The 56,688-nt window shown below is 65.4% G+C and carries 53 protein-coding genes and 1 pseudogene (1 of these 54 only partly in view); 28 read left to right on the top strand and 26 right to left on the bottom strand.

All coding sequences use genetic code 11. The features are described from left to right. The 11 genes from xrtA to J8G26_RS13900 all read right to left on the bottom strand — a co-directional run. On the bottom strand, positions 1-367 hold the 5' portion of the coding sequence (gene xrtA / locus J8G26_RS13950) for an exosortase A (protein ID WP_246881405.1). 1,205 nt of this gene lie to the left of the window's left edge; the window shows 367 of its 1,572 coding nt (coding positions 1-367); the start codon lies at positions 365-367; its stop codon lies beyond the left edge, outside the window. Between the two features lie 11 nt (positions 368-378). Next, positions 379-1,644, bottom strand: coding sequence for a TIGR03087 family PEP-CTERM/XrtA system glycosyltransferase (locus J8G26_RS13945; RefSeq protein WP_210569649.1), 1,266 nt, complete (start codon positions 1,642-1,644; stop codon positions 379-381). 22 nt (positions 1,645-1,666) lie between these two features. After that, positions 1,667-2,722, bottom strand: coding sequence for a FemAB family XrtA/PEP-CTERM system-associated protein (locus tag J8G26_RS13940; protein ID WP_087747844.1), 1,056 nt, complete (start codon positions 2,720-2,722; stop codon positions 1,667-1,669). Next, entirely contained in the window at positions 2,715-3,581 is an 867-nt protein-coding gene (locus tag J8G26_RS13935; RefSeq protein WP_210569635.1) for an XrtA system polysaccharide deacetylase, read from the bottom strand. The genes J8G26_RS13940 and J8G26_RS13935 overlap by 8 nt, the downstream gene beginning before the upstream one ends. Before the next feature lie 18 nt (positions 3,582-3,599). Beyond that, the gene (locus J8G26_RS13930) at positions 3,600-4,724 is read right to left on the bottom strand and encodes an XrtA/PEP-CTERM system-associated ATPase (RefSeq protein WP_087747846.1); all 1,125 of its coding nucleotides are present in this window, start codon (positions 4,722-4,724) and stop codon (positions 3,600-3,602) included. A gap of 3 nt (positions 4,725-4,727) precedes the next feature. Then, positions 4,728-6,308, bottom strand: coding sequence for a TIGR03016 family PEP-CTERM system-associated outer membrane protein (locus tag J8G26_RS13925; protein ID WP_349238325.1), 1,581 nt, complete (start codon positions 6,306-6,308; stop codon positions 4,728-4,730). Next, positions 6,305-7,276 (bottom strand): XrtA-associated tyrosine autokinase, encoded by a 972-nt coding sequence (locus J8G26_RS13920; RefSeq protein WP_087747848.1) that lies wholly within the window; start codon positions 7,274-7,276, stop codon positions 6,305-6,307. Before J8G26_RS13920 ends, J8G26_RS13925 begins: the two co-directional genes overlap by 4 nt. Positions 7,277-7,285: 9 nt before the next feature. Beyond that, positions 7,286-8,848 (bottom strand): XrtA system polysaccharide chain length determinant, encoded by a 1,563-nt coding sequence (locus J8G26_RS13915; protein WP_087747849.1) that lies wholly within the window; start codon positions 8,846-8,848, stop codon positions 7,286-7,288. Between the two features lie 60 nt (positions 8,849-8,908). Continuing rightward, positions 8,909-9,550, bottom strand: a complete 642-nt coding sequence (locus J8G26_RS13910) for an XrtA/PEP-CTERM system exopolysaccharide export protein (protein ID WP_087747850.1) — start codon at positions 9,548-9,550, stop codon at positions 8,909-8,911. A 224-nt stretch (positions 9,551-9,774) separates the two neighbouring features. Beyond that, on the bottom strand, positions 9,775-10,776 hold the full coding sequence (locus J8G26_RS13905) for an NAD-dependent epimerase (protein WP_087747851.1): 1,002 nt from the start codon (positions 10,774-10,776) through the stop codon (positions 9,775-9,777). Positions 10,777-10,812: 36 nt separating this feature from the next. Beyond that, entirely contained in the window at positions 10,813-12,255 is a 1,443-nt protein-coding gene (locus tag J8G26_RS13900) for a mannose-1-phosphate guanylyltransferase/mannose-6-phosphate isomerase (RefSeq protein ID WP_210569633.1), read from the bottom strand. Between the two features lie 235 nt (positions 12,256-12,490). Between J8G26_RS13900 and J8G26_RS13895 the strand changes: the two genes are divergently transcribed. Next, a complete protein-coding gene (locus J8G26_RS13895) occupies positions 12,491-12,979 on the top strand; it encodes a low molecular weight protein-tyrosine-phosphatase (RefSeq protein WP_210569631.1) in 489 nt (162 codons plus the stop codon). Between the two features lie 27 nt (positions 12,980-13,006). Here the strand turns inward: J8G26_RS13895 and rpe are convergent, their stop codons facing one another. Next, positions 13,007-13,687: a ribulose-phosphate 3-epimerase gene (rpe, locus tag J8G26_RS13890; RefSeq protein WP_087748452.1), complete on the bottom strand. Its 681-nt coding sequence runs from the start codon at positions 13,685-13,687 to the stop codon at positions 13,007-13,009. 29 nt (positions 13,688-13,716) lie between these two features. On the opposite strand from rpe, the gene apaG reads away from it, so the two are divergent. The 5 genes from apaG to thiL all read left to right on the top strand — a co-directional run bounded on the left by apaG (position 13,717) and on the right by thiL (position 19,642). Continuing rightward, positions 13,717-14,124: a Co2+/Mg2+ efflux protein ApaG gene (apaG, locus tag J8G26_RS13885; RefSeq protein WP_210569628.1), complete on the top strand. Its 408-nt coding sequence runs from the start codon at positions 13,717-13,719 to the stop codon at positions 14,122-14,124. Beyond that, positions 14,121-16,100, top strand: coding sequence for a site-specific recombinase (locus J8G26_RS13880; RefSeq protein ID WP_210569626.1), 1,980 nt, complete (start codon positions 14,121-14,123; stop codon positions 16,098-16,100). The genes apaG and J8G26_RS13880 overlap by 4 nt, the downstream gene beginning before the upstream one ends. A 170-nt stretch (positions 16,101-16,270) precedes the next feature. Continuing rightward, entirely contained in the window at positions 16,271-17,527 is a 1,257-nt protein-coding gene (locus J8G26_RS13875) for a cation:proton antiporter (RefSeq protein WP_210569624.1), read from the top strand. Then, the gene (locus J8G26_RS13870) at positions 17,517-18,641 is read left to right on the top strand and encodes a YbdK family carboxylate-amine ligase (RefSeq protein ID WP_210569621.1); all 1,125 of its coding nucleotides are present in this window, start codon (positions 17,517-17,519) and stop codon (positions 18,639-18,641) included. The genes J8G26_RS13875 and J8G26_RS13870 overlap by 11 nt, the downstream gene beginning before the upstream one ends. 23 nt (positions 18,642-18,664) lie before the next feature. Next, entirely contained in the window at positions 18,665-19,642 is a 978-nt protein-coding gene (thiL, locus tag J8G26_RS13865) for a thiamine-phosphate kinase (RefSeq protein ID WP_210569620.1), read from the top strand. Here the strand turns inward: thiL and J8G26_RS13860 are convergent. Beyond that, positions 19,627-20,082: a hypothetical protein gene (locus J8G26_RS13860; RefSeq protein ID WP_210569618.1), complete on the bottom strand. Its 456-nt coding sequence runs from the start codon at positions 20,080-20,082 to the stop codon at positions 19,627-19,629. The two genes, thiL and J8G26_RS13860, sit on opposite strands and share 16 nt — an antisense overlap. A 103-nt stretch (positions 20,083-20,185) precedes the next feature. Between J8G26_RS13860 and J8G26_RS13855 the strand changes: the two genes are divergently transcribed. The 7 genes and pseudogenes from J8G26_RS13855 to J8G26_RS13825 form a co-directional block, all read left to right on the top strand. Continuing rightward, the gene (locus tag J8G26_RS13855) at positions 20,186-21,148 is read left to right on the top strand and encodes an IS5 family transposase (protein WP_210569616.1); all 963 of its coding nucleotides are present in this window, start codon (positions 20,186-20,188) and stop codon (positions 21,146-21,148) included. A gap of 216 nt (positions 21,149-21,364) precedes the next feature. Next, on the top strand, positions 21,365-21,808 hold the full coding sequence (locus tag J8G26_RS19565) for a type IV pilin protein (RefSeq protein WP_210569614.1): 444 nt from the start codon (positions 21,365-21,367) through the stop codon (positions 21,806-21,808). A 2-nt stretch (positions 21,809-21,810) separates the two neighbouring features. After that, complete coding sequence (locus J8G26_RS13845; RefSeq protein WP_210569612.1) at positions 21,811-22,113, top strand: prepilin-type N-terminal cleavage/methylation domain-containing protein; 303 nt, start codon at positions 21,811-21,813, stop codon at positions 22,111-22,113. A gap of 165 nt (positions 22,114-22,278) precedes the next feature. Continuing rightward, positions 22,279-22,722 (top strand): hypothetical protein, encoded by a 444-nt coding sequence (locus J8G26_RS13840; protein ID WP_210569610.1) that lies wholly within the window; start codon positions 22,279-22,281, stop codon positions 22,720-22,722. 11 nt (positions 22,723-22,733) lie between these two features. Then, a complete protein-coding gene (locus tag J8G26_RS13835) occupies positions 22,734-23,390 on the top strand; it encodes a prepilin-type N-terminal cleavage/methylation domain-containing protein (protein ID WP_210569608.1) in 657 nt (218 codons plus the stop codon). Between the two features lie 11 nt (positions 23,391-23,401). Continuing rightward, positions 23,402-25,726 carry a hypothetical protein gene (locus J8G26_RS13830; protein WP_210569606.1) on the top strand — a complete coding sequence of 775 codons (2,325 nt, stop codon included), beginning with the start codon at positions 23,402-23,404 and terminating at the stop codon, positions 25,724-25,726. 46 nt (positions 25,727-25,772) lie between these two features. Continuing rightward, positions 25,773-26,090 (top strand): annotated as a pseudogene (locus J8G26_RS13825) (thiamine-phosphate kinase); the annotation flags it as partial. Here J8G26_RS13825 and J8G26_RS13820 read toward each other — a convergent pair. Continuing rightward, on the bottom strand, positions 26,072-26,680 hold the full coding sequence (locus tag J8G26_RS13820) for a helix-turn-helix domain-containing protein (protein ID WP_349238324.1): 609 nt from the start codon (positions 26,678-26,680) through the stop codon (positions 26,072-26,074). The pseudogene J8G26_RS13825 and the gene J8G26_RS13820 overlap by 19 nt on opposite strands. A 231-nt stretch (positions 26,681-26,911) precedes the next feature. On the opposite strand from J8G26_RS13820, the gene J8G26_RS13815 reads away from it, so the two are divergent. The 10 genes from J8G26_RS13815 (at position 26,912) to J8G26_RS13770 (ending at position 39,622) form a co-directional block, all read left to right on the top strand. Continuing rightward, positions 26,912-28,660 carry an alpha/beta fold hydrolase gene (locus tag J8G26_RS13815; protein WP_210569602.1) on the top strand — a complete coding sequence of 583 codons (1,749 nt, stop codon included), beginning with the start codon at positions 26,912-26,914 and terminating at the stop codon, positions 28,658-28,660. Between the two features lie 117 nt (positions 28,661-28,777). Further along, positions 28,778-30,256 carry an efflux transporter outer membrane subunit gene (locus tag J8G26_RS13810; RefSeq protein WP_210569600.1) on the top strand — a complete coding sequence of 493 codons (1,479 nt, stop codon included), beginning with the start codon at positions 28,778-28,780 and terminating at the stop codon, positions 30,254-30,256. 30 nt (positions 30,257-30,286) lie between these two features. After that, the gene (locus J8G26_RS13805) at positions 30,287-31,369 is read left to right on the top strand and encodes an HlyD family efflux transporter periplasmic adaptor subunit (protein ID WP_210569598.1); all 1,083 of its coding nucleotides are present in this window, start codon (positions 30,287-30,289) and stop codon (positions 31,367-31,369) included. After that, positions 31,366-34,152, top strand: a complete 2,787-nt coding sequence (gene rbbA, locus J8G26_RS13800) for a ribosome-associated ATPase/putative transporter RbbA (protein ID WP_210569596.1) — start codon at positions 31,366-31,368, stop codon at positions 34,150-34,152. Before J8G26_RS13805 ends, rbbA begins: the two co-directional genes overlap by 4 nt. Positions 34,153-34,154: 2 nt before the next feature. Beyond that, positions 34,155-35,285 carry an ABC transporter permease gene (locus J8G26_RS13795; RefSeq protein WP_210569595.1) on the top strand — a complete coding sequence of 377 codons (1,131 nt, stop codon included), beginning with the start codon at positions 34,155-34,157 and terminating at the stop codon, positions 35,283-35,285. Between the two features lie 26 nt (positions 35,286-35,311). Next, on the top strand, positions 35,312-36,757 hold the full coding sequence (locus J8G26_RS13790) for a bifunctional enoyl-CoA hydratase/phosphate acetyltransferase (RefSeq protein WP_210569594.1): 1,446 nt from the start codon (positions 35,312-35,314) through the stop codon (positions 36,755-36,757). Next, the gene (locus J8G26_RS13785) at positions 36,754-37,944 is read left to right on the top strand and encodes an acetate/propionate family kinase (protein ID WP_210569593.1); all 1,191 of its coding nucleotides are present in this window, start codon (positions 36,754-36,756) and stop codon (positions 37,942-37,944) included. The genes J8G26_RS13790 and J8G26_RS13785 overlap by 4 nt, the downstream gene beginning before the upstream one ends. Before the next feature lie 32 nt (positions 37,945-37,976). After that, entirely contained in the window at positions 37,977-38,450 is a 474-nt protein-coding gene (locus J8G26_RS13780) for a universal stress protein (RefSeq protein WP_210569592.1), read from the top strand. A 177-nt stretch (positions 38,451-38,627) separates the two neighbouring features. Continuing rightward, positions 38,628-39,101: a phosphatidylglycerophosphatase A gene (locus J8G26_RS13775; RefSeq protein ID WP_210569647.1), complete on the top strand. Its 474-nt coding sequence runs from the start codon at positions 38,628-38,630 to the stop codon at positions 39,099-39,101. 65 nt (positions 39,102-39,166) lie between these two features. Continuing rightward, a complete protein-coding gene (locus tag J8G26_RS13770; RefSeq protein ID WP_087747868.1) occupies positions 39,167-39,622 on the top strand; it encodes a CinA family protein in 456 nt (151 codons plus the stop codon). Between the two features lie 92 nt (positions 39,623-39,714). Here the strand turns inward: J8G26_RS13770 and J8G26_RS13765 are convergent, their stop codons facing one another. From J8G26_RS13765 to argS, 10 genes are all read right to left on the bottom strand, one after another. Further along, positions 39,715-40,572, bottom strand: coding sequence for a UPF0149 family protein (locus J8G26_RS13765; RefSeq protein ID WP_210569591.1), 858 nt, complete (start codon positions 40,570-40,572; stop codon positions 39,715-39,717). Between the two features lie 101 nt (positions 40,573-40,673). After that, on the bottom strand, positions 40,674-41,216 hold the full coding sequence (locus J8G26_RS13760; RefSeq protein WP_087747870.1) for a putative toxin-antitoxin system toxin component, PIN family: 543 nt from the start codon (positions 41,214-41,216) through the stop codon (positions 40,674-40,676). Further along, on the bottom strand, positions 41,206-42,510 hold the full coding sequence (locus tag J8G26_RS13755; RefSeq protein WP_210569589.1) for a THUMP domain-containing protein: 1,305 nt from the start codon (positions 42,508-42,510) through the stop codon (positions 41,206-41,208). Before J8G26_RS13755 ends, J8G26_RS13760 begins: the two co-directional genes overlap by 11 nt. A gap of 23 nt (positions 42,511-42,533) precedes the next feature. Continuing rightward, on the bottom strand, positions 42,534-42,965 hold the full coding sequence (locus J8G26_RS13750; protein WP_210569587.1) for a thioesterase family protein: 432 nt from the start codon (positions 42,963-42,965) through the stop codon (positions 42,534-42,536). An 81-nt stretch (positions 42,966-43,046) separates the two neighbouring features. Further along, positions 43,047-44,636: an RNA polymerase factor sigma-54 gene (locus tag J8G26_RS13745; RefSeq protein ID WP_210569585.1), complete on the bottom strand. Its 1,590-nt coding sequence runs from the start codon at positions 44,634-44,636 to the stop codon at positions 43,047-43,049. Positions 44,637-44,724: 88 nt separating this feature from the next. Then, entirely contained in the window at positions 44,725-45,513 is a 789-nt protein-coding gene (gene lptB / locus J8G26_RS13740) for an LPS export ABC transporter ATP-binding protein (RefSeq protein ID WP_210569583.1), read from the bottom strand. Next, complete coding sequence (gene lptA, locus J8G26_RS13735) at positions 45,510-46,163, bottom strand: lipopolysaccharide transport periplasmic protein LptA (protein WP_087747875.1); 654 nt, start codon at positions 46,161-46,163, stop codon at positions 45,510-45,512. The genes lptB and lptA overlap by 4 nt, the downstream gene beginning before the upstream one ends. Before the next feature lie 102 nt (positions 46,164-46,265). Then, a complete protein-coding gene (locus tag J8G26_RS13730) occupies positions 46,266-46,922 on the bottom strand; it encodes a thiol:disulfide interchange protein DsbA/DsbL (protein ID WP_087747876.1) in 657 nt (218 codons plus the stop codon). Positions 46,923-47,006: 84 nt separating this feature from the next. Beyond that, positions 47,007-47,678, bottom strand: coding sequence for an SPOR domain-containing protein (locus tag J8G26_RS13725; protein ID WP_210569581.1), 672 nt, complete (start codon positions 47,676-47,678; stop codon positions 47,007-47,009). A gap of 12 nt (positions 47,679-47,690) precedes the next feature. Beyond that, a complete protein-coding gene (argS, locus tag J8G26_RS13720; RefSeq protein WP_087747878.1) occupies positions 47,691-49,388 on the bottom strand; it encodes an arginine--tRNA ligase in 1,698 nt (565 codons plus the stop codon). 159 nt (positions 49,389-49,547) lie between these two features. Between argS and J8G26_RS13715 the strand changes: the two genes are divergently transcribed. After that, on the top strand, positions 49,548-49,835 hold the full coding sequence (locus tag J8G26_RS13715) for a PsiF family protein (protein ID WP_087747879.1): 288 nt from the start codon (positions 49,548-49,550) through the stop codon (positions 49,833-49,835). A 74-nt stretch (positions 49,836-49,909) separates the two neighbouring features. Here J8G26_RS13715 and J8G26_RS13710 read toward each other — a convergent pair whose 3' ends face one another. Continuing rightward, complete coding sequence (locus J8G26_RS13710) at positions 49,910-50,356, bottom strand: DUF2214 family protein (RefSeq protein ID WP_087747880.1); 447 nt, start codon at positions 50,354-50,356, stop codon at positions 49,910-49,912. A 54-nt stretch (positions 50,357-50,410) separates the two neighbouring features. Beyond that, positions 50,411-51,334: a LysR family transcriptional regulator gene (locus tag J8G26_RS13705; RefSeq protein WP_087747881.1), complete on the bottom strand. Its 924-nt coding sequence runs from the start codon at positions 51,332-51,334 to the stop codon at positions 50,411-50,413. 274 nt (positions 51,335-51,608) lie between these two features. Between J8G26_RS13705 and J8G26_RS13700 the strand changes: the two genes are divergently transcribed. The 4 genes from J8G26_RS13700 (at position 51,609) to J8G26_RS13685 (ending at position 56,586) form a co-directional block, all read left to right on the top strand. Then, positions 51,609-53,846, top strand: coding sequence for a malate synthase G (locus J8G26_RS13700; protein ID WP_210569579.1), 2,238 nt, complete (start codon positions 51,609-51,611; stop codon positions 53,844-53,846). A 191-nt stretch (positions 53,847-54,037) separates the two neighbouring features. Continuing rightward, complete coding sequence (locus tag J8G26_RS13695) at positions 54,038-54,271, top strand: cysteine-rich CWC family protein (protein ID WP_210569577.1); 234 nt, start codon at positions 54,038-54,040, stop codon at positions 54,269-54,271. A 33-nt stretch (positions 54,272-54,304) separates the two neighbouring features. After that, entirely contained in the window at positions 54,305-55,783 is a 1,479-nt protein-coding gene (locus J8G26_RS13690; RefSeq protein ID WP_210569575.1) for a DHA2 family efflux MFS transporter permease subunit, read from the top strand. Between the two features lie 32 nt (positions 55,784-55,815). Beyond that, on the top strand, positions 55,816-56,586 hold the full coding sequence (locus J8G26_RS13685; RefSeq protein ID WP_210569573.1) for a class II glutamine amidotransferase: 771 nt from the start codon (positions 55,816-55,818) through the stop codon (positions 56,584-56,586). The last annotated feature ends 102 nt before the right edge of the window (positions 56,587-56,688 follow it).

The raw sequence follows: 56,688 nt of genomic DNA, 5'->3' as shown, positions 1-56,688 counted from the left end.
CTACGCGCCAACCGAGCACGGCAGGCACAGACAACACGATCAACGTGATCAGCGCAAGCTGCGTGGCAGCGTTCACGGCCACCAGATCACCAGCCAGCCAGAGTGCTGCGGCGCCCGCCATGAGCAGCCAGGCCAGGCGCCCCGGGCGAGGAACCATGGGCGCCAGAACCGCGCGCTGGCGCCACACCAGCCACAGCGAGATGAGGGGCACGACAAAGCCATGCGCGTAGGTGTCGGAGCGCGCCCAGATCATCGCCATGCCCCAGGCCGAATGCCAGTACGCAACCACCATGGCGGCGAGCAGCAACACCAGCACCAGCAGGGGCCGACGCCAATGGACGGGCAGGGCTTGAAGGTGGCTTGTCATGGGGGGCACTTTCATGCACCGGCAGCGTGGGGCTGATTGGCCGGTGGGTTGGCCGGTGGGTTGGCAGGTGGATTGGCAGGCGCTCTGCCCAGGCCACTGTCGATACCGCTCAGATGGGCCTGCCAGCTGCATTCGTGCTCCACGTAGCGGCGGGCCTGCTGGCCCAGCGCGGCGGCGTTGTAGGGCGACTCCAGCAGCGGCTGCAGGGCCTGGACAAACTCTTGCGGCGTATCGGCACGCAGCAGCCCCTGCCCTGCCGTGGCGCCGATGGCGTCGGCGCAGCTGCTGACCGTGACCACGGGCTGCTGCATGGCCATGGCCTCCAGAATCTTGTTTTGAATGCCGCGCGCCACGCGCAAGGGCGCCACCACCGCGCTGGCGTGTTGCAGATAGGGCCGCACATCGGGCACGGTGCCAGTGACCACCACCTGCCCACTGGCCAGCGCCTGCACCTGGGCCGAAGGGCTGCGGCCCACGATGTAAAACCGCGCCAACGGCCAGCGCGCGCGCAACAGCGGCAGCACGTCGGCCACGAACCAGCTGGCGCCGTCGATGTTGGGCCAGTAGTCCATCGCGCCGGTGAACACAATGGCCTGCTCACCGGCCGCGAAGGGGCTGGGCCGCCGGGGGTCTGGTATGAAAAACTCGGCATCCACCCCGTTGCCCATGGACTGCACGCGCCCCGCGCATTCCGGCGCCTGCGACAAAAACAAGGCGGTTTCGTTCGGTGTGACGAAGTACGCGCGCCGCGCCAGCAAGGCCATTGCGCGCTCATAAGCGAGCAGGCGCCGGCCCTCGCGGCGGTACAGCATGGACAAGGGCCAGCGGTGCGCGGGGGCGTACTGGGTCCATTTGGCGGAGTCCACATCGACAAAGTCCACCAGCATGGGCACCTTGGGCAGCAGCGGCTGCGCGTATTGCGCCATGGCCGAGGAAAAAACCACGCAGGCCTGCAGGCTGTGTTCTGCGCTCGTCTGCTCCACCCAGCGCCGCATGCCGGCGTTGCGGTAGTAGGCCAGCGTGAGCGCCTCGCCCGCCAGCAGACCGCTGAGGCTCCTGGCCTTGGCACTGGGTGCATGGATGCGCTCCACATGCAGGTCGGGGCACATGGCCTGGAGCGTGGGCAGGTGTTGCGCATCGTCCGGGTCGTCGATGAAGGTGCCCAGAAACACGCGGTGGCGCTGCTGCAAGTGGCGCAGCAGGTGGTACGAACGCACCTTGTCACCCTTGTTGGGGGGGTACGGCAGTCGGTGCACCAGGTAGAGAATGTTGCCCATGGTGGTCATGCGTTGGTGGCATTCAGCCCAGGTTGCGCACGATTTTGGGCCCGAGCCAATTGGCAAGGCCAATGGGCATGCGCTTCCATGCGGCGATCAGCAGGCGGTACTTGGCATTCGCGGGGTTGTTCTGCGGCACGCTGTCGCTTTTGTACAGCCGGTATTCGTAGTGCAGCGGTGTGGGTTCAAAACCCCAGTTCTTCTTGAACGCATACGAGCCGGTGTCCTGCTTGCTGCGTCCGTAGTCGAACACCTTCAGGCCCCGTGCGCAGGCCAGGCGCATGAGCTCCCAGTACTTGAAGTCGTTGGCAGCCAGGTCGCGTGCTGCCTCGTCGTCGCCGGCATAGTAGGGCAGCACTTCATCACGGAAATAGAAACTCAGCACGCTGCTGATGGCGCGGCCATCGGGGGCGCAAACGGTGAGCACTTCGCAGTCCGGCCCGAAGACCCGGCACAGCCCTTTGAAATAGGCCTTGGGCAGGGCCGGCGTGCCATGGCGGTGCACGTTGTCGGCATACAGCGCGAAGAAGCGGTCGACCGTGGTGTCGATATGGGAGGTGAGCCCGTTCTTGATGCCTTTGCGCACCATGGCGCGCTGCTTGCGCGGGATGGCGAGCAGGTTGTCCTCTTCTGTCGGCGCAATCGGTTTGCGGAAAGTGACGTAGAGGTCTTGCAGCGGCCAGTCGGTGTGGCGGCGCTGCACATGGCGCAACTCCAGGTGGTCCACGCCCAGGCGCTGCGCCAGCTGCTCGGCCTCGCGTTCCAGCGCCACGGCGGCTTGCTCATCCAGCGCGGCAACGCCGCCGTACACGGCAAAAGGCAGGCTGGTGAGCGCATTGCCAAACAGGCGGCTCTTGACATGCCCGAGCGGCAACACACCCCGGATGCTTTCCCCGGCCTCGGCGTAGAGAAAATAGGTGTCGTGGCGGAACACCTCGCGGATCAATGCCTGCCAGCCCGCCCGGTGGAAAAACGTGGCGTGCGGACAGCCCAGCACAAAAGCGTCCCAGCGCGCCGCGTCGGCTGCGCTGTGCGCATCGAGCCGGCGAATGGCGAGCGTGGCGGCCACTTCAGCCACGGGCCACCTCTGGCGTTTGCGGGGACAGAAAAATATGGTCCATGCGGCCCCAATGAAAATCCTGCAGCAGATGCCCCAGCCGCTGCTCCATGCGGCCGATGTTCACGTAATGCCTGAAGCGGGTCTTGAACCCGATGCCTTGCACGCGCGGCTGCCCGACATCCATTTCCCAGGGATGAAAGTAAAAAACGGCCGGTGATCCGTCCTGGCGATGGACCTGGCGCAGCATCCAGCGCGACAGCGCATAGGGAAGCAGGCGAAAGTAGCCACCGCCGCTGGACGGCAAGTTGCGGTGGAACATGCGCAGGGTGGTCGGCGGCACCTCAATCAAGCCGTCGCGCACCTGGTGGGCAAACCGTGGTGCGTCCGGCATGCCATAGTGGTCGTGCCGGATGGGATAAATGCTGGAGCTGTAGCGGTAGCCGGCACGCTGCAGCGTGTCCAGCGCCCACAAATTGCCGGAGCCGATGGAAAAGCTGGGGGCTCGGTAGCCCTGCACCCGAACCCCGGCAATATCTTCCAGCAATGCTTTGGCGCGGTGGATGTCCTCAAAGAACGCCGCCTCCGACAAGTCGCTCACCCGCTCATGGCCGTAGCCATGGCTGGCCAGCTCATGGCCGCCGTCCACGATGCGGCGCACCAGCGCCGGATACCGCTCGGCGATCCAGCCCAAGGTGAAGAAGGTGGCCTGGGTGTTGTGCTCTTCCAGCAAAGCCAGGATGCGCTCCACGTTGCGCTCCACCCGGCATTCGCGCAGGTCCCACTCGCTGCGTTCAATGTAGGGCGCGAAGGCCGATACCTGGAAGTAATCCTCGACGTCGATGGTCAGCGCGTTGGTGATGGAGGACGTGCTGGGCATGGCGATGGACTCCAGGCTCTAGCCGGCGGCACTGTCAGAACGCGGGCGACGACTTGCGACCACCAGCTTTTGCAGATTCATCAAGATTTCCAAGGTCACGCGCTCCTGGCGCAGAACGCTGCGTTCGATACGCAGCAAACGCGCGCTCAGTTGCTCGGCCGTCACGTGTACAAGTTGCTGAGACATGCTATCTGCCAGAGCACTGTCCAAACTCAAATCCAAATCCAGTGCCCCTGGCTCCAACTCGCTGTCCAGCGGCTCCTCCTGCGCGATGCCTCGCACCGCCGCTCTCAGGGGCATCTGCCAAGGAGATGCAACCTTGGGCGACACCAGCATTTCTGCTTGCACTTCTTGAATGATCTCGTTGACCAGTGCAAGGTCAATGTGCGTCCGATCCGTCAGAAACCCCTGCAACAGGACGCGGTCAAACAAGGTGTTAACGCGCCGGGGAATTCCGCCTGTGTAGTGGTAGATGCAGTCGAATATTTCTGGATCGAAGGTAGGATTTTCACTGGCCCCAGCACATTTCAAGCGATGCAGAATGTACTCGCGGGTTTCGTCAACCTCCAGGGGGCCGAGATGGCAGGTGGCTGTCACACGCTGACGCAATTGCACCATGCCAGGGCTTTGCAAGATTTCACGGAACTCGGGTTGGCCCACCAGAAAAGTCTGCAGCAGTGCGTACTGGCCATTCTGGAAATTGGACAGCATGCGCAGCTCTTCCACCGCCTGCGGCTGAAGGTTCTGCGCTTCATCGACGATCAGCAGGCAACGCTTTCCTTGCAGAGTCTGGGTAACGAAGAAAGCTTCCAGTGCCATCAACAGGTCTGCTTTGGAAACGCCCCGCACGGGGATCCCGAACGCCGCGCCCACCAGTCGCAGCGTGTCTTCGGCACTCAATTGCGTGCTAACCAGATGGGCCGCGACAACAGTACCGGGGTCCAGACTGTCAATCAGGCCGCGCACAATCGTCGTCTTACCCGCCCCCACCTCGCCCGTAATCACGATGAAGCCCTCACAACGCATCACGCCGTATTCCAGGTACGCGCGTGCGCGCTGATGCTGCTTGCTGCTGAAATAGAAGCCGGGGTCGGGATTGAGTTGGAAGGGTTTGCTGTTCAACCCATAGAACGCTTCGTACATGGATCAAAACCGGTGTGTGATGGTGCCGACTATCGCCGATTCACTATATGGGCTGGCGGGGCCGTCCGATACAACGCGACGTATCTGAAGACCTGCGCTGGTGCGATGGGCCAGCAGCGTATTCCAGCCCAATACGAGTGAGCGAACCCGGGTTTCCAACCCCGGCAAAGTGCCTGCGCTGCGCTGATCGCCCCAATTCGCATGGATCGATGAATTCGGCGTGAGACGATGGGCAAGCCACAGGCTCCAGCCGCGCTGGCGGATGCGGGAGTTGGTATCGAAATCATCGCCCAGCTGGAGCGCACCGCCGAGTGCGCGGCTGTCAGAACGCGAAACTGCCAGCGTCACGGTACTGCGCTGGCCCAACAGTGCCAGCGACAGTTGCTGCGCCCGCTGCAAGGTGCTCGATGAGCGCAGGAAATCCTGGAACACCTGCACGTTGGCGGGCAGCCCCAGGCGTTCAATTTCTGCCAGAACGAGTTGTGTGCGGCGGACGGGGTCTGGCTCGATCTGGGTGTAAAAGCCGTCGAACAGGTCGAACAAAGACCCCAGCGACGCCGACTGTGCGCCCAGCCCGTTGGAGACGGCCTTGACATCGGTGTAGCGCCAGACGGTGCGCCCGGTGCGGTGCTCGATGGCTGCGTTGTGGGAGCCGCCAAAATAACGGCTCTCCCGCTCAAACGACATCCGGGTGCGCTCCGATGGCTGCCACGCAGCACCAAAACCTGTAATGCTGTGCGACTCGCGTGTCGGCGAAAGCTGGTTGGTGGATTCGGCTCCGCCAATCCCCGTGAGCCGCACTTGCGGCGTCACTGCTACATTCACCCGGGCACGCAGCGTGGTGGTTTTGATCCTCCGACCCGGGGAATAATCGGCGACCTGGTCGCTGGCATCCACGGACCAGCCCACAACCCGCCCGCTTTCCTGGCTGCCCAGACGCAGGACCCATTCTTGCGTGGTGACATCCGAGCGGCTGTCCGTCTTGGTGCGGGTGTCTTGCACGCTGTAGCGCGCCTCATAGTCGGCCACGCTACCCATGCGACCGCGAAGATAGGGCGAGAGGCGAAAGCTCGAGGTCTGCGAGCTGTTGGCGTTGGCGGGTGAGCCATCCACCGGCGCGCCAAAAGCCGATATGGGCTGCGAAGCGACGACGGCGTCCACATCGACAAAAGCCCACTGCTCGATCGCCTCTACGACAGCGCTGGCATTCAGGCTGTGCCGAATCTCATTGAACCGTGACTCCCGCGCGTAGTAAGTGTCGTGCAGCGAATAATCGACAAACCCTTTGATCCGGGCCATATTGCTGATCAGCTGAAACCCCGGACTCACCTCCGTCACCTGATCACTGATACTGGCGGCATCAAGCCGTGCATTGCTGGTAATGGTGTGCTGCACCGAAATACGCGGCTCAAATACCATGCTGGGTTGACGCGGTGCTGCCTGCACATCGTCTTGTTGTGCAGTGACGGTGCCCGGAAGAAGCGCCGGTGCAGTTGCCAAAGCAAGCGAGGCCCAGCGAACCAAGCAAGGACTTGCGGTATAGCGATACGGTCGGTTCACGCGGACGCTCCTTTTTCCCGTCACACCGCAGCAGTGGCCGCGCTGGGCTCGCCGACTAACCGATCGTAGCCATACCCGTGGCCATATCCATAGCCATATGCACCCAAACCCCGGCTGCGCGCCTGGTTAAGCACCATGAGCCTGATAGGGCAAGCCTCGATGGTGGTCAGGGCATCCTGAACCTGGGACTGGAGCGTTTTTTCAGCCTGAACGACGACGACAATCTGGCCCATGTGGCTGGCCAGCACCCGCGCTTCCGTGGTCAGCAGCAATGGAGGGGAATCGAAAATGAGGATGCGATCCCGGTAGCGCTTGCCCATGTCGTTGAGCAATCCTGCCATGGCATCACTGGCCAGCAATTCCGTCGCACGCGGATTCGGCAGCCCCGTGGGCAACAGCGTGAAATTGTCAATATTGGTGCGCAGCAGCACATCGGGCAATCCGATCTTTTCATCCAGCAACAAGTCCAGCAAGCCGGGTGCAGGTAGCAGGCCCATTGTCTTCATGACGGACTGGCGCGCGACATCGGCATCGACCAGCATCACCGTATGGTTCAGTTCCATGGCCAGACTCATGGCCAGGTTGATGGCTGTAAAGGTCTTTCCCTCACCGGGCAATGCGCTGGTGACCATGATGAGGTTGCCGTTGGCCACCAACGAGGCTCCTTTGCCCGTTGCATTTTCCAGGAGGGGCCGTTTGATGACGCGAAACTGATCTGTCATGGCTGAGCGCGGCGCATTGGGAGTGACAAAGCCCGCCGCAGCCAGTGCCGTCAGATCGATATGTACGGACTTGGAAACCAGCTTGGATGTTGGCACGCCCCGCCGCACGTCAAGGATGGCATCTTCTACGGGCGCGACTGTTTGTGCCGGCTGCGCCACGGCGCCCGGCCCTACGGACTCGGCAGGCTGCACCACGCTACCAGGCACAGGCACCCCCGCCTTTCGCAATTGTTCTAGCCGTTGGGCCGCTTTTTCAATGGAACTTGTCATGATTGCATGTCACCCCAAAAGGCCGGACAAGTAGGACAACGCAAGCATTCCACCCGCATAGAGCAAAACGAGTGCAAGCAAGGCCGCGATGAAACGCTTAAAGCTTCTCGATTCACGTTGACGGAACGCATCACTGGGCATCAATTCCACCACGCCCAGCAACGGCAGTTGGGTCAACTGGCGCAACGCAGTGCCATCAAAGAAAACTGGCCGAATCTGGCTCATGAGAAATGCCATTCCAAGCCCTGCGGCCAGGGCCGCCAGCAAGGTGATTGGCATCAGCAGCACCCGGTTGGGAGCAACAGGCTTGGGCGAAACGCGCGGCGGGTCGATGACTCGAAATTCAGCCACACTGGACGTGTTTTCCAACTGTCCCGACATCATGGCCGATTCACGGCGAGCCACCAGATCGGCATAGTTTTTCTGATTAATCTGATAGTCCCGGTTCAACTGCGCCAATTCGGCCTCCAGTTGTGGAGCCACCTTGAGTTGCTCATGGACATGTTTGGCACGTGACTCGTATTCAACGACGCGCGCGCGCAGCGATGCCACTTGAACTTCGGCTGCCGAATAAATGCGATTGAGCTCCACCACCGCGGGATTGGTTTCCACTGCAGGCGATCCCTGCGTTGCCTGCGCTTTACGCCGCAGCTCCTCCACTTCACGGCGCTTTTGTGCCTCAAGCTCCGCAATCAATCTGCGTGTATTGACCACATCTGGGTGCTCGTCGGTGTAGCGCTGTAGCAGCGTATCCAGATTGCGCTTTTGCTCATGAAGACGCGCATCCAACTCAGGCGTCTGCATACCAACAGCAGACCCGATGAGAGACTGTCCAGTTTGCGCGCGCAGCATCTCCAACTGACGACTCGCCGCCGCTCGTGCACTTTCAGCCTCGCGCAGCTCAAGCCTGGCCTGACTTAGCAGGTTGCCGATTTCTGCGGCCCGCCCGGCCGAATCCAGCCCACTTTGCGATTGCAACTCAAGGTTTCGCAATTTGAACGCTTTGAGGCGGCCTTCGGCGTCTGTGAGCTTGGCCTCGTAGCTCTTGATCTGCTCATCGAGAAAGCGACGCGCACTGTCCGAATCCTGGCGCGAAGCACCCAGACTGGATTCAACGAAGATGGTCAAAAGCGCCTGCACGACCCGCTGCGCTTTCTCGGGATTCTGGTCGCGATAGGACAGCGTATAGAGATTGTCTCGCCCGGTGGTCTGGATACTGATGGACTTGGTCACAGTATCGACCACCGCATCTTTTGCTGCCTTGGAATGCGCGCCCAGATCGAGATCAACGGTGCGGACCAGACGCTCCACGGTAGGCCGACTGAGTAGAGTGCGGCTGAGCATGGCGACCTGCTGCTCGATGTTCGGCTGCACGGCAATGCCGGTCATGAGCGGACGCAAGATGGACTGTGTGTCTACAAATACGCGCGCCGACGCCTGATAGTGATCCGGCATCATGAGCACCACACCCACACCCACGGCAGCAACCAACCAAGTGATCAGCATAGCCAGACGGCGATAAATCCACATGCCGCGAACGGTTGTGGTGATCTGGCCTAGAAACTCATCCATTCACTCCCCCTTAACAAGTCCGCAGGACGCTTGCTAGCCACCAATCCTTGCGCAGGCCAATCAAAACCACCCTTGGGGAATAATGAGAATATCGCCGGGAAGCACTTCCACATTGGCGTCAATATCGCCGCGCTTGACCAGATCATTCAGGCGCACCGTGTAACGCTTGTTGCCCTCGGCCGTACGTACAAGCGTAGCGCTGTTGCCATCGGCAAAATCGGTCAACCCCCCTACCGCAATCATCACATCGAGGACCGTCATTTTTTGCTTGTAGGGAAGGAACTGCGGCTTGGCCGCCTCACCCACTACGCGGATCTGTTCGCTGTAGGGGCCGACGAAGCCCGTCACGATGACAGTGACGACTGGGTCCCGCACGTATTTACCCAGCTCCTTTTCCACATCCCGAGCGATCTGCGCCGAGGTTTTACCTTGCGCGACGAGCCCATCAACCAAGGGCGTAGACACCTGACCATCAGGACGAACCGGCACAATCTGTGACAGTTCAGGGTTTCGCCACACGATGATGTTGAGCGTATCGCCGGGCCCGACGATGTAGTTGTAATCGGGGGCGGACGCCCTGACCGGCGCGGCCGGATGGTCCCCTGCGCGCATATCCGCACAGCCAACCACCGCTGCTGCCAGCGCAGCCATTGCCACAACCCGGCCCGCAGCCCCCAGGAACACTGAAACGTATTTCTGCATGGTGCAACCCCTTATATCGTTTGCACGGCTATGGCCAATATGGCCCAACCTCAATGCAGCATACCCTGACGAATCTCGCGCGTAAACGCATTTATGGCAACGCGAATTCGGCGGGTTGTGGCGGCGCCATTGCCGGACAACCGCGCCATCCAGCCAGGCAACCCGCGCCCACCCTCCAGGGCATCTCCGGGACGCAGCCCATCGCGTCCATCGGCAGAAAAATGTCAGGTGTGGTCGTAGTACGCGCGGTACCAGCGCACGAAACGCCCGATGCCTTCGGCCAGCGGCGTGGACGGCGCAAACCCCACCCAGTCCTGCAATGCCTGGGTGCTGGCATAGGTGGCCGGCACATCCCCCGGCTGCATGGGAAGCAGCTGCTTGATGGCCGTTGTGCCCAGCGCGTTTTCAATGCAGCCGATGAAATCGAGCAACTGCACGGGCTCGCTGTTGCCGATGTTGAACACGCGGTAAGGGGCAGCGCCCGCGCGCTCGGGCGTGGCGGGCCGATCCAGCACGCGCAGCACGCCCTCGGTGATGTCGTCGATGTAGGTGAAGTCGCGCCGCATGTCCCCGTGGTTGAACACCGCGATCGGCTCGCCGGCCAGGATGGCGCGGGTGAAGAGGTGGTAGGCCATGTCGGGCCGCCCCCAGGGGCCGTAGACCGTGAAAAAGCGCAACCCGGTGGTAGGGAATCCGTACAGGTGGCTGTAGGTGTGGGCCATGAGCTCGTTGGCCTTCTTGGTGGCGGCGTACAGGCTCACGGGGTGGTCCACCGCATCCGTTTCAGCAAACGGCATCTTGGTGTTACCGCCATAGACGCTGGAGCTGGAGGCATACACCAGGTGCGCGACACCCTGGGCGCGGCAGCCTTCCAGGATATGGCCAAAGCCCGTCAGGTTGGCGTCGAGATAGGCATGGGGATGGGTAATGCTGTAGCGCACACCGGCCTGGGCGGCCAGGTGGATGACGCTGTCAAAGCGCTCGGCGGCGAACAGTTCGGCCATGCCCGTGCGGTCGGCCAGGTCGCGCTGCACGAAACGAAAGCCCGGCGCCCCTTCGAGGCGCCGCAGCCTGGCCCGCTTGAGCGCGGGGTCATAGTAGTCGTTGAGGTTGTCCAGGCCCAGAACCCGGTCGCCGCGCTGCAGCAGGCGCTCGGCCACATGGCTGCCGATGAAACCGGCGGCGCCGGTCAGAAGAATGTGTTGGGGCTTTCGCTCTGTGGTCATGAAAGATAGTGTCTGCGCGCCGGGCCAGCGCGGAAATCAGCGCCCATACAGGTCGTCGAACCGCACGATGTCGTCCTCGCCCAGATAGGCGCCGGACTGGACCTCGATCATCTCCAGGTCGACCTGGCCGGGGTTTTCCAGGCGGTGCGTCACGCCCAGGGGAATATAGGTGGACTGGTTCTCGGACAACAGGAATACCTCGTCACCCTTGGTCACGCGCGCAGTGCCGCGCACCACAATCCAGTGTTCGGCACGGTGGTGGTGCATCTGCAGCGACAGCTTGCCGCCGGGCTTGACCATGATGCGTTTGACCTGAAAGCGCTCGCCCCCGTCAACGCCGTCGTACCAGCCCCAGGGCCGGTACACCTTGCGGTGCAGCAGGCCCTCGGTATGGCCATCGCGCTTGAGGCGGTCGACGATTTTTTTCACATCCTGGGTGTGGCGCTGATCGGCCACCAGCACCGCGTCGGGCGTTTCCACCACCACCAGACCCTGCACCCCCACGCAAGCCAGCAGGCGCCCGGATGACAGCGCCAGGGTGTTGCAGCTGTCCTGCATCAGCGTGCGCCCCTGCACCACGTTGCCGTCGCCATCCTTGGGCAGGATTTGCCAAAGCGCGTCCCAGGCCCCCACATCGGACCAGCCCGCCGACAACGGCAGCACCACGCCCGCAGGCAGCCCGGCCACGGCCTGCGGGCCGGCCAAACGCTCCATCACGGCATAGTCGATGGAATCGCCCGGGCAGGCGCCAAACGCCGCGGCATCCACCCGCAGAAACGACAGGTCGGAGGCGCCGTTGTTCCACGCTGCTTCGCAGGCCGCCAGGATATCGGGACGGCACAGCGCCAGCGCGCTCAACCAGACCGAGGCCCGCAACACAAACAGCCCGCTGTTCCAGAGGTAATCGCCCGCCTGCAAGTAGCCTTCGGCGGTGGCGAGATCGGGCTTTTCGACAAACCGGGTGATGGCGCGCGCACCGTCTTCGTTCAGCGTGGCGCCGGCCTGGATGTAGCCGTAGCCCGTCTCGGGCCGGTCCGGGGTGATACCGAAAGTGACGATGGCGCCCTCCTGCGCCAGCCGGGCAGCATGGCGCACGCCCTGCTGGAATACCGCGGGCTGGGTAATGACGTGATCGGCGGGCATGACCAGCAGCACCGGGTCGCCGCCGTCGGACTGCGCCGCCAGCGCCGCGAGCGTGAGCGCCGGCGCGGTGTTGCGGCCCACCGGCTCCAGCACGATGCGGCCAGGCTTGCCGATCAGGCGCAATTGCTCTGCCACCACGAAGCGGTATTCCTCGTTGCACACCACCAGCGGTGGCGCGCTGTCGGCACCGGCCACGCCGTCAAACCGGCGCAGCGTGGCCTGCAGCAGCGAGTCCTCGCCCATGAGCGCGAGCAATTGTTTGGGGTATTTTTCCCGCGACAGCGGCCACAGGCGTGTGCCCGAACCGCCCGACAACACCACCGGCTGGATCAACATGGTTTGCTTGTATCCCGTTTGTCTGCAGACATGGATGCCACCTTCGATCAAACCGGCGCTGCGGGATGATCCGCGCGGCGCGGCGGAAGGCCTGCTGCGCATCCATCTTATGGCATATGCTGCAGGAACCACGCTGCGAAATTGCCATGGCCCCGGCAGCACGGCACACCCGCCCGCTTGGCGGCCCCGCCCTGCCATCGCGCCCTCCTCCACCGACGTGGCGATACTCCGAAAAATGGACCCGTTTGCTGTTCTCTTCGTCTGCATGGGCAACATCTGCCGCAGCCCCACGGCCCATGGCGTGTTTCGCCAGCGCGTGGCGCGCGCCGGGCTGGCCGGCCAGGTGCACATCGATTCGGCCGGCACCCACAGCGCCCACCAGGGCGAGCCGCCCGACCCGCGCGCGCAGGCCCAGGCTTTGCTGCGCGGCTATGTGCTGGCCGATCTGCGGTCGCGCCCGATCGCCGATGGCGACTTCCTCCGCTTCGATCTGCTGCTGGCCATGGACCATGACAACCTGGCGGAACTGCGCCGCCGCTGCCCCCCGGAACAGCACCATCGCTTGCGGCGCATGACAGAGTTCTGCCTGCGCAATAGCAGCCCTGTGGTGCCCGACCCCTACTACGGCAACGCACAGGGCTTCGCGCATGTGCTGGACCTGCTGGAAGATGCCGGCGACGGGCTGCTGGCGCATGTGCAGCGGCAACTGAACCCGGCGCCTTGAGCCCCTCGGCGAAGGGCCGTGGCGCGATCAGGCCAGCTGCGCGCGCATGGCGTCGATCACGCCTTGGTAATCGGGCTTGCCGAAGATGGCACTGCCCGCGACAAAGGTGTCCGCGCCCGCATCGGCCACGCGGCGGATGTTGTCGGTCTTGATGCCGCCATCCACCTCCAGGCGGATGTCCTTGCCGCAGGCGTCGATGCGCTTGCGCACCGCTTCGATCTTGCGCAGCGCCGAGTCAATAAAGCTCTGGCCGCCAAAGCCGGGGTTGACGCTCATGATCAGGATGAGGTCGATATCGTCAATCACCCAGTCCAGCACATCCAGCGGCTCGGCCGGGTTGAACACCAGACCCGGCTTCACGCCCTTGCTCCGGATGGCCTGGATGCTGCGGTGCACATGGCCCGAGGCATCGGGGTGAAAGCTGATGAAATCGGCACCCGCGTCGGCAAACGCGGCGGCCAGGGCATCCACGGGCTGGATCATCAGGTGCACGTCCACCGGCACTGCCACCCCGGCGGCCGTCCTGGCATGCGGCTTGAGCGCCTGGCAGACCATGGGGCCAAAGGTGAGATTGGGCACGTAATGGTTGTCCATCACGTCAAAGTGGATCCAGTCGGCACCGGCGGCGATGACGTTGCGCACTTCTTCGCCCAGGCGGGCAAAATCGGCAGAGAGGATCGAAGGGGCAATGCGAAAAGGTCGGCTCATGGCGCAATTGTCGCAGTTACCATTCGCCCATGCCCAAGTACCAGTTTGATGTGCAAGTACAACCCGAGTACCTGCCGGAGCAGTCCTCCCCGGAGTCCAGCGTCTTCGGCTTTGCCTACACCATCACCATCACGAATGCGGGCGAAGCGCCCGCGCAACTGATCTCGCGCCACTGGATCATCAGCGATGCCAGCGGCCACACCGAAGAAGTCAAGGGCTTGGGCGTGGTGGGCCAGCAGCCTTTGCTCAAGCCGGGCCAGTCGTTCCAGTACACCAGCGGATGCGGCCTGCGCACCGCCAGCGGCACCATGCATGGCACCTTCCATTGCGTAACTGTTGACGGTGAGCCGTTCAGCTGCCCGATACCCCTGTTTGTGCTGGAGGCGACCCACCCAGGCGCCTCCAGCCAGCCGATGAGTGCAAGGGTGCTGCATTGACGCGGCCCGCCCCCGACCTGGCAAGCCTGCTCGCGGCGCTGGACCCGCAGGCCGGGCTGGCGCAGCGCCATGTGTGGCTGATCGACCTGCTGAACTGGGTGCGTGGCGCGGGCGATTCCGTGCCGGGCGCCACGGCGCGCGTGCAGCTGTTTCTGGATGCGGTCGAGGCGCGCCCCGATGTGCAGCTCAAACTGCAAGCCTGGTGGGCTGCACTGGTGGACTCGGTGGACATCACCACGCTGCTGGCCGATTTTGGCTTCGCCAGGGGCACAGCCCTTCTCAACGAGGCGGCAGAGCGGATACGCAACCAACTGCTGCCGCGCAGCCCGGAAACCATCGACGCCTCGGAACTGTTCGTGCTAGCCCTGCCCAGCGCCTTTGATGCACAGTGGCTTGGCGCACTGGACGAAGCCACGGTGAATCGGCTGTCGGCCCTGCTGACGCCGCAAAGCCCGCAAGGCGCATCCCGCTGGCAGCATGCCCTGCTCGACGCCATCACCTACTGCGCAGGGCAGATCCTCTCGACCGGGTTTGCACCCGGCTTGCGCCTGCGCATGAGCGAATCGGCCCGCGAGGCGCAGCCCTTTCATGCGCTGATCCGCGACGTGGAGAGCCTGCGCGTGGAAGTGCTGCACGCGCTGCGCACGCCCGACCGCCTGCTGGAGGCGGCCCAGCGCCTGCGCGAGCGCCTTGAAGCCTGCCGCGCCGCTGCGGCCACCGTGTACACCCACTTCGAGGACAACGGCATTTCCGTGGATCTGGTGTTTCGGCTGCGCCAGCTGCGTGCCCGCATCCTGCGGGTGCGGGAGCTGCTCGACTGCCTGTTGTCCCCCCAGCCCGCCGTCACCGCGGCCCGCCTTCTGGCGCATCTGGTGGAGGTGGGGCAGGAGCGGCGCAGCCTGCGGGCGCTGCTGGCATCCAATTCGTCGCTGCTGGCCGCAAAGGTGGCCGAGCGCAGCGCCGAAACGGGCGAACACTACATCACGCGCACGGCGGCCGAATACCGCTCCATGGTGAAAAAAGCCGCCGGCGGCGGTGCCGTGATGGCCATCACCACGCTGGTCAAGTTTGGGCTGTATGCGCTGGCGCTCTCGGCGTTCTGGAGCGGCTTCTGGGCGGGCGTGAACTATGCGGTGAGCTTTGTGCTGGTGCAGTTGCTGCATTTCACCGTGGCCACCAAGCAGCCGGCCATGACGGCGCCCGCCATGGCGGCCAAGCTCAAGGAGCTGGCTTCGGGCGAGGCCATCGAGTCCTTTGTGGACGAGGTGACCCACTTGGTGCGCTCACAGGTCGCGGCCGTGCTGGGCAACGTGCTCGTGGTGTACCCCCTGGTTCTGGGCCTGGCGCTGCTGATCGCCTGGGTCAAGGGCTCGCCCGCCATCAGCGCAAGCGAGGCCGGCCATGTGCTCGAATCCTTGCATCTGCTGGGGCCATCGCTGCTGTTCGCCGCTTTCACGGGCGTGCTGCTGTTCGCCTCCAGCATCATCGCAGGCTGGACCGAAAACTGGTTTGTGCTGCACCGGCTGGATTCGGCCGTGCGCTACAACCCGCGCATCACCGCCCGGCTGGGCAAGGAGCGCGCAGCGCGCTGGGCCAGCTTCCTGCGCAACAACCTGTCGGGCTTTGCCGCCAACATCTCGCTGGGCTTCATGCTTGGCCTGGTTCCGGCGTTTGCAGGGTTTTTCGGGTTGGGCCTGGATGTGCGCCATGTCACACTGTCTTCGGGCCAGTTGGGCGCGGCCACTGCGGCACTGGGCTGGGACATCGTTCACCAAAGTGCGTTCTGGTGGGCCGTCGCCACCCTTCCTTTGCTGGGCGTCCTCAACGTCAGTGTGAGCTTTTACCTGGCGTTTCGCCTGGCATTGCGTGCCCACAACGTGAGTGGTGTGGACCGTTCACGCATTTATGCAGCGATGCGGAGCCGCCTCTTCAAGGCACCGCTGAGCTTCTTCGCGCCTGAACGCCAGGTCGCCTGATTCGGGCGGCTTTTGGCCGGCAGAAACATGGTCGCTCCTGTCCTACAGGGGTCGCGCGTTTCAGCATGTAAATTCAGGCAAACGCCGGGAAGGACCACAGCGCCACCATGCGCCTTGCCCGTCCTTCCCTCCCACCGGGCGCTGCCCGTCTGATGGAGAGGACCCATGACATGAATGAAATCCTGAGCTTCTGGGGGCAGTGGCTGCGCCCTTCGGCCGGGTTGCCCACGGTGCAATGGTCGCTGTTGCTGGCGGTGGCTGCCATTGCGGGCTACCTGTGCCAGCGCCACACCGGCCTGCCCAAGGTGGTTGGCTATTCGCTGGTGGGCACCGCAGCAGGTCTGGCAGGCTTCAGCGGGGCCGTGTGGCCGCTGCAGGGCACCGGGCTGTTCCTGCTGGAGCTGGGCATCTCCATCGTGCTGTTCGAATGTGGCGGGCGCATTCCGCTGCGCTGGTTTCGCCACAACCCCATGGTGCTGGTGCAAAGCATTGCAGAATCGGCGCTGACCTACTTTGCCGTCTATTGGGTGATGGTGTGGCTTGACATGCCCACGCATGTGGCCGGACCCCTGGCCCTGGTGGCGCTGGCGGCCTCGCCCGCCGTGCTGACCCGCGTGGTGGCCGACACCCGCGCCGCCGGCCCCGTGACCGAGCGCGCCATTGTGCTGGCTACCCTGTCCACCCTGTATGCCCTGACCCTGGGCAGCGCCCGCGCCGAGCAGATCAACCGCCAGAGCAACTCGCTGCTGGACACCGTGTATCCCGTGATGGTAGTGCTGGGCGTGTCGATCATTGTGGCGGCCGTGCTGTCGCTGGTGCTGCGCATGGCGTTGCGCTTCATGAGCCCCACCAGCGAAAACACCTCCATGCTGCTGCTGGCCCTGATCGCCGCCGCCACCGCCGTGGCCGCGCACATGGGCGGCTCGGCGCCACTGGCGGCCCTGCTGGGCGGCATGCTGCTCAAGCAACTCAACCCGCGCCCGTGGGCCTGGCCGCGCCAGCTGGGCAGCGCATCGGCGCTGCTCACCATGCTGATGTTCGTGCTGGTGTCCACCGTGGCGGCGCAGGCCGACTGGAGCGGCCCGGTGGCCGGCGTGGTGCTGGCGCTGATCGCCGTGCGCCTGGTGGCCAAGGCGGTGGGCGTGGGCCTTGGCAACGTGGGCAGCGGCGCGAGTTGGCGCCAGGCGCTGTGGGTGGGCTGCGCCATGACGCCCATGTCGTCGATTGCGCTGCTGATCGCATCGCAGTTCGTGGTGGCCTCGCCCTCCACGGGCCACCTGATCGCCCGCGTGGCACTGCCGGCCATTTTGCTCATGGAAGTGCTGGGCGCCGTGATCGCCACCGTGGCCATCTACCGCGCGGGCGAGAGTTCCAAACCCTGGGCCCCGCTGTCGCGCGGCGGCAATGGAGACAGCCGTGAGCCTTGAAGACTTCCACCATTCCGAGCCGCTGACGCTGGGCGTCGAGCTGGAGCTGCAGCTGGTCAACACCCACGACTACGACCTGGCGCCCTACGCCGAAGACATGCTGCGCCTGATGCACAAGGTGCCGCTGCCCGGCAGCGTGGTGCCCGAGATGACGAACAGCATGATCGAGATCTCGACCGGCATCTGCCATTCGGCCAGCGAGGTGCTGGGGCAGCTCAGCCCCATCCGCGATGCACTGGTCAAAAGCGCCGACAAGCTCAACATTGCCGTGGTGGGCGGCGGCACGCACCCGTTCCAGCAATGGCATGAGCGCCGCATCTACGACAAGCCACGCTTTCAGGAGCTGTCGCAGCTGTATGGCTACCTCTCCAAGCAGTTCACCATCTTTGGCCAGCATGTGCACATTGGCTGCCCCGACGCCGATGCCGCCCTGCTGATGCTGCATCGCATGAGCCGCTACATCCCGCACTTCATCGCGCTGTCGGCCTCGAGCCCCTACGTGCAGGGGCAGGACACGGCGTTCGATTCGGCGCGGCTCAACTCGGTGTTCGCGTTTCCGCTGTCGGGCCGAGCGCCGTTTGCGCTGACCTGGGCCGATTTCACGGCCTATTTCAACAAGATGGCGCGCACCGGCGTGGTCAAGAGCATGAAGGACTTTTATTGGGACATCCGCCCCAAGCCCGAGTTCGGCACCATCGAGATCCGCGTATTCGACACGCCGCTGACCATCGAGCGCGCCGCCGCGCTGGCCGGTTTCGTGCAGTCTCTGGGCGCGTGGTTCCTGGCCGACCAGCCCTTCATGCCGCAGGAAGACGACTACCTCGTCTATACCTACAACCGCTTCCAAGCCTGCCGATTTGGCATGGACGCCGTGTATGTCGATCCGGCCACCGGCAGCCACATGCCGCTGCGCGACCATATCCGCATGACCATGGACCAGATCGCCAGCCACGCCGCCATGCAAGGTGCAGCCAACGCCCTGCACATGTTGCGCACCGAGGCCGAAGCCGGCCAGAACGACGCCCGCTGGCTGCGCCAGCGCCAAAGCGAAGAGCAGTTGCTGGCCGAGGTGAGTCGCCAGGCGGCACAGCGCTTTCGGGGCACGCCAGCCTGAACGGCACGGAGACAATCACTTCCATGGGTGAATTCGACCTGATCGCACGCTACTTCACGCGACCCGTGCACCGCGCGGCCCTGGGCGTGGGCGACGACTGCGCGCTGCTGAAGCCCGCGCCCGGCATGCAACTGGCCGTCTCCAGCGACATGCTGGTGGAGGGCCGCCACTTCTTTGCGGACGTGGACCCCGAGCGCCTGGGCCACAAGGCGCTGGCCGTGAACCTGTCGGACCTGGCCGCCTGCGGCGCTCGCCCGCTGGCCTTTACGCTGGCACTGGCGCTGCCCCGCGTGGATGAAGCCTGGCTCGAAGCCTTTTCGCGCGGGCTGCTGGCACTGGCCGATGCGCACGACTGCGAGCTGGTGGGCGGCGACACCACGCAAGGCCCGCTCAATATCTGCATCACGGTGTTTGGCGAAGTGCCCACCGGCCAGGCCCTGCTGCGCAGCGGCGCGCAACCCGGCGACGACATCTATGTAAGCGGCACGCTGGGCGATGCCCGGCTGGCGCTGGAAGCCCTGCAGGGTCACATCGCGCTGCCGCCCGACGTGCTGGCCGCCGCCCGCCTGCGCCTGGAGGAGCCAACGCCCCGCGTAACGCTGGGCCAGGCCCTGCGCGGCGTGGCCAGCAGTGCCCTGGATGTGAGCGACGGTCTGCTGGGCGACCTGGGCCACATCCTGCGTGCCTCGGGCACAGGGGCCGAGATCGATGTGGATGAAACATCGAAATTGATAGCTTCTCGCGCTTTATTTACGGGCTCTACAGCCTATTTTGATGTGGAACTGCTACGCCAATGCACACTAGCGGGTGGCGATGACTACGAACTCGCCTTCACCGCCCCGCCCGCGCTACGCGATGCCGTGGCTCGCGCCGCCGCCGCGGCGACCACGCCCGTGGCGCGCATCGGGCGCATCAGCGCCGAGCCGGGGCTGCGCCTCGCAGATGCGCAAGGCCACCCGCTGGCCGGTCGCTACGCCTCCTTCGATCACTTCGGCGGCTGATCGACCAGCTTGCTGGCAGCCTCGGCCTGCGCATGTGCGGCGGCGATGGCCATGGCCGCCACCACCTCCTGCACCGTCTTGCGGTGCCCCACCGGCAAAGCCAGATACTGCGCCAACATCTGGCGATCCTGCAGATTGAGCCGGCTCTCCAGAGTGCCCGAATCCATGGCCAGCACAGCCCCAGAACGCGGGCCGAAGCGCAATTCGTCGGGATTGACGTGCAGCCATTCACTGAGCGTGCGGATCTTGTCCTGCATGGGAATCGCCAATCCAGCCAGCCAAGCCCGCGCCGTGTGCGCCGTGATGCTCTTTCCCCAGTAACGCAGGTTGAATTCGCTGGCCACCACCGCCGGCGATGGCCGCACGCCGACAGCCGCCAGCGCCTGCTTCAACCGGGCAGAAAAGGCCCTTGCCTCCTCCGCGTGAACTCCTTTTGCCATGGCAGCAACGGTAGGGGCTGGCTTGTATCAAGACTTAAGGAAATCCTGCAAAACCTCGTGGTCAGTCTGGTAGTGGGCTGCAAGCCATGGCATCCTCACAAGCATGAAGCAAAGCAGCCTTGACCTGAACCTGAGCACCAAGAAGACGCGCAAGCAGGAACTGCTGGCCCAGATGGATCGGGTGGTTCCCTGGGCTGCATTGGTTGAACTCATTGCTCCGTACTACCCCGAAGGCAAGAACGGACGTCCACCCTTTGCCTTGGAGAGCATGCTGCGCATCCACTGCATGCAGCAATGGTTCACCTTGTCGGATCTGGCCATGGAAGAGGCCTTCTTTGACACGCCGATCTACCGGGAGTTTGCAGGCCTTGAGGCCCATGGGCGAATGCCTGACGAGAGCACCATTTTGAGGTTTCGCCATCGGCTGGAGAAACACAAGCTGGCCGAGCAGATTCTGGCCACGGTCAACGAACTGTTGGCAGCCCAGGGCTTGCTGCTCAAGGCGGGCACAGCGGTAGACGCTACCTTGATTGCAGCGCCCAGCTCCACCAAGAACAAGGACAGAAAGCGCGACCCAGAGATGCACTCGAGCCAAAAGGGCAATGAATGGCACTTTGGCATGAAGGCCCACATTGGCGTGGACGCGGACTCAGGACTGGTGCACACGGTCATCGGCACCTCGGGCAACGTGGCCGACGTAGTAGAAGGCAACAGCTTGCTGCACGGGCAGGAGACAGATGGGTTTGGTGACGCGGGCTACCAAGGCGTTCACAAGCGCCCGGATGCCAGGGCGGGCGTGACGTGGCACATTGCGATGCGCCCGGGCAAGCGCAAAGAGCTGGACAAAGAGAACAACCCCGTTGACGCGCTCATAGACCAGATGGAGAAGATCAAGGCCAGCATCCGGGCCAAGGTGGAGCATCCCTTTAGGGTGATCAAGCGGCAGTTTGGATATGTGAAGGTGCGCTACCGGGGCTTGAAGAAGAACACGCTGCAGCTCAAGACGCTGTTTGCGCTATCGAATCTGTGGATGGTGCGCCACCAATTGCTGGGGGCGCAGGGATGAGTGCGCCTGAACACAGGCAAGGGGCCGCGAAAGCGGTGCAGATGGCCCGAAAGGGCGTGAAAAGTGGTGCGAAGATGCGGGCTAAACGGCATCCATCGCACTATCTGAAATCGCTGGCCTTGTAGCACTCGTGAATCCGAGTTATTCAGGACTTCCTTAAATATCGATTACATTGATGGTAAAAATCATTTACCAATGTTTATCCATGAAACGGCCATGACGTCCCCCTACGGTTCCCACGCGTCCGCCGGCAATCGAGGCCATGCGGGTGGTTTCACGCTCATCGAACTGATGATCGTCGTCGCCATCGTGGCCATCCTGGCCGCCATTGCCCTGCCTTCCTACGAACGTTATGTGAAGAAAAGCCGCGCACGTGGAGCTTCGGCCGACCTCGTGGCCCTGAGCCTGACGCTGGAAAACCGCTATCAAAAGTCCCTGGAATACCCGGTCCAGACCAATCAGAACCCGGTAGGCAATGCCAACTTCACTGCGTGGAATCCTGCGCAGGGCAGCTATTTCACGTATTCGCTCACCTCCACAAAAACAACTTACGCCCTCACGGCCACCGCCCGCGACACCGGTTGGACCTGCACGCTCACGCTGGACCAGAACAATGCGCGCAACGCGGCCAGCACCTGTCCGATCCTGGGGGCTTGGTGAGCATGCCCACCTCCCTGCCGCGCGGATTCACACTCATTGAGTTGCTGGTCACGCTCGCCATCCTGGCAATGCTGCTGCTCATGGCCGCGCCCTTGGCTACCGACTGGGTACACGGAGCACGAACGCTGCAAGCCCGGGGCACGCTGGTCCAGGGTTTCGCACAAGCCAAGGCCCTGGCGCTGCGTAACCCTTGCGAAGCACCCAACGCCACGGGAACCCATGCAGCCAGCCTGGAGGCCAAAACCGATGACGCCACCGTCACGCTGAACGTCCTGGCGCAAGGCGGCAGCGGCTGTACCACCTGAGCGCGCGCCCCAATCCACAGTGGAGCGCCCGCCTCCCCGGCGGCGTAGGCCTCACCTTGAACGGCACCCCACTCACGTCCAGTACACCGATCACTGTGGAACTGGACAACCGCGGCCTGCCCGCCACCAGCATCCCCTTCATCCTGCGCCGAGGAGGCAATCAGAATGACGAAACCGGTACGCTGCACTGATCCCCACCACCCCCAGCGTGGCGATGCGCTACTGGAAGCCCTGATCGGCATCCTCCTGCTCGCCATCCTGGGACTGGGTCTGAGCTACGCGGCCTCGCGCATGCTTGCCGCCCAGCGCTATGCAGCCACGCACGGCATCGTGATCGCGCAGATGCGCAATGCCCTCGAGACCGAGGGCCTCACGCATCTGTGCAGCAACCCGCACACCTTCTCCATCACCCCGACGGGCGGCAGTTCAGTGAGCGTGGACCTGCCCGCCGCCAACTGCGAGAGGCATGACGTGGAGGTCGGCACGGGCGACCCCTCGCTGTCAGTCACGCTGCCGCAGGCCGCCATCACGCGCATGGTCTTTTCCACACCAGACACCGGCAGCGCCCGTGAACTGCTGGGCCCCGGCAGCATCGTCCTGAGCCAATGAAGGCCCGCGCCATGCCACTGCCGTCCCCCGCAACGCCACGCCAGCGCGGCGTCACCCTCATCAGCCTGATGACTGGTCTGGTCATCTCCATGATCCTGGTGCTTGCCACCTTGATGCTGTTCCAGCGGATGGTTCGCGCCACCACGGCCGCGCGCAGCGATGCGCAGGCCGACACACAGCGCAGCGCGGCCTTCCTGGCAGCAGGCATCGCAGCGCAGGAAGCAGGCTACGGCATCAACGCGGCGCAGGCCGGCACCCACCTCATGGTGCTCACAGGCGCTGCACTGGCCGGGTCCGCTCTCTCGGGTACGCCTGCCGCCCTGGGCGCCACCGGCAACGCGGTCGTATGGGCCGAAAACACCACGGGCACCCCACGCTGTTCGGCCCTGCTGGCACCCAACGGCAGCGGCCAGGGCGGTCTGCGCAAGCTCGGCCCTGTCGCCTGCGCCGACGCCACAACCTTTTCCGGTCTGGCCTGGACAGCGCTGCCGCTGTCCGACACCCCCGCCACGCCCGTCGTCATCGCCTGGCAGGCAGCCGCCTGCACCCCTTTCGGCATCAGCGCCGGCACAGCCGCCCAAAAGGTGCTGCTGATCCTGTCCGCCGACAACAGCAACGGCGTGGCGTTGGAAACCAGCCAGTGCCTGTCCAACGTATCTGCCCCATGAGGAACCCTGCCATGCTCCGACCTGCCCGCCCCCTGGCGCCGCCGCGCGGCATCGCCACCGTGCTGATCCTGCTTCTCGTGGGTCTGTCGCTCTCGGCCGCAGTATTGGGCACCGCGCACTACGTCCGCAGCCAGCAGCAGTTGGACGTGGCCGCCCATGCGCAGACACAGGCGCAAATGAAGGCCTGGACGGGCGCCGAACTGGTACGACAGTACCTGCAGCAGTTGCAGGACAGCGGCAAGCTCGCGGCGCTGTACGCCAAGACACCGCCCTTCGACCTCACGCTTTCGGGCGATGGCGTCACCAGCGCCGTGCTCGCACGCGTCACGGCATTGGACAGCACAGCCGGCACGCTCACCGCCCGCCTCACGGGCATCACCGCGCCAGCCTCTCCGGCCGAAGCGCGCGCGGTACTGGAGGTGGTCTATGCCGCCGGCACGGGCTCCGGCACGGCGCCCAGCCAGTGCAGCGCGCCCGTGCGTTCCTCCACCGTGCTGCGGGGCGACGTTTCGATTACAGGAGGCCAGACGAGCTTCACCAGCGGAGAAAGCTACACGGACCTCGCCATCGACGGCGGCCTCACGATCCAGAGCGCCTCGCAAGCCATCATTTCGGGCTGCACCAAAGGAGACATCACCTTGAGCGGCGGCGGCATCGATGCCAACGCCACGCTCAGCTCCCAGAACGGCACCATCCGCATCGCCAGCATGGCCCAGCCGACCAACGCCACGCTTTGGGCGCGGGCCATCAGTATCGGCAACACCGGCAGCGCCAGCTACAACGCGCTCAAGGCCGGCGCCTACCAGTCCAACGTAGTGGCAGCGGGAAACGTCATCGCCGGCACGGCCTACGCAGGCGGGCGGCTGCTCAGCGCCACTGCTGGACCGAGCGTGCCCTGGACCACCGGCACCGTAGTGCCCTGGCAGACCGGCAGTCTGCTCGTCACGCTCGGCGATGGCGGCGAATACCTGGTGGACATGGCCCGAGCCACCATCGACTCGGCCACTGGCGCCGTGTCGGGTGCCCGGGCCGCCGCCCAGAAAGTTAACGCCAGCGGTAGTGCCGAACTGCCCGACAGCTTCACCCTGCGCGCCACAGCCGTCGCCGGGGGCGGCATCGATCTGTACACGCTGTCCGTGCAGCAGACCTGGGGCTACGACGTCACCATCCAGGGCTGGGGCGGGACCTATCGGCAGGTCTGGCCCGCAGGCAACTTCAAGGTAGTCACCGGAACCATCACCGACCTGCAAGGCGGAGGCTATCTCTGGGCCACGGAGGCAGGGTCTCCCACGTCCAACTTTCCCACCATCGTCAACGGAGGCCCCATCGCCGACCGCATCTACTACGGCGCCAGCAAAACACAGCTAGCCACTCACGCCAAAGTGCAATCCAGCGTGGCCGGCACGTCGCCCGGCCTGCCCGGCGCGCCGTTCTGCGATACGCGCTCCGACACCTTCGACGCCGCGGCTTTCCGCTCGTCTGCCAACTACATCTTCGAGTTCGACACCAGCGGCAAGCCCCGCCTCACCATCCAGCACATGAAGGCCAGCAACGGCACTTCTATCGACCGCGCCAATATCGATCTGACAGCCGTGGACCCTGCCCCCGCGACCGCACTGGGCGCGATGACACTGCGGCGCATCAACGGCGTGGACTTTCTCGGCTGCGGCAACCAGTCGCCCAGCAACCCGTCCAGCGATGCACTGGCCTGCCTGCGCAGCGCCACGCCCGCCAATGGCTGGCGCTTGAACGGCATCACCAAGTTTCCGCCCGGCATCGCGCTATTCATCGGCCCGGTCACCATCGACGGAGTGGCCTCCAGTCAAGGCACCCTGTACAACACCCTGCTGTCCACCGGCGGCGTCACGCTCACCAGCTCAGGGCATGGGCCGCTGGTGGCGCCCAACTTCGCCAGCCCACTCACGCCCGTGTGTGATGGCTCCTTCTACCCCGCCAACCTGTGCAACAAGGCCACCACGCCCAGCTCACTGGTGAAGTGGACCGACGCAGAAGGGCAGGAGCACGCAGGACTGCCGCTGGCCAACCTGGCCATCGGTACCAACAAACAGCTCAACGCCAACTCGTGGGACACGCCCAATGGCATCACAGGTAATGTGCTGCTGGGGGAAAGCATTAGCACCGGTGGTGCCACTCTCTACATTGCCGGTTCGCTGACCGTGGGCGCCAATGTGCGCAGCACCACCACCATCACTCAGGGCGGACTAAAGATGGACACAACCCGCCTCACGCGGGACCAGGGTTACCTGCCCGGCGGCAATTGCACACCCACGGCCACGCCACAGCCCATCGCAATGAAGTGGAGCCGCTACCTGTAGCGGCCAAGGGCGTGCCTGCCAGCATGCCCGCAGTCCCTTCCCCTTCACGGGCACAGGGGCCTGCATCGACACGTCAGCCACTATCAATTTAATAGCCTCTAGCGCTTATTCTATAAGCGCTAGAGGCCAAATTGATACTGAACTGCTTCACCAATGCACCCTGGCCGGGGGCGATGACTACGAGCTGGCCTTCACCGCCCCTGTGGCCCGGCGCGCTGCGGTGGCCGCCGCGGCCCAGGCCAGCAGCACGCCCGTCACACGCATCGGCCATGTGGAGGCCAAGCCCGGCCTGCGGCTGGTGGATGGACAGGGGCGGCCCGTAGCCAGGCGCTACGCGTCTTTCGATCACTTCGCCGGGGGTTGAGGCACCGGCTGCGGCAGGATTCGGGACGTCGGGTCCAGCAATTCGCACAGCAGGGCGACATGGCCCTGTCGGTAATGGTCGAGGTCCTTCGGGTCGACGCCGCCCAGCACCACCTGCGACAGCAGGGCATGCACCACCGGCGATAGCGCCAGCCAGGGCTCTTGCGTGATCACGCTGGGAACCACCCCCTCCTGCACGGCATGGGTACGCAAAATACTGCCCAACAGGGTCAGCTGCGGCTGAACCACATTGCGCTTCCACAGCACGATGAGATGCGGCACACGCGCGCTTTCAGCCACCAGCAGGCGCAACGTTGCCACCGCTCCGGGCTGGCCCAGCGAGTCATAAAGCTTGTCCACCACCCACTGCGCCAGCGGCCGCGCGCCGGCGCCCAACACCGGCATTTCTCCCAGGTCCGGCGGCGCGAGAGAACGGGTCAGCAGCGCTTCGAACACATCTTCCTTGCCTGCGAAATGGGCGTAGAGGCCTCCCTTGGAGAGCCCGCAGCGGCGTGCGATGTCGTCCATCCGCGCGGCGGCAAAGCCCCGTTCGGAGAATTCCACCAGTGCGGCGTCCAGAATCTGCACCACGCGCACCTCCGGGGGCAGGCGCTGTCGCAGGGGTGCGACGGCCGGGGGAGCGCGTAAAGAGTGCAATGGCAGGGTCATCGGTTTGTCTCGGCGTTTGGCTATGCTGCGCATGATTATCTACCGACCGGTCGGTAATAAGGCGCGTATTGATGCATATCAATTCGAGGGATGCGATGCCTTCGTAAAGTACCCCTGCACCACCCGGCCCACTCATCACCTGGGAGTCCATTCATGCCAACCCCTGCGAACGCCCCCCTGTCCATGGCCGAACGGCTCGACCCCACCGTCCACGCGGCCCTGGCCCGCAGCGTTGCGTCGCTGTCGCATGCCTCCGCCCTGATGGCGGCCAGCGACTGGGCCCTGCATCTGGCCGCGTCGCCAGGTCACTGCCTGGACCTGGCGCACCTGGCCCTGCGCCAGGGTCAGGAAATGGCGGCATACGCCCTGGCGCGCATAGCGGCCGGCCCCGACAAGGAGGCCCGCCATGCCGTGGCCACACCCACCCAGGACCGGCGCTTTGCCGACCCCGCCTGGCAGCAGTGGCCATTCAACCTTCTGCACCAGTCGTTTGTGCTCACCGAACAATGGTGGGCGGCGGCAACGCACGGCGTCTGGGGCGTGGACAAGCACCACGAAGACATGGTGGCCTTCGCCGCGCGGCAGTTTCTGGACATCTTCTCGCCCGGCAACCAGGTGGCCACCAACCCCGTGGTGCTCAACCGCACGCTCACGCAAGGCGGCGCCAACCTGCTGCGCGGCTCGCTCCATCTGCTGGAGGACGCCCGGCGCCACGCCGCGGGCGCACCACCGGCGGGCGCCGAGAATTTTGTCGTGGGCCGCGACGTGGGCATCACGCCCGGCAAGGTGGTGCTCAAGAACCGCTTGATGGAACTGATCCAGTACACGCCCACCACCCGTGCCGTGCACCCCGAGCCGATCCTGATCGTGCCGGCGTGGATCATGAAGTACTACATCCTCGACCTGTCGCCCCACAACTCGCTCATCAAGTACCTGGTGGACCAGGGGCACACGGTGTTCTGCATCTCGTGGATAAACCCCGGCGCCGAGGACCGCGATCTGGGCATGGACGATTACCTGGAGCTGGGCTTTCACGCCGCACTCGATGCCGTCAACACCATCGTGCCCCACACCAAGGTGCACAGCACCGGCTACTGCCTGGGCGGCACGCTGCTGGCCATTGCGGCGGCGGCCATGGCGCGCGACGGCGACGATCGCCTGGCCTCGATGACGCTGTTCGCGGCGCAGACCGACTTCACCGAGCCAGGCGAACTGGCACTGTTCATCGACAACAGCCAGATCAGCCTGCTGGAGGCGCAAATGGCCAGGACGGGCTACCTCACCGCCGACCAGATGGCCGGCGCCTTCCAGATGCTGCGCTCCTACGACCTGCTGTGGTCGCGCCTGGTCAACGAATACCTGCTGGGCGATCGGGCGCCCATGAACGACCTGATGGCCTGGAACGCCGACGCCACGCGCATGCCCGCCAAAATGCACTCGCAGTACCTGCGCCGGCTGTTCCTCGACGATGACCTCAGCGAAGGCCGCTACCCGGTGGGCGGCAAGCCCGTGACGCTGGGCGACATCACGCTGCCCACCTTCATGGTCGGCACCGTCACAGACCATGTGGCCCCCTGGCGCTCGGTCTTCAAGCTGCAGCAGCTGAGCCCTGCCGAGAACACCTTCGTGCTCACCAGCGGCGGCCACAACGCCGGCGTCGTCAACCCGCCCGTGCCCGATTCGCGCCGTCGTTACCAACTCCTCAAGCGCGAGGCCGGTGGCAACTATCTCGCGCCAGAAGACTGGCTGAGCGCGGCGCCGACCACGCAGGGCTCCTGGTGGCCGGCCTGGCAGGCATGGCTGGCCGAGCGCTCCGGGGCGCCCGTGAAGCCACCACACATGGCTGGCACCGCATTCAAACCTGTTGGCGATGCCCCCGGCACCTACGTTCTGAAGAAGTAACGTGGACCTGACGCTGCAAGGCCAAAATGGCCCGATCGCCGGCAAGGCGGCCACGGCCTCCACCGGTCGCACTGCGTACGCCGATGTTGGCTTTCACATTCTTGGTTGAATCACTTAATGAAGCGTTCCGTACCCCTTCCCTCGCCGCGCCATGTTCAATGCAGCGTTGGCGCGGCCATGGCCAACGCGGCCACCGTGCTGCTGCTGGCAGGCTGCGCCTCGATGGCCCCTTCCTACGAGCCGCCAGCGCTGCCCGTCGCACCCAGCTACCCGCATGAGGCGCCAGCCGACGCCGACGGCGTGCACGCCGCGAATCTGGACTGGCAGGACTATTTTTCCGACCCACCGCTTCGGCGATTGATCGCACAGGCGCTGGAGAACAACCGCGACCTGCGCATCGCCACGCTGCGCGTGCAGGAGGCCGAGGCAGCCTACGGCATCCAGCGCGCCGAGCGTTTCCCGACCATCCGCCTGGGCGCCGACGGCAGCCGCGCCCGAGTGCCGGGCGACCTGAACGTCAGCGGCCAGCCGGTCATCGCAAGCCAATACCAGATCAGTCTGGGTGCCAGCGCCTGGGAGCTGGACTTCTGGGGTCGCGTGCGCAGCCTGCAGGATGCGGCGCTGCAGTCCTACCTGGCCTCCGACGAGGCCCGCAGGGCCGTCACGCTGACGCTGGTGGCGCAGGTGGCCGATGGGTATCTGGTCCTGCGCGAACTGAACGAGCGCGTGGCCCTGGCCCGCAGCAGCATCGCGAGCCGCGAGGAGTCGCTGCGCATCTTCACGCGGCGGTTTGAAGTCGGTTCGACATCGCGGCTGGACCTCACGCAGGTGCAGATGTTGCTGGCGCAGGCCCGGACGCTGGGGTCGCAGCTAGAGCAGGCGCGAGCGGCCCAGGCCCATGCGTTGACGCGATTGGTCGGTTCGCCGATTGACCAGGCCCTGTTGCCGGAGCGTTTCGACGATGCAGTGGTCACGCGGGAACTGCAGGCCGGGCTGCCCTCGGACCTGCTGGTAAATCGGCCCGACATCATGGCCGCCGAGCACCGCCTGCGTGCGGCCAATGCCAACATCGGCGCGGCGCGTGCCGCGTTCTTCCCGCGCGTCGCGCTGACGGGCAGCCTTGGCACAGCCAGTGCCGAACTGGACGGCCTGTTCGAATCCGGCAGCCGCGCCTGGGCCTTCGCGCCCAGCATCTCGCTGCCGATCTTCGATGCGGGTCGCAACCGCGCCGGCCTCGAACTGGCCCAGGTGCGCCGAAACGTGGCCGTGGCCGAGTACGAAAAAGCGGTGCAGGACGCCTTTCGGGACGTCTCCGACGCGCTGTCCTCGCAGCAGTGGCTCGCCGAGCAGGTGCGCATCCAGCAGGACAATCTGACTGCGCAGTCCGAACGGGCGCGCCTGGCCAAGCTTCGCTACGACAACGGCGCCGCAGCGTTCCTTGAAGTGCTGGATGCGCAGCGCGATCTGCTGACGGCCGAGCAGCAGTTGGTGCAGACGCGCCGCGCGCTGCTCTCCGCCCGTGTGAGCCTCTACGCCGCTCTGGGCGGCGGCTCACGGCAGATTGCCGCCTCCACGCCCCGCGCCAAAACCGATTGACCCGCCAATTGATACCAATTGATGAATCTGATGCCCATGAATCCCGAACTCAAAAAGAAACTGATTCCCGCACTCATCGCAGTAGCCGTCGCGGCCGCTGGCTGGTATGGCTGGACACGTCTGCAACCCAGCGGCCCCGGCGAGGCTTTCGTCCGCGGCAACGGCCGCATCGAAGCGACCGAAGTCGATGTCGCCACCAAGTTCGCGGGCCGGGTGGACAGCATCCTGGTCAGCGAAGGTGACTTCGTGTCGGCCGGCCAACCACTCGCGACCATGCAGATCCAGTCGCTTGAAGCGCAACGCGACGAGGCGCGCGCGAACCACCAGCAGGCCGTGACCGCCGTTTCCACAGCCAAGGCCCAGGTCGCTGTGCGCGAGAGCGACCGGGTGGCAGGCCTGGCGGTGGTGGCCCAGCGCGAAAGCGAGCTGGACGCCGCGCAGCGCCGGCTCAAGCGTTCCGAGACGCTATCGAGCGATGGCGCGGCCTCGCTGCAGGAACTCGACGACGACCGCGCCCGCGTGCGCAGCGCGCAGGCCGCCGTAGCCGCAACCAAGGCGCAGACTGCCGCGGCGCAGGCCGCCATCGACGCGGCCCGCGCACAGGTGGTGGGCGCGCAGTCGGCCGTGGTGGCCAGCGAGGCAACCATCGCGCGCATCCAGGCCGACATCGCCGACAGCCAGCTCAAAGCCCCCCGCGACGGCCGCGTGCAGTACCGCATCGCGCAGCCTGGCGAAGTGCTGGGCGGCGGCGGCAAGGTGCTCAATCTCATTGACCTGTCGGACGTCTTCATGACCTTCTTCCTGCCTGAAACCGTGGCCGGCCGCGTGGCGCTGGGCACCGAGGTGCGGGTGGTGCTCGACGCCGCGCCGGATTTCGTGATTCCAGCCAAGGTCAGCTTCGTGGCCGCCAGCGCGCAATTCACGCCCAAGACGGTTGAGACAGCCAGCGAGCGCCAAAAGCTGATGTTCCGCGTCAAGGCACAGATCGACCGCGAACTGCTGCAAAAGCACTTGAAACAGGTCAAAACGGGCCTGCCTGGCGTGGCCTGGGTCAAGCTCGAGGCAGATGCACCATGGCCAGCTGAGCTGGCGCTCAAGGTACCCGGACAATGACGGCAGGCGCTTTGGCCACGCCCGATGGCGCCGGGCAGGTCGCCCGGGTCGCCGGCGTGCGCCTGCGCTATGGCAAGGCCGTTGCGCTCGATGGCATTGACCTGGAAATTCCGGCCGGCCGCATGGTCGGGCTGATCGGTCCCGACGGCGTCGGCAAGTCCAGCCTGTTGTCGCTGCTGGCCGGCGCGCGCGCGGTGCAGCAGGGCCGGGTGGAGGCGCTGGGCGGCGACATGGCCGACAAGCGCCACCGCGACGAGGTCTGCCCGCGCATTGCCTACATGCCCCAGGGGCTGGGCAAGAACCTCTACCCGACTCTGTCGGTGGAGGAAAACCTGCAGTTCTTCGCCCGCCTGTTCGGCCACGACGCGGCCGAGCGGCGCCGCCGCATCGACGACCTGACCCGCAGCACCGGCCTGTATCCGTTCCTGTCGCGTCCGGCGGGCAAGCTGTCCGGCGGCATGAAGCAGAAGCTGGGCCTGTGCTGCGCGCTGATCCACGACCCTGACCTGCTGATCCTGGACGAACCGACCACCGGCGTGGACCCGCTGGCCCGTGCCCAGTTCTGGGATCTGATTGCCAGCATCCGGCAAGAGCGCCCGCAGATGAGCGTTGTGGTGGCCACCGCCTACATGGACGAAGCCCAGCGCTTTGACTGGCTGGTGGCCATGGACGACGGCCAGGTGCTCGCCACCGGTGCGCCCCACGAGCTGCTGGAACGCACCGGCACCAGCAACCTGGAGGCCGCCTTCATCGGGCTGCTGCCCGAGGCCAAAAAACGCGGCCACCAGCCCGTGGAGATCACCCCGCTGATGCTGGGCGACGACGCAGAGGTGGCCATCGAGGCGCAGGGCCTGACCATGCGCTTTGGCGACTTCGTGGCCGTGGACCATGTGGATTTCCGCATCCGCCGCGGCGAGATCTTCGGGTTTCTGGGCTCCAACGGTTGCGGCAAGTCCACCACCATGAAAATGCTCACCGGCCTCTTGCCGGCCAGCGAGGGCGAGGCCTGGCTGTTTGGCCAGAAAGTGAACCCCAAAGACATCGAAACCCGCCGCCGCGTGGGCTACATGTCACAAGCGTTTTCGCTGTATGGCGAGCAGACCGTGCGGCAAAACCTGGTGCTGCACGCGCGCCTGTTCCATGTGCCCGAGGCCCAGGTGCCAGGGCGCGTGCAGGCCATGGTCGAGCGCTTTGGCCTGCAGGACGAAATTGACAGCCTGCCCGACGCCCTGCCCCTGGGGCTGCGCCAGCGCCTGTCGCTCGCGGTGGCCATGGTGCACCAGCCCGAGCTGCTGATCCTGGACGAACCCACCTCGGGCGTGGACCCGGTGGCGCGCGACAACTTCTGGCGCCTGCTGATCGAGCTGTCGCGGCGCGACCGGGTGACCATCTTCATCTCCACCCACTTCATGAACGAGGCCGAGCGCTGCGACCGCATCTCGCTGATGCACGCCGGCAAGGTGCTGGTCAGCGCCAAGCCGGCAGACATCACCGCGCAGCGCGGCGCCAGCTCGCTGGAACAGGCCTTCATTGCCCACCTGGAAGAGGCCTCGGGCACTCGGCGCGCCGTGCCCGCCGAAGGCACGCCAGCGCCTGCGGCGCCCACGCCCACACCGCACAGCGAGCCCGCCACTGCGCCCACAGGCCGCCGCCGGGGCTTCTTCAGCCTGGGCCGCGCCCTGAGCTACATGTGGCGCGAAACGCTGGAGCTGCAGCGCGACCCGGTGCGCGCCACGCTGGCGCTGCTGGGCACCGCCCTGCTGATGTTCATCATTGGCTACGGCATCAGCATGGACGTCGAAGACCTTAGCTATGCGGTGCTGGACCAGGACCAGACCCTGCTGAGCCAGAACTACACACTCAACCTCGCGGGTTCGCGCTACTTCATCGAAAAGCCGCCCCTTCGCAGCCACGCAGAGCTGGACCAGCGCATGCGCAGCGGCGAGCTGGCCCTGGCCATCGAGATTCCACCGGGCTTCGCGCGCGACCTGCAACATGGCCGATCCGTGCAGGTGGCGGCCTGGGTCGATGGCGCCATGCCCATGCGCGCGGAAACCGTGCGCGGCTATGTCGGCGCCATGCACCAGATGTGGCTGGCCGACCAGGCAAAACACCGGCTGGGCGTGCAGCTGGCGGCGGCCAGCTCGGTCGAGACCCGCTTTCGCTACAACCCCGATGTGAAAAGCCTGCCCGCCATGGTGCCAGCCGTTATTCCGCTGCTGCTGATGCTGATACCGGCCATGCTCACGGCGCTGTCGGTGGTGCGCGAAAAAGAGCTGGGCTCCATCATCAACCTGTATGTCACGCCCGTCACGCGCACCGAATTTCTGCTGGGCAAGCAGCTGCCCTACATCGTGCTGGCCATGTTCAATTTTTTGCTCATGACCGCGATGGCCGTCACGGTGTTCGATGTGCCGCTCAAGGGCAGCTTTGCCACGCTGGCGCTGGCGGCACTGGTGTTCGTGGTGTCGTCCACGGGCATTGGCTTGCTGGCCTCCACCTTTACCCGCAGCCAGATTTCGGCGATGTTCGTCACCATGATCGGCACGCTGATCCCGTCCGTCCAGTATGCGGGGCTGATCAACCCGGTGTCTTCGCTCGAAGGCGTGGGCGCCTTTGTTGGCCGCATTTTTCCGGCCACGCATTTCCTGACCATCAGCCGGGGCGTTTTCAGCAAGGCACTGGACCTGGGCAGCCTGCTGCCTTCGTTCTGGCCCTTGCTGATCGCCGCGCCGGTCATCGTCGGCACGGCCATCTTGCTGCTGCGAAAGCAGGAGTCCTGAGCATGCACGCTGCATCCATTGCCAACATCTGGCGCCTGGGGATCAAGGAACTGTGGAGCCTGGTGCGCGACCCCATGATGCTGGTGCTGATCGTCTACACCTTCACCGTGTCGATCTACGTGGCCGCCACGGCCATGCCCGAGAGCCTGCACAAGGCCGCCATCGCCATCGTGGACGAGGACGACTCGCCCCTTTCGGCGCGCATCGTGGGCAGCTTCTATCCGCCGCAATTCATCACCCCGCGCCTGATCACGCTGGCCGAGATGGATGCCGGCATGGACAAAGGCAACTACACCTTCGTACTCAACATTCCGCCCAACTTCCAGCGCGAGGTGCTGGCCGGTCTGGCCCCCGCAGTACAGCTCAATGTGGACGCCACGCGCATGAGCCAGGCGTTCACCGGCAGCGGCTTTATCCAGCAGATCGTTGCGGGCGAGGTCAACGAGTTTGTGCAACGCCATCGCGGCGAAGCGCGGCTGCCGGCCGATCTGAACGTGCGCATGCGCTTCAACCCGAATCTCGAACAGGCCTGGTTCGGCTCGCTGATGGAAATCATCAACAACGTCACCATGCTGTCCATCATCCTGACGGGCGCGGCGCTGATACGCGAGCGCGAACACGGCACCATCGAGCATTTGCTGGTCATGCCCGTGACGCCCGGCGAGATCATGCTGGCCAAGGTCTGGTCCATGGGGCTGGTGGTGCTGCTGGCGGCGCTGGTGGCGCTGGTGTTCGTGGTGCAGGGCGTCCTCAAGGTGCCGGTGCAGGGCTCGGTGCTGCTGTTCATGGTGCTGTCGGCGCTGCACCTGTTTGCCACCACCTCCATGGGCATCTTCCTGGCCACCGTGGCCCGCTCCATGCCGCAGTTCGGCATGTTGCTGGTGCTGACCCTTCTGCCGCTGCAAATGCTGTCGGGTGGCGTCACGCCGCGCGAGAGCATGCCTGAATTCGTGCAACAGGTGATGCTGGCCGCGCCGACCACGCATTTTGTGGCGGGCGCGCAGGCCATCCTGTACCGAGGTGCCGGCCTCGACATGGTCTGGCCACAGTTGCTGGCCATACTGGCCATTGGCGGGGTGCTGTTCACCATCTCGCTGGCCCGTTTTCGCAAGACCATCAGCCAGATGGCCTGACCATTGACAAGATCTTCCGGAGTCCCATGCCAGAAATCCTGCCCGCCCCCCTTCCAGCGCACAGCACCGGCAACGACCTGGGCACCGTGCGCAACCGCACGTTCGACGAGATCGCGGTGGGCGACACCGCCTCGTTCGAGCGCACGCTCAGCACCGAAGACATCCAGCTGTTTGCCGTGCTCTCGGGCGACGTGAACCCGCAGCACCTGGACGCGGAATACGCCGCCTCCACGCGCTTTCAGGGCGTCATTGCCCACGGCATGCTCGGCGGCGCGCTGATCTCGGCGGTGCTGGGCACGCGCCTGCCCGGCCCCGGCACCATCTATCTGGGGCAGACGCTGAAATTCCTCGCACCCGTGCGCGTGGGCGACACCCTGCGCGTCAGCGTGACCGTGACCGCACGCGACGAGGCCAAAAAACGCCTCAAGCTCGCCTGCAGCTGCACCAACCAGGACGGCGTGGCCGTGATCCGTGGCGAGGCCGATGTGATTGCCCCCACCGAGCGCATCGAGCGCGCCCGCACCACGCTACCCGAGGTGCGCCTGACCGTCAACGGCGACGGCCTGCACCGGCTGCTGGACCATGTGCGCCCGATGGGCGCAATCCCCATGGCGGTGGTGCACCCCTGCGATGCGCTGAGCCTTTCGGGCACACTGGACGCACGCGCGGCCGGGCTCATCACCCCGGTGCTGATTGGCCCGCGTGCGCGCATTCTGGCGGTGGCGCAGGCCAACGGCCTCGACATCTCGGACATCGACATCGAAGACGTGCCCCACAGCCATGCCGCCGCCGCGCGCGCGGTGGAGCTGGTGGCCCAGGGGCGTGTGGAGGCCCTCATGAAAGGCAGCCTGCACACCGACGAGCTCATGGCCGCCGTGGTGGCCAGCGGCACCGGCCTGCGCACCAAGCGGCGCATCAGCCACTGCTACCTGATGCAGACCCCGGCCTACCCGCGCCCCTTCATCATCACCGACGCCGCCATCAACATCGCACCCACGCTGGACGACAAGGCCGACATCGTGCGCAACGCCATCGACCTGGCCCATTCCATCGGCGTGGCCGAGCCGCGCGTGGCCATCCTGGCAGCGGTGGAAACCATCAACCCGCACATGCCAGCCACGCTGGACGCGGCCGCGCTGTGCAAGATGGCCGACCGCGGCCAGATCACCGGCGCCCTGCTCGACGGGCCGCTGGCCTTCGACAACGCCGTGTCGATGGCGGCCGCGCACACCAAGGGCATCGTCTCCGAAGTCGCAGGCCGGGCCGACATTCTGGTGGTGCCCGACCTGGAAAGCGGCAACATGCTGGCCAAGCAGCTCGAATTCATGGGCAACGCGGCCAGCGCCGGCATTGTGCTGGGCGCGCGCGTGCCCATCGTGCTCACCAGCCGCGCCGATTCGCGCGAGACCCGCATCGCCTCTTGCGCCGTGGCCGTGCTGCTGGCGCACCGCTACAAGGTGCTGCCGCCATGAACGACCTGGTCCTCGTGCTCAACTGCGGCTCGTCAAGCATCAAATTCGCGTTGTTTGGCGCCAGCGTGCAGCCGCTGCCGCGCCAGCCCCTGTGGAACGGCAAAGTCGATGGCATCACCGGCCCCGCCCCCACCTTTGGCGAAACCGGCACCGTGCCCGGCCCGGTCGTGCTGGACAGTGCCCAGCCCTACCACGCGGCGCTGGAGCACATCCGCGCGCGTGTTCTGGCCCGCCTGGGCAGCCACCGCATCGCCGCCGTGGCGCACCGCGTGGTGCACGGCGGCGCCAAATATTTCGACCCGGTGCGCGTAGACGCCGCCGTGCTGGCCGACCTCAAGACCTACATCCCGCTGGCGCCGCTGCACCAGCCGTTCGCGCTCGAAGCCATCGAGGCGCTGCTGGCCACGGCGCCCGGACTGCCCCAGGTGGCCTGCTTTGACACGGCCTTCCACCACACGCTGCCCGATGTCGAGAAGATGCTGCCCCTGCCCTATGGCGCCTGGGAGCGCGGCCTGCGCCGCTATGGCTTTCATGGCCTGTCGTACGAATTCATGTCGGTCGCGCTGGCCGAGCGTCATGGCAACGCCGCACGCGGGCGCACCATCGTGGCCCACCTGGGCAGCGGCGCCAGCCTGTGCGCCATGCAGGGGCTGCGCAGCATAGCCACCACCATGGGGTTTTCGGCGCTCGACGGGCTGATGATGGGCACGCGCTGCGGCGCGCTCGACCCCGGCGCGGTGCTGTACCTGATGGAGATCGAAAAACTCACGCTCGAACAGGTGGGCCATGTGCTGTACCACGAGTCGGGGCTGCTGGGCCTGTCGGGCGTGTCGTCCGACCCGCGCGTGCTGCTGCAGCAAGAGGCCGGCAACAAACGCGTGCAGGCCGCGCTGGCGCTGTATGTGCGGCGCATCGTGCGCGAGATCGGCGCCATGACCGCTGTGCTGGGCGGGCTGGATATGCTGGTCTTCACCGCCGGCATTGGCGAGCACAATGCCATCCTGCGCGAGCGCATCTGCCGCGAGCTGGCCTTCCTGGGCGTGACGCTGGATGCCGACGCCAACGCGCTGAACGCGCCCCTCGTCTCGCCCGCAGCCAGCCGCGTGCAGGTGGCGGTGGAGCCCACCAATGAAGAATGGATCGCCGCCTGGCGCACCCTTGCGCTGGTCGGCTTGCCCGGTCACTGAGTTCACCCTTTCACCTTCGCCACGAGTGCCCCATGTACAAAAAAATCCTGGTTCCCTTCGACGGCAGCCCCACCTCGGAACAAGCCCTGAAAGAAGCCGCCGGCCTGGCGCTGAAATTGGGCGCGCAGGTGCGCCTGCTGCACATCATCGATCCGCTGACACACGCGGTCGGCTTTGTGCGCCCCGAGGTCTACCGAAGCGACTTCCTCCCCGCAGCCATGAAAGCGGCCGAGTCCATGCTGCGCACGGCCTGCGAGCAACTCACCGCGCAAGGCATCCAGGCCGAAATCTGCCTGCTGGAGAACCTGGACGCCCAGGTGGCACAACTCGTGATCGACGAAGCCCGGCAATGGGGCGCCAGCCTGATCGTGCTGGGCACCCAGGGACGGCGGGGCATGGCGCGCATGTTCCTGGGCAGCGATGCCGAGCAGGTAGCGCGCACCGCCCCCGTGCCGGTGCTGCTGGTGCGCCTGCCCGCCGACGCGCAACCTGCCGCGTCCGTCTGAGCGCGGCTCGGGCGATGGGGGCGATGTGGCTGCTAGCATCCCCCTCCTGATGCAATGCCCCGGAGTTTCCGCGTGATCCCCACCCCATCTGGCGCCCCCCGCGACCCGGTCGATGTGACCGATGCCACACCGCGCGCCCCCAGCACGCCGCCGCCGCGCCGCCCCAGCGCCGCGTTCATGCTGCAACACCCGGCGCACTGCCTTGCGCTGGGCTTTGGCGCGGGCCTGAGCCCCAGGGCGCCGGGCACCGTGGGCACCCTGTGGGCCTGGCTGGCCTTTCTGGTGCTGCAGCACTGGCTGGATGCGCAGCAGCTGGGCCTGCTGATCGGCGCTGGCACGCTGGTGGGCTGGTGGGCCTGCACCGTCACCGCGCGGCACATGGGCGTTTCCGACCCCGGCAGCATCGTCTGGGACGAGGTCGTGGCCTTCTGGCTGGTGCTGTGGCTGGCCATGCCCATGGGGTTCTGGGGCCAGGCCGTGGCGTTTGCCCTGTTCCGCTTTTTCGATGCCGCCAAGCCCGGGCCCGTGGGCTGGGCCGACCAGCTGTTCAAGGGCTTTGGCTGGCGCGGCGGCTGGGGCATTTTGTTCGACGATTTCGTGGCGGCGTTCTGTACGCTGCTGGCGATTGCGCTGTGGAGGTTCTTCTGGTGAGCGTCCCATCACTATCAAAAAATGAGCTACCATCGCTTGCCACACAAGCGCAAGAGGCCATTTTGATGGATATTTCACGCCAGCTGCTGGCGCGCGGCTGGATGCTGGCCACCGCCGAAAGCTGCACCGGCGGCCTGATCGCCGCTGCCTGCACCGACCTGGCGGGCTCCAGCCAGTGGTTCGAACGCGGCTTTGTCACCTATTCCAACGCCGCCAAGACCGAGCTGCTGGGCGTGCCCGCCACGCTGATTGAGCAGCATGGCGCCGTCAGCGAGCCCGTGGCCCGCGCCATGGCCGAAGGCGCCGTGGCCCACGCGCACGCCCAGGTAGCGGTGGCTGTGACCGGCGTGGCCGGCCCCACGGGCGGCAGCGCCGACAAGCCCGTGGGCACGGTGTGGTTTGGCTGGTGCGTGGGCGGACAGACGCACAGCGAGGTGCGGCACTTTGCCGGTGACCGCGCCGCCGTGCGCACTGCCACCGTGCGGCACGCGCTGGCGCGGCTGCAGGCGCTGCTGGCGTAGCGGCCCGCGAGCACTGCGCCGAAATTCAAGCCAAATCAGCATCCAGCCCTTTCCTTGAAAGCGCTAGCAGCTCCTTTTTCAGGAGCAAATATTTACGCCCCGTGGCACTTCTTGAACTTCTTGCCGCTGCCGCACCAGCAGGGCTCGTTGCGGCCGGGTTCGGGCAGCTTGCGCACGGTTTCGATGCGCGGGCCCATGCTTTTCCATAGCTGGCGCAGGTCGTACACGGCCCAGATGGCTTCGCCAAAGGTTTCCACGCGGGCCTGGCTGGTGCTGGGCGGGCCGTCTTCGCTGAACATGCAGACCTCGGGCTTGCCGGTGTCGTCTTCGGTCAGGGCGACGATGCTGTCGAGCGCATCGTCAAGCCACTTGGCAGCCTCCTTGTCGCGCGGGGCGGCCCAGTCTTCGGGCCAGTTTTCCACGGCGAACATGAAGCCCAGCGCCCACACCTGGCCAAACGAGGGAATATCCTGGCCGGCCATTTCGGCGCGCTCCTCTTCGGGCAAGCTGGCCACGGCACCGCGCATGTCCATGGCCTCGGGCTGGAAGGTGCGGTCGTCGTCCAGCGTTTCGACCGGGGCGTCGAGCTGTGCTTCGACCTCGTTCCAGCGGCGCATCCACAGCTCCAGGAACCGCGCCTGCTGCGCCGCATCGGCAAACGCCGGCAGCAAGGGCAGCGCCTCGCCTTCGGCCAGGTCGAGCGCCGAGCCATCGCCCAGCAGCATGGGCAGGTATTCCGACGGCGGGATGGGGCGGCGGCTGCAGATCAGCGCCGTCAAAAAGCCGTCGCAGAACTCCCACTGCGGGATCTCTTCGCCCCGCGTGCGCAGGTCGTCCAGCAGCATGTCGATCTCGTCGAGTTCGTCGGGGCCCAGGGCCGGGGCAGCAGATGCGGCAGACACGGCAGATGCGGCGGCGGCGTCCGTGGGTTCTTGGTGGGGGGTGTTCATAGCGGGGCTCCAGTCGGCGGGGCCAAAGGGCAACAAGGCTTGGGTGCTGCCCCTGGCCCCTGGCAAAGGCGGCCAGTGTAGCCGCCCGCCGGGGCAAAAAGTCAAGCCATCGGCAGGGCAGAAGGTGTGGTGGCCGTGCGCTCCGGCGAATCCCCGGCCCACCTGTTTTCTTCAAAAACAATAGCTGTTGCCGCATGTGCACCAAGGGCTAGAAGCCTTTTTCTCATGCAAAGAACCGCCTTGTCCTTGCTGAGCAGGATGGCGCGGTGGGCCACGGCCAGGTCGATGAAATGCTGGTCGTCGGCGTCCTTGCACACGGCGGCCACGCGCGGCGCCACATCCACCCAGCGCACCTGGGCTTCGTAGGACTGCAGCAGCGCGCTGGCGGTCAGCCCATAAAACGCCAGGCGCGGCGCAATCTGCGGATAGGCCAGCACGCGCGCCAGCTCGTCGCGCATGGGCGGCGTGGCCACCCAGCACAGCCGCTGCGCATCGAGCAGCGCACGCACGGGCGCCACGGCCGCGTCGGCAAACAGCAGCAGGTCGAGCACGATGTTGGTGTCCAGCACCAGCGCGCGCGCATCGGCACCGGGTTCGCCGCGTTCGGGCAGCGGCAGCACGCAGCGCGGGGGCTTAGCCGCCATGGCCCTTGGGCGTGGGTGCCGACGGGGCTGCTCCATCGGCGCCACGCGGCGCGCGCACCGAGCCCTTGACCATGTCGAAGCGAAACAGGCGGCACTCGATGGGGCCGTTCCACATGGGCACGCGGCGCGATTCTTTCAGGCGCATCTTGCCGGGCAACTTGAGGTCGGGCGTGAGCATCCAGGCCTGCCAGCCGGCGTAGTTCTTTTTCCAGTGCGCGGCCAGCTGGCTGAAGAACTCGCCGCCATCGTCGGTGTGCGCGGCTTCGCGGCCCACGCTGGCGCCCAGGGCGCGCTCGGCCGCGCGTTCGTTGGCGTTTTGCCCGGCGGTGCCGGCGGCGGCAATGCGCTCGCCGTAGGGCGGGTTGAGCAGCATCACGCCGGGCTGCTCGCAGGGCGGCATGCGCTGCAGGGCGTCGCCACCGCGCAGCTGCACGGCATCGGCCACGCCGGCACGCTCGGCATTGCGCTGGGCAAAATCGACCATGCGGTGGGCCACATCACTGCCAAATATGGGCACAGCGCTTGCCTGGATTGCGCCTTCAGCTTCGTTTTTAATAGCAGACCAGACATGCGCCTGGAACGGCAGCAGTTTCTCGAACGCAAAGCGGCGCAGCATGCCCGCCGGGATGCGGCAGGCGATCTGCGCGGCCTCGATGGCAATGGTGCCGCTGCCGCAGCAGGGGTCGTACAGCGGCACGGGGTTGTCGCCCAGGGGGTCCCAGCCGCTGGCGGCGATCATGGCGGCGGCCAGGGTTTCCTTGAGCGGCGCGTCGCCCTTGTCCTCGCGCCAGCCGCGCTTGAACAGCGGCTCGCCCGAGGTGTCGATGTAGATCGTGGCCTCTTCGGTGGTCAGGTGCAGGTGGATGCGCACGTCGGGCCACTGCGTGTTCACGTCGGGGCGCACGCCGCTCTTGGCGCGAAAGCGGTCGGCCACCGCGTCCTTGATCTTGAGGCCGGCGAAGTTCAGGCTTTGCAGCGGGCTGTGCTGCGCCGTCACCTCGACCTTGAAGGTCTGGCGCGTGGTGAACCAGATCTCCCAGGCCACGTCGCTGGCGGCAGCGTACAGGTCGTTTTCAGAGCGGTACGGGCGGTGCGCCAGCTGCACCAGCACGCGCTGCGCCAGGCGGCTGTGCAGGTTCAGCTGCATGGCCTGGCGCCACGAGGCGCGCAACAGCACGCCGCCCCGGCCCACCAGCAGGTCGTTGCCCGTGAGGCCGGTGATGGCGTGCACCTCATCAGCCAGATAGCTCTCGACGCCGGCGGCGCAGGGCAGGAATAGTTGGAGTTGGTTCATAGACAGGCCAAAAGGATACGCGCTCAAGCCTTGAGCAGCAGCAACTGGCGGATGGACTCGGGGATCGGCGCCACCTTGCGGTCGCTCTTGCCGATGAAGACGATGCCGGTCTTGCCGCGCGCCACCTCGCGGCCTTGCGTCTTTTCAGTCATTCGAAAGACGAGGTCGAAACCATAGCGATTGAAGTCTGCGGGCGCCATCTCCACGCGCATGGTCTCGCCGTGAAAACCCTCGGACCGGTACTGCGCCACGATGTCTCCCACCACGATGGACAGCCCGCCCACATCCGCCTCGGGGTAACCCAGCCACTGGAAGAAGCGCACACGCGCCTCGGACACCAGCGAGAGCAGCTGTGCGTTGTCCAGGTGCCCGCCCTGGTTGACGTGGCTGATGTAGATCTGCATCTCGGTGGCAAAGCCGAAATGCGGGGGAAGGTCGAAAACAATGCGGGCCATGGCGTACAAGCGGGTGAGAGGGTCAACGAAACAAAAAAACAACCAACGGGCGCACAACCCGCGCACCCGCCAGCGAAGGGCCTACAAAGCCTTGCGCAGGTTGGCCGGCGCGATCTTGAGCGCCTCGCGGTATTTGGCCACGGTGCGGCGCGCGCACTCGATGCCCTGCTCCTTGAGCATGTCGGCGATCTGGCTGTCGGACAGCGGTTTGGCGGGGTTCTCGGCAGCGACGAACTGTTTGATGAGCGCGCGCACGGCGGTGCTCGATGCATTGCCGCCGGTCTCGGTGCCCAGGCCCGAACCGAAGAAATACTTGAGTTCGTAGGTGCCGATCGGCGTAGCCATGTATTTGGCGGTGGTCACGCGGCTGATGGTGGATTCGTGCAGGCCCAGCTCATCGGAGATGTCGCGCAGCACCAGCGGGCGCATGGCCAGCTCGCCGTGGGTGAAAAAGTTTTTCTGCCGCTCGACGATGGCGCGCGAGACGCGCAGGATGGTGTCAAAGCGCTGCTGGATGTTCTTGATGAACCAGCGCGCCTCCTGCAGGCGCTGCTGCATGCCCTGGTGGCCCTCGCCGCCCTTGTGGCCGCGAAGCGCGCCGGCGTAGATGTCGTGCACACGCAGGCGCGGCATCACGTCGGGGTTGAGCTGCACGATGAAGTTGTGCTGGCCGCTGTGCCCATTGGCGCGGCCGGCTTTGCGCACGATGACGTCGGGCACGATGATGTTGCGCTCCACATCGGCAAAGCGGCGGCCGGGGCGTGGCTCCAGCCGGGCAATCAGGGCCATGGCGGCGCGCGTGCGCTCTTCGCCATCGCCACAGGCCTGGGTGAGGCGGCGGATGTCGCGGCGCGCCAGCATCTCCAGCGGCTGCTGGCAGATGGAGAGGGCGGTCTGCACGGTGCCGGGGTCGATCCCGCTGTCTTCGTCGGCGGCCAGGGCCTTGAGCTGCAGCGTCAGGCATTCGGCCAGGTTGCGCGCGCCCACGCCCACGGGCTCCAGGCTTTGCAGCAGGCGCTGCGCCACGGTGAAACGGTGCACCAGCTCGTCGATCTGCTCGAGATTGCCCTCACCAGCCAGGCCCGTGGCCAGCTCTTGGAGCGGCTCTTCAAGGTAGCCGTCGTCGTTGAGCGATTCAATCAGGAAGCGCAGCGCGGCGCGGTCGATCTCGGACAGGCGCAGCGCCAGGGCCTGGCGGTGCAGAAACGACGTGAGGGACTCGTGCGAGCGCGCCAGCTCGGTGGCATCGGCCTCGTCGCCTTCGGAGTCGTTGCGGTTGCGGGCGGGCGCATCACCGCCCCACTCGGCATCGTTGGGCGCCATTTCCACGGTGCCGTCGCCGCTCCAGTCGGGTTCGTCCGCGCTGGTGCTGGGGGTTTCCGCATCATTTTGGCCTTCAGCGCTAGTGCTGCTTGCGCTGGCAGCTCCTGAATACATAGCATCATCGGCGCTGTAGTCGTCGGCCTGCGCGGGGATGTCGGCCGTTTCGAGGCCAAATTCCTCGCGCGGGGCTTCTTCGGCCGTGCGCTCCAGAAACGGATTTTCGTCGAGCATCTGCTCGACTTCCTGCGACAGCTCCAGCGTGGACAACTGCAACAGCCGGATCGATTGCTGCAACTGCGGCGTCAGCGACAGGTGCTGCGAAACGCGCAGGGAAAGGCCGGGCTTCATTGCATGAGCGCCGCCGGGCCGCCCCAAGGCGCGAAGGCCCCCTCGGGGGGCAGCGCAGTACACGTAGTGACAAGCGTGGGGGCCATGCTCACATTCTGAAGTGCTCGCCGAGATAAACGCGGCGCACCTCGGCGTTGTCCACGATCTCGGACGGGGTGCCCTGGGCCAGGACGCGACCGTCGCTGATGATGAAGGCGTGGTCGCAGATGCCCAGCGTCTCGCGCACGTTGTGGTCGGTGATCAGCACGCCGATGCCACGCGCCTTCAAAAAGCCGATGATGCGCTGGATCTCGATCACCGCGATCGGGTCGATGCCGGCAAACGGCTCGTCCAGCAGGATGAAGCGCGGCTGGGTGGCCAAGGCACGGGCAATCTCGACCCGGCGGCGCTCACCGCCCGACAGGGCCAGGGCCGGCGAATCGCGCAGATGGTCCACGCGCAGCTCCTGCAGCAAGGCGGTGAGGCGCGCTTCAATCTCGGCCCGGGGCAGGGGCTTGCCGTCGTCGCCGCGCTGCAGCTCCAGCACGGCGCGCACGTTCTCTTCGACGTTCAGCTTGCGAAAGATCGACGCCTCTTGCGGCAGATAGGACAGCCCCAGGCGCGAACGCCGGTGGATGGGCATGTTCGCCACCGAATGGCCATCGATGCGGATATCACCGCCATCGCAGCGCACCAGCCCCACGATCATGTAAAACGAGGTGGTCTTGCCAGCGCCATTGGGGCCAAGCAAGCCCACCACTTCGCCCTTTTGCACGACCAGCGACACGTCCTTGACGACCTTGCGGCTGCCATAGGATTTTTCGAGGTGTTCGACTTCCAGGCGGCTGCCCGTCTGGGTATCTGGGCCTTGACCTTGATTCACCGTCACAGCACTCACTTGCTTGCACCACCGAGCGAGTTGCTGGGACGCAGCACCGGCCCGCTGGCCGCGGGGGCCGGGGCCACAGCGCCGGCAGGCTGCTCCTTGGCCGGCGACAGCACGGCGCGCACGCGGCCGCCCGGGGCGGGTACATCGCCCGGCACGCTGGCGGCCGACTTTTTCTGGCCATCGACCGTGAACACGTCGGTGAGGTTGTTGTAAACGATGACGGCGCCCGACACATCATCGGTCACCACCGATTCCCGATAGCGGCGCATCTCGGCGCGGGTGATGAAACGCACGTTGTCGGCCTTGCCGTCGTATTCGATGATTTCACTCTCGCCTTCGATGAACTCGTCCGGTGCGCCGGCCGGGGTGTCGCGCTTTTGCCGGAAGAACGCGCGCTTGCCGGGCTCGGCCGTCACGACGCCGTACTGGTAGCCATCGGCATCCTGGCGCACATCGAGCCGCGCGCCGCGCAGCACGATGGAGCCCTTGGTCATGACCACCCGGCCCGTGAAAACACTGGTCTGCTTGAGCTCATCGTGGCGCAACGCATCGGCCTCGATGTTCATGGGCTTGTTGCGGTCGGCTTTTTCGGCAAAGCCCACGCCAGGGGCGCAGGCCAAGGCCGTCAGCAGCAGGATGGGGAGGAAACTTTTTTTCATGAGGCACGAATCTTGCACGGATTGTAGCCATGCACGGGGGGGGCGGCCCATAAAAAAAGCCCGCAGGCGCGGGCTTCTCGAACGGGTAGGCGCTGTGCGGGATCAGCCCTTGCGCGCCACGCCCGCCAGATACTCCACCACCTGCAACACGGTCTGCATGCTGCCGGCCATGGTGCCATCGGTATAGAACCGGCCAGCCACGCCCATCGAGGGAACGCCCTCCACGCCATAACCCTCTTGCAGCGCCGAGGCACGGCGCACCTGACTGGCCACAGTGAAGGAGGTATAGACCTCCTTGAACTTGGCGGCGTCCACGCCCTGCTGGGCCACCCAGGCAAAGATATCGTCATCCTTGGCCAGCTTGAGCTTTTCGACGTGGATGGCACGGAACACCTTGGCGTGCAGGGTGTCGAGCTTGCCCATACCTTCGAGCGTGAAATACAGCTTTTGCTGCGGCACGAAGCTGGCGTTGAATGCCACCGGAATGCGGCGGATGCTCAGGTCCTTGGGTGCTGCCTTGACCCAGGCATCGAGCGTGGGCTCAAACGCGTTGCAGTGCGGGCAGCTGTACCAGAAGAACTCGATCACATCCACCTTGCCGGCGGGCGCATCGGGCGTCAGCGGCTTGGCGAGCTTGGTGTAGTCCTTGCCCTCCTTGAACTGGCGCGCCTGCGCCAGGGCCGGCGTGGCCAGCGGCAGGGTCAGGGCGGAAGCGGCAACCACCGAAGCGGTAGAGAGGGAAAACTCGCGGCGTTTCATGAAAGGGACACTCCTTGTTCTGGTCTGGGGGTGTGAGACCGCCCCCACGAAAAAGTTCAGACGATGGCGGTGGCCGTGGCCATCCTAGCGCTGGACCCGCACCATCGCGGACTCGACACCGGCGCTTTCCAGTTTTTCTTTCAGCTGCTCGGCATCGTCGCGCTTGGAAAATGGGCCCACGCGCACGCGGTATACGGTGCGGCCATTTTGTTCACGCTCGCTCACGCGGGCTTCCCAGCCCAGCATGGCCAGCTTGGCGCGCTGGGCGTCGGCGCCCGACTGGCTGGGGAACGCACCGGCCTGCACGAAATAATCAAACGGATCCACCCCTGCCGACCGGGCCTTGGCCAGATCGCCCAGCGGGTCCGCCGAGGTGGCGGCCTTGGTATCGACCTTGGCGGCCGGCTTGGCATCGGCCGCCGCAGGCTTGCTGGCGGGGATGCGCGCAGCAGTGGCCTCGGCGGGGGCGGGGGCGGGAGCGGCGGGTGCCGCGCCATTCGCATCGGGCGCCGCTGGCGCGACCGGCGCGGCGGGTGGTCGTGCGGGGTTCTTGCCGTAAAGCGGCGAATTGGGGTCCCAGTTCTTGTTCTTCTGGGCTTCGGCTGCGTCCTGATCCACGCCACGCAGGCCGCCCTTGTTCAGAAAAGGCACCGGCACCTTGGTCACATACACGGCCACGGCCAGGGCAGCGCCCAGGCCGACGATGACCCCGACAATAAAGCCGATGATGGTGCCGCCCGTCTGTTTTTTCTTCATGGTAGTAACTGCTTACATTCTGGCTGGGGCCGATACGCCCAGCACGGCCAGGCCATTGTGCAACACCTGGGCGGTGGCGGCGACGAGGGCCAGGCGGGCGCGCTTGACGGTTTCATCCTCCACCAGGATGCGCTCGGCATCGTAGTAGCTGTGGTAGCTGGCAGCCAGGTCGCGCAGGTAGAAGGTGACGTCGTGCGGCGCCTCGCCTTCGGCAGCGGCGGTGAGCATCTCGGGGTATTTGGCCAATTGCAGCATCAGCGCCTGGGCCTGCGGGCCATCGAGCGCGGACAGGTCCGCGTCCTTGAGCGCGGCCACATCGCCACCGCCTTGCCCGGCCAAAGACTCTTGCCAGGCGCGCAGCACCGAGCAGATGCGCGCATGGGCGTATTGCACGTAGTACACCGGGTTGTCGTTGTTCTGCGCCACGGCCAGGTCCACGTCGAAGGTGTATTCGGTGTCGGGCTTGCGGCTGAGCAGGAAGAAGCGCACCGCGTCCTTGCTGGTCCACTCGATCAGGTCGCGCAGCGTGACGTAGCTGCCCGCGCGCTTGCTGATCTTGACCTCTTCGCCGCCCTTGACCACGCGCACCATGGTGTGCAGCACGTAGTCGGGGTAGCCCTGCGGAATGCCCACATTGGCCGCCTGCAACCCGGCGCGCACGCGGGCGATGGTGCCGTGGTGGTCGGTGCCCTGCACATTCACCACCTTGGTAAAGCCGCGCTCCCACTTGGTGATGTGGTAGGCCACGTCGGGCACGAAATAGGTGTAGCTGCCGTCGCCCTTGCGCATGACGCGGTCCTTGTCGTCGCCATATTCGGTCGATTGGAGCCACAGGGCGCCGTCGTGCTCGTAGGTCTTGCCCGCGTCGCGCAGCTTTTGCACCACGGCATCGACCTTGCCGCTGGTGTACAGGCTGGACTCGAGGTAGTAGTTGTCAAAGCGCACATCAAAGGCCTTGAGGTCCAGGTCCTGCTCGTGGCGCAGATAGGCCACGGCAAACAGGCGCATGCCGTCGAGGTCGTTCACATCGCCGCTGGCGGTGAACTCACGGTCGTCCGAGCGCACGGTCTTTTGGGCCAGGAAATCGGCGGCAATGTCGGCAATGTAGTCGCCGTTGTAGGCCGTCTCGGGCCATTCGGCGTCGCCGGGCTTGAAACCACGGGCGCGCATCTGCGTGGAATTGGCCAGGGTGGCGATCTGCACGCCCGCGTCGTTGTAATAGAACTCGCGGTACACGTCCCAGCCCTGGGTGTCGAACAGGTGGCTGATGGCATCGCCCAGCGCGGCCTGGCGGCCGTGGCCGACATGCAACGGCCCCGTGGGGTTGGCCGAGACGAACTCGACCAGCACGCGCGCATTGCGCCGAGGCTGGAAGCCAAAGCGCGCACCGGCGGCCAACACCTCGCGCACGACTTCCTGCTTGGCAGCAGGTTTCAGGCGGATGTTGATGAAGCCGGGGCCTGCGATGTCGATATCGGCCACCCAGCGCTGGTAAACCGGCGTGGCGAGCAGCGCGGTGCGCAGGTTTTCTGCCACCTGGCGGGGATTGAGCTTGAGCGGCTTGGCCAACTGCATGGCCGCGGTGCAGGCGAAGTCCCCGTGAGACGCCACCTTGGGCGACTCGAATGCGGCCTTGGCGCCCGCGCCGGGGGTGAGTTTTTCCAGTTCAGCCGCAAGCGCGGCCAACAAATCTTGTTTGACGGAGAGCATTGCCCGATTCTACGGGGCCGGTGCCAGACGCCCCCCCGGCCCAGCGCATCGAAACAGCCATCGGCCTGCCGCCTCCGTCATCCGCATTGTGGAAAAGGCCGTTGTATGCTGCAATCCGCCTGGGTTGACGTTCGATATCTGCCAACTTTTGGAGCCCTTATGAAACAACTTCTTTCCCTGACCGCACTGGGCCTGGCCCTGTCTTTTGGTGCCGCGCACGCGGCCGACACCCCTGCACCCGCCCCCACCAAGCAGCAGTCCAAAATGGCCACCTGCAACAAGGATGCCACCGGCATGAAGGGCGACGAGCGCAAGGCCTTCATGAAAACCTGCCTGAGCAACAAACCCGCCACGCAGCAAAGCAAGATGAAGACGTGCAACGCCGATGCCACGGGCAAGACGGGCGAGGAACGCAAGGCTTTCATGAGCGAATGCCTGAAGAAATAAGCCGACAGGTTCTCGTTCGCTCTAAAAAGCCCGCCGGCGCTGCCAGGCGGGTTTTTTTATGCCGCCCCGCAGACCTACCAGCCACGCGCCCAGAACACGGCAATCACAGCCACCACGGGCAGCACATGCGACTGCACCATGACCAGCCGGCGCACCCGCCCCACTTCGCGGGCTTCGGGCAGCGCGCCGGTGGCGCGCAGTTGGCGGCGCCAGCGCCGGAACGACAGCGTGGGCCCAATGGACAGCAGCACCATGACCACAAACAGCGTGAGCTTCAGATGGAACAGGGGCTGCGAGACATACCAGGACAGGCCCTTGATGCCCCACACCACGCGCGCCAGCCCCGTGAGCAGCAGAACCAGCGCCGTGACGCCATAAATCACATCCAGGCGCGCCAGCCGCTCGACCACGGCGGCATTCATCCATTCGGTGCGGCACAGCGCCGCCTGGCTCGACAAAAAGACCACCAGGGTCAGGATGGCCACCAGGTGCAGGCTGGCCAGGACGGCTTCGAGAGTCATTGCAGATCCTTGTAAACCCCGGCACAACGGCGCGGCGCGCAACACCCGGTTGGGTTACGCCGCCGTCCAGAAGCCGGGCTGGCTGTAATTGTGCTTGAGGAAATCGATCCACAGCCGCACCCGCAGCGGCATGTGCTTGCGCTGGGGGAACACCACGTAAATGCCATTGGGCGGCGCGGCAAACGCCTCCAGCACTTCCACCAGGCGGCCGGCCGCGATTTCCGCCTCCACCTCCCAGGTGCTGCGCCAGGCCAGGCCATAGCCCGCCAGGCACCAGTCGTGCAGCACCTGGCCGTCCGAACAATCGAGCGGCCCGCCGGGCTTGAGGTGCACCACCTCGCTGCCACCGCCCGCGGCAGGCATGCGAAACGCCCAGCCGCGCGTCTGCGAAGCTTCGCTCGACAAGGTAAGGCAGTCGTGCTGCACCAATTCGCCGGGGTGGCGGGGCGTGCCCCGGCGCTGCAGATAGGCGGGCGTGGCCACGCACAGGCGGCGGTTGTCGGCAATGCGCACGCTCACCAGCGACGAGTCGGGCAGGTCGCCCACGCGCACGGCGCAGTCAAAGCCCTCGCCGGCCAGGTCCACCACGCGGTCGCTGAGGTTGAGCGAGATGGTCACATCGGGGTGCGCCAGCCGAAAACGCGGCACCAGCGGCGCCACATGGCGGCGGCCAAAGCCGGCGGGCGCGGTGATGCGCAAATGCCCGGTGGCCTTGACGCCGCCTTCGGACACGCTGGCCTCGGCATTGGCCACATCCGACAACAGGCGCTGGCAGTCTTCCAGAAACGCGCTGCCCTCGTGCGTGAGACTGATGCGCCGCGTGGTGCGCACCAGCAGCTTCACGCCCAGGTGTTCTTCCAGCGCATCAAGGCGCCGCCCCATGATGGCGGGCGCCACGCCCTCGGCCTTGGCCGCAGCGGTGAGGCTGCCCCGCGTGGCCACCGAGACAAAGGATTCGAAGGCCTTGAGTTTGTCCATGGGCGCTGATTATGGATACGAATGGCTTTCAGGCCGCAGGACGGCGGCGATTCGAAAATCTGCATCAAATCTGCACCTAGCCCTTACTCAGCATGCGCAAATAGCTATTATTTCAATAGCAATCATCGACACTGCTTTTGCAAAAAAGTCATTGGTTTCGAGATATTCAAAGGCTTTATGCCGCCAGACAATTGCAATACAGTCTGCGCATGGTTCGCGCCAGCGGGCCCAGTGTCTGCATTTCCCTCCATTCTTTGACCTTAGGCATCGCACCATGACCGCACGCACCTCTGTCCACGGCCTGCAAGTGGCCACCTCCCTGTTCCGCTTCGTGGAAGACCAGGTCCTGCCCGGCACCGGCGTGCAGAGCAGCGCCTTCTGGAAGGGTTTTGACGCCATCGTGGCCGACCTGGCCCCGCGCAACATCGCCCTGCTGGCCGAGCGCGACCGCCTGCAAACCGAGCTGGACCGCTGGCACAAGGCCCACCCCGGCCCGATCACCGACATGGCGGCCTACCGCCAGTTTCTGGAAACCATCGGCTACCTGGTGCCCCAGCCCGCCCATGTGCAGGCCACCACCACCAACGTGGACGACGAGCTCGCCGTGCAGGCCGGCCCCCAGCTGGTGGTGCCCATCCTGAACGCCCGCTACGCGCTGAACGCCGCCAACGCCCGCTGGGGCAGCCTGTACGACGCCCTGTATGGCACCGACGCCATCCCCGAAACCGATGGCGCTGAAAAAGGCAAGGGCTACAACCCCGTGCGCGGCGCCAAGGTGATCGCGTTCGCCCGCAACGTGCTCGACCAGAGCACGCCGCTGGCCACGGGCTCGCACCAAGACGCCACCGGTTACCGCGTGGAAGGCGGCCAACTGGTGGTGGCGCTGAAAAATGGCAGCACCACCGGCCTGAAGAACCCCGCCCAGTTCACCGGCTACCAGGGCAATGCCGCAGCACCCTCGTCGGTGCTGCTGCAGCACAACGGCCTGCACCTGGACATCCAGATCAACCGCGCCACGCCCATCGGCCAGACCGACGCCGCCGGCGTGAGCGACCTGGTGCTGGAAGCCGCCCTGTCCACCATCCTCGACCTGGAAGACTCGGTGGCCGCCGTGGACGCCGAAGACAAGGTGCTGGGCTACCGCAACTGGCTGGGCATCCTGCAGGCCACGCTGACCGAATCGTTCGACAAGGGCGGCAAGACCATGACGCGCGGCCTGAACCCCGACCGCGTGTACACAGCGCCCAGCGGCCAAGGCGAAGTGCGCCTGCACGGCCGCTCGCTGATGTTCCTGCGCAACGTGGGCCACCTGATGACCAACCCGGCCATCCTGTGGACGGACGCGCAGGGCACCGTGCGCGAGATTCCCGAAGGCATCATGGATGCGGTGGTGACCACCGCCATCGCGCTGCACGACCTGCAAAAGGGCCACGGCAAAGCAGCAGCAGGCAGCACTGAAGGCGCTGCGGGCATCCGCAACTCGCGCAAGGGCAGCGTCTACATCGTCAAGCCCAAAATGCACGGCCCCGCCGAGGTGGGCTTTGCCGCCGAGCTGTTTGGCCGCGTCGAAAAGCTGCTGGGCCTGGCCGATAACACGGTGAAGCTGGGCATCATGGACGAAGAGCGCCGCACCAGCGTCAACCTCAAGGCCTGCATTGCCGCCGCGTCGGCGCGCGTGGCCTTCATCAACACCGGCTTCCTCGACCGCACGGGCGACGAGATGCACACCGCCATGCACGCGGGCCCGATGATCCGCAAGGGCGACATGAAGGGCAGCGCCTGGATCCAGGCCTATGAAAAGAACAACGTGCTGGTGGGCCTGTCGTGCGGCCTGCGCGGCAAGGCGCAGATCGGCAAGGGCATGTGGGCCGCGCCCGACCTGATGGCCGCCATGCTGGAGCAGAAGATCGCCCATCCGAAGGCCGGCGCCAACACCGCCTGGGTGCCCAACCCGACCGGCGCCACGCTGCACGCGCTGCACTACCTGCAGGTCAACGTCGCCGAGGTCCAGCAGGCGCTGGAGAAGATCGACGCCAACGCCGAGCGCGACGCGCTGCTGACCGGCCTGCTCACGGTACCCGTCAGTGCAAACCCCAACTGGTCGGATGCCGAGAAGCAACAGGAGCTGGACAACAACGCCCAGGGCATTCTGGGCTATGTGGTGCGCTGGGTGGACCAGGGCGTGGGCTGCTCCAAGGTGCCCGACATCCACAACATCGGCCTGATGGAAGACCGCGCCACGCTGCGCATCAGCAGCCAGCACATGGCCAACTGGCTGCTGCATGGCGTGGTGACCGAGGCACAGGTGAAGGAAACCTTCCGCCGCATGGCGGCCGTGGTCGATCAGCAAAATGCCGGTGATCCGCTGTACAAGCCCATGGCAGGAAACTTCGACACCTCGTACGCCTACCGTGCCGCAGTCGAACTGGTCACCAAAGGCACCGAACAGCCCAGCGGCTACACCGAACCCCTGCTGCACGCTTGGCGCCTGAAGCTCAAAGCGGCCGCATAAGGGTGCGCATGGCCTGCGGCGGCACTGGATCGTCATTGCTATAAAAAATATAGCTTAAAGCGATTGCTACATAAGCGCTACAAGGCTTTTTTTGCAATAATGAAGGGCACCTTTTGGGGTGCCCTTCTTTTGGGCCCGCCACCTTTACACGGGCAGTCATCCCACCGGGCGACTGCCCTGACTGCCCGCATATGTCTCTGCCGCCCCTCGATACCAGCGTCTGTCCTTTATGCGGGCAAGGCAACCAGTGCGCCGTGGCTGCCGGGCAAGCGGTCGATGCCTGCTGGTGCATGTCGGCGCAAATTTCGGCCGCAGCGCTGACTGCAGTGCCTGGTGCCCTGCGCGGGCGCGCCTGCATCTGCCCGACTTGCGGGGCCTCGGCGCCGCAGAAAACCGACCAGCAGCCACCCGGTGTGCCGATATGATCAGGCTTTGCATTGCGAGGAGCTACTGAACCCATGACACAGCCGTCCGGCTCGATCGCCGCGCTGCGCGAGCGCTATGGTGACCGCTACCGCTGGCTGCTCCTGCTTTCCGTGATGGTGGGGACCATGGCGTCCATCATGTCGTCCACCATTGTCAATGTGGCGATACCGGACATGAGCCACTACTTCACACTGGGCCAGGAACGCGCCCAGTGGGTGACCTCGGGCTTCATGGTGGCCACCACCGTGTCGATGCTGACCACACCGTGGCTTCTCTCTCGCTACGGTTACCGGGCCACTTACGTCAGCGCCATGGTGCTGCTGCTGGCGGGCGGTATCGGTGGTGGTGTCGCCGGGCATTTCAGTCTGGTTCTCGTCGCGCGTGTCGCCGAGGGACTGGCGGCCGGGGTGGTGCAGCCCATTCCCGCCGTGATCATTTTGTATGCCTTCAAACCCCATGAGCAGGGCCGCGCCAGCGGCATTTTTGGCATGGGCGTGGTGCTGGCTCCCGCCATCGGGCCCAGCGTGGGAGGACTGCTGGTGGACTGGCTTGGCTGGCGCTCCATTTTCTTCATGGTCGTGCCGCTGTGCCTTGCGTCCATCGCGTTGGCCTATAAGTTCGTGCCCACCACCGCTCCTGGTGGTGTGCAGGCAAATCGCCGCAGCGAGCCGCTGGACTGGCGCGGCCTGGCATTGGGCACATTGGGCACACTGTGCCTTCTCAATGGTCTGGTGGCGCTGCACAGCGGTCCAGACGCCGAGGCCGCCCTGTTGCTGGGCGGCGCCGTGCTGTCACTGCTATTTTTCCTTTGGTGGCAACGCCGCGTTATGCGGCGCGGGCAAAAGCCCCTTATGGACCTGCGGGTGTTTGAATACCGGCAGTTCGCCATGGGCAGCGTGGTCGCGTTCATCTATGGCACCGCGCTGTTCGGCTCCACTTATCTTCTGCCCGTCTTCATGCAACTGGGGTTGCAGCTTTCGCCGTCGCATGTGGGCACCATCATGCTGCCCTCCGGCATTGTGCTGGCGATCACCATTCCTCTGGTTAGCCGCCTTGGCGACCGGGTTGCCACCCACTGGCTGGTCAGTACGGGCCTGGTGTTGCTGGGCCTCTCCTTTGCGCTCATGATTCTGGTGGGCCTGCAGTCGGCCCTTTGGACGCTGGTGCTCTTTGCCGTGCTTGGCCGAATCGGGCTGGGCTTCATCCTGCCATCGCTCAATCTGAGCGCCCTGCGGCCGCTGGACAAGGCGCTTATCTCCCAGGGCTCCAGTGTCATTGGTTTCGTGCGCATGCTGGGGGGCGCGGCAGGCGTGAGTCTGTGTGGCATCGTGCTGGAATGGCGCCTGGGCGTCCATGGGAACTCGCTGGCGGCCACCACCACCAGCCCCGCACGCATCGCAGCGTTTGGCGAGACCTTTCTGATGCTGGCAGGGCTTTGCCTTCTTGCCCTGATTGCAGCATGGCAATTGCGCAGCGCACCAGCGCAGGCAGGCGCTGAACAGCGCCCCTGACCATCTATGTCACCACACCACAGGGTCTTTCCATGTGCCAGCTGCTTGGAATGAACAGCAACACCCCCACGGACATTACCTTCAGCTTTCGGGGGTTTGCCCAACGTGGCGGCAATACGGCGGACCACGCGGATGGTTGGGGCATCGCCTTCTTTGAAGACCGGGGCCTGCGCCACTTCGTGGATCATCAGCGCGCCGCAGACTCGCCCATTGCGGAGCTCATCCGACACTATCCCATCAAGAGCCTCAACGTCATCGCCCATATCCGCAAGGCCACCCAGGGCCCGGTCAGCCTGCAAAACTGCCACCCTTTCGTCCGGGAACTGTGGGGGCGCTACTGGGTTTTTGCGCACAACGGCGATCTGAAGGAATTTCGGCCCCGGTTGCATGCGCATTTTCATCCGGTGGGCAACACCGACAGCGAACATGCCTTTTGCTGGCTGCTGCAAGAACTTGCGAAATCGCATGCCGGAATGCCCCGCATCGAAGAGCTCACACGCACGTTACGCGAACTGACGCCGCGGATTGCAGCGCACGGCACGTTCAATTTTCTGCTGTCCAACGGAGAAGCACTGTGGGCCCACGCATCCACCCACCTCTATCACCTGGAACGGCACCATCCTTTTGCTGTGGCACAGCTCTCGGATGAAGATCTCAGCATCGATTTCGCCCCCCTCACCACGCCGTCGGACAGAATTCAGTTGCTAGCAACAGAGCCGCTGACGGTGAACGAGGAATGGAAGGCATTTAGCTCGGGAGAGCTCAAGGTATTTGTGGGTGGGAGCGAGGCAGGCAAGGAATAGCGTTTGCGGCGAGTTCGATGGAGAGTTGGCGAAACGCCATCCGGCCCGATTCCTAGCGCAGTTTTCGCCCGATTGCGGATGTGGGGCGATTTGAGAGAGGTG

The organism is Acidovorax sp. JG5 (assembly GCF_017939685.1).
Lineage (GTDB): Bacteria > Pseudomonadota > Gammaproteobacteria > Burkholderiales > Burkholderiaceae_C > Acidovorax.
Note: the sequence above shows the minus strand (reverse complement) of the source record. Positions and strands in the feature narration are given on the sequence as shown.

What these genes read in the sequence shown, in the direction of transcription:
- J8G26_RS13725 (WP_210569581.1), bottom strand. Translation starts at nt 47,678, where the DNA reads ATGAAGAAAAAACAGACGGGCGGCACCATCATCGGCTTTATTGTCGGG.
- J8G26_RS13895 (WP_210569631.1), top strand. Translation starts at nt 12,491, where the DNA reads ATGGACCCGTTTGCTGTTCTCTTCGTCTGCATGGGCAACATCTGCCGC.
- J8G26_RS13840 (WP_210569610.1), top strand. Translation starts at nt 22,279, where the DNA reads ATGACGAAACCGGTACGCTGCACTGATCCCCACCACCCCCAGCGTGGC.
- J8G26_RS13755 (WP_210569589.1), bottom strand. Translation starts at nt 42,510, where the DNA reads ATGAACCAACTCCAACTATTCCTGCCCTGCGCCGCCGGCGTCGAGAGC.
- apaG (WP_210569628.1), top strand. Translation starts at nt 13,717, where the DNA reads ATGCCCAAGTACCAGTTTGATGTGCAAGTACAACCCGAGTACCTGCCG.
- J8G26_RS13685 (WP_210569573.1), top strand. Translation starts at nt 55,816, where the DNA reads ATGTGCCAGCTGCTTGGAATGAACAGCAACACCCCCACGGACATTACC.
- J8G26_RS13695 (WP_210569577.1), top strand. Translation starts at nt 54,038, where the DNA reads ATGTCTCTGCCGCCCCTCGATACCAGCGTCTGTCCTTTATGCGGGCAA.
- rbbA (WP_210569596.1), top strand. Translation starts at nt 31,366, where the DNA reads ATGACGGCAGGCGCTTTGGCCACGCCCGATGGCGCCGGGCAGGTCGCC.
- J8G26_RS13875 (WP_210569624.1), top strand. Translation starts at nt 16,271, where the DNA reads ATGAATGAAATCCTGAGCTTCTGGGGGCAGTGGCTGCGCCCTTCGGCC.
- J8G26_RS13690 (WP_210569575.1), top strand. Translation starts at nt 54,305, where the DNA reads ATGACACAGCCGTCCGGCTCGATCGCCGCGCTGCGCGAGCGCTATGGT.
- J8G26_RS13815 (WP_210569602.1), top strand. Translation starts at nt 26,912, where the DNA reads ATGCCAACCCCTGCGAACGCCCCCCTGTCCATGGCCGAACGGCTCGAC.
- J8G26_RS13785 (WP_210569593.1), top strand. Translation starts at nt 36,754, where the DNA reads ATGAACGACCTGGTCCTCGTGCTCAACTGCGGCTCGTCAAGCATCAAA.
- thiL (WP_210569620.1), top strand. Translation starts at nt 18,665, where the DNA reads ATGGGTGAATTCGACCTGATCGCACGCTACTTCACGCGACCCGTGCAC.
- J8G26_RS13715 (WP_087747879.1), top strand. Translation starts at nt 49,548, where the DNA reads ATGAAACAACTTCTTTCCCTGACCGCACTGGGCCTGGCCCTGTCTTTT.
- J8G26_RS13745 (WP_210569585.1), bottom strand. Translation starts at nt 44,636, where the DNA reads ATGAAGCCCGGCCTTTCCCTGCGCGTTTCGCAGCACCTGTCGCTGACG.
- J8G26_RS13770 (WP_087747868.1), top strand. Translation starts at nt 39,167, where the DNA reads ATGGATATTTCACGCCAGCTGCTGGCGCGCGGCTGGATGCTGGCCACC.
- rpe (WP_087748452.1), bottom strand. Translation starts at nt 13,687, where the DNA reads ATGAGCCGACCTTTTCGCATTGCCCCTTCGATCCTCTCTGCCGATTTT.
- J8G26_RS13795 (WP_210569595.1), top strand. Translation starts at nt 34,155, where the DNA reads ATGCACGCTGCATCCATTGCCAACATCTGGCGCCTGGGGATCAAGGAA.
- J8G26_RS19565 (WP_210569614.1), top strand. Translation starts at nt 21,365, where the DNA reads ATGACGTCCCCCTACGGTTCCCACGCGTCCGCCGGCAATCGAGGCCAT.
- J8G26_RS13780 (WP_210569592.1), top strand. Translation starts at nt 37,977, where the DNA reads ATGTACAAAAAAATCCTGGTTCCCTTCGACGGCAGCCCCACCTCGGAA.
- J8G26_RS13810 (WP_210569600.1), top strand. Translation starts at nt 28,778, where the DNA reads ATGAAGCGTTCCGTACCCCTTCCCTCGCCGCGCCATGTTCAATGCAGC.
- J8G26_RS13910 (WP_087747850.1), bottom strand. Translation starts at nt 9,550, where the DNA reads ATGCAGAAATACGTTTCAGTGTTCCTGGGGGCTGCGGGCCGGGTTGTG.
- J8G26_RS13705 (WP_087747881.1), bottom strand. Translation starts at nt 51,334, where the DNA reads ATGGACAAACTCAAGGCCTTCGAATCCTTTGTCTCGGTGGCCACGCGG.
- J8G26_RS13855 (WP_210569616.1), top strand. Translation starts at nt 20,186, where the DNA reads ATGAAGCAAAGCAGCCTTGACCTGAACCTGAGCACCAAGAAGACGCGC.
- J8G26_RS13710 (WP_087747880.1), bottom strand. Translation starts at nt 50,356, where the DNA reads ATGACTCTCGAAGCCGTCCTGGCCAGCCTGCACCTGGTGGCCATCCTG.
- J8G26_RS13830 (WP_210569606.1), top strand. Translation starts at nt 23,402, where the DNA reads ATGCTCCGACCTGCCCGCCCCCTGGCGCCGCCGCGCGGCATCGCCACC.
- J8G26_RS13860 (WP_210569618.1), bottom strand. Translation starts at nt 20,082, where the DNA reads ATGGCAAAAGGAGTTCACGCGGAGGAGGCAAGGGCCTTTTCTGCCCGG.
- J8G26_RS13730 (WP_087747876.1), bottom strand. Translation starts at nt 46,922, where the DNA reads ATGAAACGCCGCGAGTTTTCCCTCTCTACCGCTTCGGTGGTTGCCGCT.
- J8G26_RS13920 (WP_087747848.1), bottom strand. Translation starts at nt 7,276, where the DNA reads ATGACAAGTTCCATTGAAAAAGCGGCCCAACGGCTAGAACAATTGCGA.
- J8G26_RS13700 (WP_210569579.1), top strand. Translation starts at nt 51,609, where the DNA reads ATGACCGCACGCACCTCTGTCCACGGCCTGCAAGTGGCCACCTCCCTG.
- J8G26_RS13750 (WP_210569587.1), bottom strand. Translation starts at nt 42,965, where the DNA reads ATGGCCCGCATTGTTTTCGACCTTCCCCCGCATTTCGGCTTTGCCACC.
- J8G26_RS13930 (WP_087747846.1), bottom strand. Translation starts at nt 4,724, where the DNA reads ATGTACGAAGCGTTCTATGGGTTGAACAGCAAACCCTTCCAACTCAAT.
- J8G26_RS13835 (WP_210569608.1), top strand. Translation starts at nt 22,734, where the DNA reads ATGCCACTGCCGTCCCCCGCAACGCCACGCCAGCGCGGCGTCACCCTC.
- J8G26_RS13845 (WP_210569612.1), top strand. Translation starts at nt 21,811, where the DNA reads ATGCCCACCTCCCTGCCGCGCGGATTCACACTCATTGAGTTGCTGGTC.
- J8G26_RS13790 (WP_210569594.1), top strand. Translation starts at nt 35,312, where the DNA reads ATGCCAGAAATCCTGCCCGCCCCCCTTCCAGCGCACAGCACCGGCAAC.
- J8G26_RS13900 (WP_210569633.1), bottom strand. Translation starts at nt 12,255, where the DNA reads ATGTTGATCCAGCCGGTGGTGTTGTCGGGCGGTTCGGGCACACGCCTG.
- lptA (WP_087747875.1), bottom strand. Translation starts at nt 46,163, where the DNA reads ATGAAAAAAAGTTTCCTCCCCATCCTGCTGCTGACGGCCTTGGCCTGC.
- J8G26_RS13805 (WP_210569598.1), top strand. Translation starts at nt 30,287, where the DNA reads ATGCCCATGAATCCCGAACTCAAAAAGAAACTGATTCCCGCACTCATC.
- J8G26_RS13775 (WP_210569647.1), top strand. Translation starts at nt 38,628, where the DNA reads ATGCTGCAACACCCGGCGCACTGCCTTGCGCTGGGCTTTGGCGCGGGC.
- argS (WP_087747878.1), bottom strand. Translation starts at nt 49,388, where the DNA reads ATGCTCTCCGTCAAACAAGATTTGTTGGCCGCGCTTGCGGCTGAACTG.
- J8G26_RS13765 (WP_210569591.1), bottom strand. Translation starts at nt 40,572, where the DNA reads ATGAACACCCCCCACCAAGAACCCACGGACGCCGCCGCCGCATCTGCC.
- J8G26_RS13905 (WP_087747851.1), bottom strand. Translation starts at nt 10,776, where the DNA reads ATGACCACAGAGCGAAAGCCCCAACACATTCTTCTGACCGGCGCCGCC.
- J8G26_RS13760 (WP_087747870.1), bottom strand. Translation starts at nt 41,216, where the DNA reads ATGGCGGCTAAGCCCCCGCGCTGCGTGCTGCCGCTGCCCGAACGCGGC.
- J8G26_RS13945 (WP_210569649.1), bottom strand. Translation starts at nt 1,644, where the DNA reads ATGGGCAACATTCTCTACCTGGTGCACCGACTGCCGTACCCCCCCAAC.
- J8G26_RS13935 (WP_210569635.1), bottom strand. Translation starts at nt 3,581, where the DNA reads ATGCCCAGCACGTCCTCCATCACCAACGCGCTGACCATCGACGTCGAG.
- J8G26_RS13915 (WP_087747849.1), bottom strand. Translation starts at nt 8,848, where the DNA reads ATGGATGAGTTTCTAGGCCAGATCACCACAACCGTTCGCGGCATGTGG.